This is a genomic window from Pseudomonas sp. PDM01 (genome assembly GCF_014852325.1).
Lineage (GTDB): Bacteria > Pseudomonadota > Gammaproteobacteria > Pseudomonadales > Pseudomonadaceae > Aquipseudomonas > Aquipseudomonas migulae.
This window is the reverse complement of sequence record NZ_JACVBK010000001.1, coordinates 685,396-743,066: the sequence shown is the minus strand read 5'-3', so window position 1 is coordinate 743,066 and position 57,671 is coordinate 685,396. Positions and strand designations below refer to the sequence as shown.

Below are 57,671 nucleotides of genomic sequence, written 5' to 3'. Positions count from 1 at the left end.
ACTCGACGACCCCGTTCAGGCGACCTTGATCTTCCAGCACTCGCAGACGACGTTTGAGTTCCACCGCCACGCGCATCCCCGGCAACTCGTCGGCATGCAGGGAGGCCTGGATGTAAGCCTTGCGCGGCCCGCTGCCAAAGCGAAACAGTGACAGGCGCCGCTCGGTGCCCGAAGCACTCCACGGCAACAGGTATTCAATGTGCTCCATAACAGCTCCTTAATGCTTGCGCGGTGCCAGGTATGCCAGCCAGCGGCGCTCGGCCAACTTGAACAGACGAACCAGGATGAAGGTCAGGGCCAGGTAGATAAGGCCGGCAGTGATGAACGCCTCGAACGGCAGGTAGAACCGCGAACTGACTGTTCGCGCGGCCCCGGTGATATCCACCAGCGTGACGATCGACGCCAGGCTGGTGGTCTGCAGCATCATCAGCACTTCGTTGCTGTACTGCGGCAGCGCCCGGCGCAAGGCCGACGGCAGCAGAATGCGGCGGTACAACGTCACGCGCGACATGCCCATGGCTTTGGCCGCTTCGATCTCGCCGTGAGCCGTGGCCTTCAAACTGCCGGCCAATAACTCTGCGCTGTAGGCACTGGTGTTGATCGCGAAGGCCAGGCACGCGCAAAAGGTGGCACTGGACAGGTAGGGCCAGAGCGCGCTTTGGCGTACCGATTCGAACTGCGCCAGGCCGTAATAGATCAGGAACAACTGCACCAGCATGGGCGTGCCGCGGATCACGTAGGTGTAAAGCCAGGCCGGAAAGTTGATCAGCGGCGATCGAGACACCCGCATCAACGCCAGCGGAACGGCCAGGACCAGGCCGAATGCCAGGGAAATCAGCAGCACTTTCAGCGTCACCAGGATGCCGTTGAAATACAGCGGCAGGTTTTCCCAGATCAGGTTGTAGTCGAGCATCATTGGTTGCTCCCCATCACAGTTCGGCGGCTTTGATGCCGACCGAGTAGTGTTTTTCCAGATAGCGCAGCACCAGCAATGACAGGCTGGTCAGCATCAGATAGAGCGCCGCTACCGCGAGAAAAAAGGTAAACGGCTGGTGGGTGGCGTCCGCAGCGTTCTTGGCTTTGAACATCATGTCCTGCAAGCCGATGACCGATATCAGCGCGGTGGATTTGGTCAGCACCAGCCAGTTGTTGGTGAAGCCGGGAAGGGCGAAACGAATCATCTGCGGCACCAGAATTCGCCAGAACACTTGCGTGCCCCTCATGCCATAAGCGGCACCAGCCTCGGCCTGGCCTTTAGGGATCGCCATAAAGGCGCCGCGAAAGGTCTCCGACAGGTAGGCACCAAAAATGAAACCCATGGTGCAGACACCGGCGATAAAGGGATTGATATCGATATAGCGGGTGTAACCGAGCGCAAGAGCGACGCGGTTCACCAGATCCTGGCCGCCGTAGAAAATCAGCAGGATCAACACCAGGTCGGGAATGCCCCGAATCAGGGTGGTATAACTTTCGCCCAGCATCGCCAGCCATTTCAGTGGCGACAAACGAAAGGCCGCTCCCAGCAGACCCAATGCTATCGCCATGGCCATGGAAGTCAGGGCCAGGTTAACGGTCAGCCAGGCGCCATCGAGAATGCTCGATCCGTAGCCGTGAAGCATGATGAAGTTCCTCAAGCGAGCGCGGTGAGGCGCGCAAACAAGCCCAAAGCGACGCCTGCCCGGGGGCCGGCGCCAGAGTGGCGGGTGAAGGCTTATTCGCCGTAGATATCGAACGCGAAGTACTTGCTCATCACTTGCTGGTACTTGCCATTTTCGCGGATGGCGTCAATGGCGGCACTCAGGCGGGCAACGTTGGCACTGTCACCTTTACGCACCGCGATCCCGGCGCCCCGACCGAAATATTTCGGGTCGTTGATGTCCGGCCCCACCAGGGCGAAATCCTTGCCCGCCGCGGTTTTGATAAAGCTTTCATTGGTGTTGACGATGTCGGCCAGCGTCGCGTCCAGACGGCCCGACGCCAGGTCCAGGAACGCCTCATTCTGCGAGGAATAGCGCACCACCTCGATCCCGCGTTCCGCCAGTTGTTCGGTGGCGAAACGGTCGTAAGTCGAGGCGCGTTGCACGCCGACTTTCTTGCCTTTGAGATCAATCAGCGGGTCGTTGATCACGTTGCCGGCCTTCATCGCGAACTTGCCCGGCGTGTGGTAGTACTTTTTGCTGAAGTCGACCGACTTCATCCGGTCTTCGGTAATCGACATCGACGACAGCACGGCGTCGATCTTGCGCACCTTGAGTGACGGGATCATGCCGTCGAATTCCTGGATGACCCACTCGCATTTGATCTTCATTTCTTCGCACAGGGCGTTGCCGATGTCGTAGTCGAAACCGCTGACGTTGCCCTCCGGTGTCTTGAAGGAGAAGGGAGGGTAAGCGGCTTCGATACCGATACGCAGGCTGTCTTCGTCGGCATGCGCCAGGAAGCTTGTTGCGCACAGTGCCATGGCGCCTAGAAGTGCTCTTTTGTTCATTTTGTTGACTCCTTGAAGGGGCGTTTGGGTGGTTCGGGTAGAAGCCGTCCGATCTGGCGATGTCGCAGTCCCTGAAATGTGTGCAGCTATAATTGACACGTTTTATTTCATATTGCAACTGTGTGAAAATAAACGTATCAATACGAGATGCACAAATTCTCGGCGTGCATGACTCCGAAACCGCTGTGTAGTGAGGGCCGTCAGTCACCCGTCGGAGGAGGGGGAGCGGGGGTGATCTACACTCTTGATGGCTGAGAAAAATGCCAGGAGGTTTTCATGAACAGGTTGTCTTGCATTGGCCTGTGTCTCGCGCTGTCGGTTGTCGCTACTCAGAGTCGGGCAGAAACGGTTGTGCCGATGAAAGGGCAGAACTCGCAACAGACACAGCTGGATATCAATGAGTGCCACAACGTGGCCGCCAGTCAGAGTTCATCGACGCAGCCAACATCCGGTGGCCGCCTGAAAGGCGCGGCGGTCGGTGCCGCTGCAGGAGCCGCTGGAGCTCAGGTTCGCGGGCGCCAGCACGACGAGTTTTATGACCGCGTCGATGACGATGTAAAGCAGGATTATCGGCAGAATCGCGCCAAAGAGACGGCAGCGGCAGGCGCGGTGGTCGGTGGCTCGCGTCAACGCCAGGAGCGCCGGGCGCAGCAGAAAACCGCCGCTTCGACCAGCTCGACGGCCTATACCAGTTGCCTGCAAGGTAAGGGGTATCAGGTCAATCCCTGAGCGTGTTTTGGCGGTCGCTGATCCAGCAGATACACCATCAGGCAGGCATACAGCGTCACCAGAATGAACAGTCCCATGCGCACGGCGAACGCGGTGTAGACGTCCTTGCCTGCGATGCTGTCCTGCACCGACTGGCCCAGCAGAATGATCATCGTGATCAGGCTGTTGAGCCAGAACCCCGGGGTTAAACTTGTCGGGCTCAGCGCGTAGAGCTTGCGCGCAATGATCAGACCGAACAGCAGCATCCACAGAAAAAACATCCAGAGGTGCACAAACAGGCTGAGTGCACTCCAGAACAGCACCGCCAACACGCCGGCGAGCAGGGTCGAACCGACCAGTTCGCGACCGGCGTTGCGGGCTGTGGTGGAACTCTGCTGACCCAGGCCGACCGCCTTCAGGATGATCGGCAGATAGCTTGCCGGATCGATCAATGCCAGTAAAAACGCCGGCAGCACAATCAGGGTTGCACGCAGCGCCACGCGACTGACTTCTTCGGCCGGCATCGGCGGCGCGACCGGCGGCGACGGTGCGTTGGCAGGTTCAGGAAACAGCCAATGACTCAGCCCGACCACCATCACGGCCAGCAGTAATCCTTTGACCAGCGCCCCGATGACCGTCGCCGCGAGGTCGAACTCGGCAACGCCGGCCGAGGAAATCATGGTCAGGCCGATCACCAGGAACGTGACGATCAAATTGTTGCCGCCGCGCAGCCCAAAACGAAACACCATAAACAGGCACACGCCGATCAACAGTACGCCGCTGACCGGGTAATAACGCAGGATCGGAATCAGCAACAGGCCGACACCGGTGGTCAACATTGCGATCAGCGCGAGCGCCAGTCCAGCCTTAAACGGCAGCGCACGATTGACGCTGGCGAGCAACAACAACGCCAGCACCGGCGCGATGAACGGAATCGGCAATCCCAAACCGAAGCTGGCCGCCAGACACATCGCGGTGCCGGTGGCCAGGCGCAATGCGCGCTGCTCCCGGGGCGTGCGCTCAGTAGGCATACGACAGCCAGCTCATCAGGCCCACAAACAAGCGGCCGAGTGGATTCAACGGATTGCCCTCGGTGGGGAACGCCATGACTTCAGCCTGACCGCCGGTACGAATGGCGCGACTGTCTTGCAGTTTGGCCATCGACTCTTTGGAAAATTCGATGATCACTGGAAAGCGTTGCGCCGGGCGCAGCCAGTCACGGCTGTTCTGCACAGTGGGCAACGTACCGGGTGGCGGCGTCTGACCGACACTGACGCCGTAACCGACACTGCGCACGCGCCCGTCGAATACCTCGCCCGGCAGCGCATCCAGAACGATTGCCACCGGCGTATCGACCCTGACCCGGCCGAGGTTATTTTCGGTCATGTCAGCGCTGATCCAGACATCGTGGATCGCGATCAGTGTCATCACCGGAGTGCCAACGGCAGCGAACTGCCCGGCATCAGTGCGCAGGTCGGTGATCAACCCGGCCGACCGCGCACGAATCTGCGTATTGGCCAGATCCAGTTCGGCTTTCGACAACGCGGTGGCTGCGCTGCGCAGCAAGGCGTTCTCTTCCTCGCTGCCACCTTCCTGCTCACGCGCGCGCTGGACTTCGGCACGCGCAGCGGCGACCTGGCTGACCGCTTGTTCGCGGTTGGCCCGAGACACTTCGAGCAGGCGCACGGAAATGGTCCCGGGGTCGTCGCGGTACAAACCTTCAAGGCGCTGATTGTCCTGGCGAGCCTTGAGTTCGTTGGCTTGCGCAGCGCGCAAATTGGCCTGGGCCGAGGCAATGCCGGCGGTACTGGCGCCGATCTGGCGACGTGTCGACTCAAGGTCTGCGCGCGCACGGTCGACGGCGATCTGATAAGGCTGAGGATCGACCTCGAACAGCACGTCTCCCGCCTTCACGTCCTGATTGTTGCGCACGTTGACGCGAATGACCCGACCGGCCACTTCCGCGGCCACCGGAATGACAAAGGCACCGACCCGAGCCTGTTGCGTATAAGGCGTGTATCGGTCGGCCAACAGATACCAGGCCAGGCTCAGGAGGATCAACAGCAGCACCCACTTGAGCCCTTTTTTCGCCGGGTCGGCAGGCGGTTCAGGCGCCTTGGGGGAGGGCGCCTCAGGGGAGGGTTGCGCGGCATCACTCATGGTCCGTTACCTTTTTTGGCGGCTGCGGGCTCATCCAGTAAATCGCCCCAGTCCGTGCGTTTTTTCATATCCTGGCGGGTGGCCGGATCAACGATCGGCTGGGCGCTGTACCAACCGCCGCCCAGCGCCTTATACAGCGCGATCACATTGCTCACGGCATTGCTGCGGCTGACCAGGTAATTGTCCTGTTGCTCCAGCAATGCGCGTTGCGCGTCCAGCACCCGCTGAAAGTCGGAATAGCCTTCGCGATACTGGGCGCTCGCCAGCACCAACGAACGTTTGGCGGCGACTTCAGCCTCACGCAGGATGCTTTCGCGCTCCAGGGATTTGATCAGCCCATTGGCGGCGTCATCTGCCTCGCGAGCCGCCTGGCGAACCTTGTCGCGGTAAGCCTCGATCAACTGCTGCAACCGCGCATCCTGCACGCGCACGTTGTTGCTGATCTGGCCATGGTCGAACAGGTTCCAGCGCAGGCTGGGACCACCGATCAGGTCCAGACTTCTCGAGGTGCCATTGAGCGTGTCGGCCGACCAGACGATGCTGCCCAATAAGGTCAGCGACGGGTAGAAATCGCTTTCGGCCACACCGATCAAGGCCGACTGGGCCGCGACATTCAGTTCAGCAGCGCGTACATCGGGGCGTCGCAGCAGCAGATTGGCCGGGACGTCCTGCAGCACGGCGCGGTCGACCAGCGGGATCAGTCCTTCATTGTCCATGAGTTGCGGTAGCGCACCGGGCGGCTGGCCAATCAACACCGCCAACGCATTGCGCGTGCGCAGCAACTGATCCTCGAAGCTGGGGATGGTGCTCAGGGTGCCCAGGTATTGTGTCCTGGCTTGCTGCAAGTCGAGTTCGGCTTGTTGGCCGCTGTTGAACAGCTTTTCGGTGATCTCGAAATTACGCTTTTGCTGTTTGGCGTTTTCCCTTGCAACCCGCAAGCGTGCCTCGGTGGTGCGCAACAAGAAGTACGTATCCGCCAGCTGCGCGCGCAGCAGCACGAGCACGTCTTCATAGTTGGCATGGGCGGCGAAGTAACTGGCATCGGCCGACTCGATCGCTCGGCTGAAACGCCCCCAGAAGTCCAGTTCCCAGCCAATGTCGAACCCGGCACTGTGCTGCCAGAAATGGCTGTCCTGAGGATTGTTCCCGCCGGATTGTCGGCGGTTGAAGTACAGACTGTCGGCGCTGGCTTGCTGCAGTTGCGGATAGCGTCCGCTTTGGGCAATCCCCAATTGCGCACGAGCCTCCATGACCCGTAGACCAGCGATTTTCAGATCCGAATTGTTCGTATCCGCTTCGGCAATCAGACGATCGAGGACGGGATCACCGAAGACTTGCCACCACTGACGCAAATCCGGGTTCAGGCTGCGTTGACTGGATTGCTCAAGGGCAGGGGAGCTCCAGTGCTCGATCCACGTGGGCTTCGGCGACTGAAAATCCGGCCCCAGACGTACGCAGCCACTCAAGCCGAGCACACCCAGCAGCAACAGTTGTCCCGATCGCGTCAGATGCATGCATGTTTTCCAGCCAAGGAAGTTCACAGGAGCATAGACGTCCAAATGATCAACTGACTGCTAAGCTGTCCAAACATCTGACCCTTTTAACAGGTACGACAGCCATGAATGCACCCCATACCGCTGGATGGCGATTCAAACTGGGCATCGCGATCATTTGTCTGATGCTCGGCTCCTGGCTGTTGGTGCCGATCATGGCGGCAACCGACATGCCGGGTTCCAAGATCGCCGCGCTGACCGGCGTCCTGTTTATCAGTAACAAAGTGCTGTTGATTATCGTCATTGCTGTCATGGGCAAGGCGGGGTTTCAGCAGCTTAAAAGCACTGTATTTGGCTACGTGTCTAAACTGGCACCGGCAACCGACACCGAAGTTGGGCCATGGCGTCATTGGATCGGTGTCGTGATGTTTTGTCTGCCGCTGATTTCGGCATTTCTGGAACCCTATGTCGACAGTATCTGGCCTGGACTCAGGCCCAACATCTGGCAGCTCCAGGCGTTGGGCGACTTGATGTTGATCGGCAGCTTTTTCGTACTGGGGGGAAACTTCTGGGAAAAAGTGCGCGCATTGTTCATTCGAACCGCGCGAGTGGTGAACACCAGTGCAGTGTGATTATTGATTAACTTAACTAAAGGGCTATTTAGTATAGCTATTTGCCATCATGGCATTCGGAGCAGCCATTGCAGCTAAACAGTGAAGCACTCGTGACCGCGCTTAACCTTGAACCGCATGTCGAGGGTGGCTACTACCGAAGAACCTATCAGGCTGATCAACAGCCTTTGGTCGAGACGATTGGTGGTCCACGTTACACGATGAGCTCCATCTATTACCTGTTGACCACAGATTCGCCCGTCGGCCAGTTTCACCTGAACCGATCCGACATCATGCATTACTACCACCTGGGCGACGCCATTGAGTACAACCTGATTTTCCCGGACGGCACATTAAAAACTGTCGTGATGGGCAGCGACGTTTTGGCCGGAGAATGTTTGCAGCTGCATGTACCAGGCGGCATCTGGAAAGCTTCGCGGTTGATGAAGGGATCGACGGGATTCGGTTTGATCAGTGAAGCGGTAACACCAGAGTTTCATTTTGCGGACATGGAAATGGGCGACAGGAAAAAGCTCAGTGAAGAATTTCCAGAGCATGGAGGGTTGATTGAGCAACTGACGAGAGATTGAGGATCGAGGGGGAATCAGTGCTTCAAAATCTGCGTGCAACCGGGCTGATCCCGAAACACATTGTTACGTGTAATGTATATTATGTTAAATAATGTGTCTGGATGGAACTTCTTCCAAGGGCTTCTCAGCGAACTTCGCCTACGGGCATCGAAGGACTCTATAGATCTCAGAAACTACCTGCATCGTTGCGTCTTCGATCGTTCCTTCATTACGGCATAAAACCCAGCCGTGATCTGCAATTGCTCGCTCGAACGATTTGGTACAAGCGACATGTTCTTCCAGCTTATGGATCACAGTACTGCTCAGCCCACGCTGTCGTGCCGCTGCTCTCGCCCATGAAATATCAGGCGCGGTGACAACCCCGACATGCAGGTCTGGCACTTGCACGTTTCGATCAATGTTCAACTGTAGAATTTCTGCAAACGGGACTGTCCGGCGAAACGCGGCTTCAGACGGGTACCAGCGATCGATCAAGATGATGCTGCCTGGTGGCTGTTTAGTCAGCACGTGCCGGGAAATCCAGGTACGGCTATCAGCAAAGCGCTCACAAACCGCCAACTCCAAATCCCGGGTGGGATTTCTGACGAGCTTGTTAACAAGGGCCATTGTTTCCCCCCTAAAGGGATCGCTTTTTTTCTCGCAAAGTCGGATCACCTTCTTGTTGTCTGCCCTCAGTACTTTCGTAACGGCCTCCAACAGCGTGGTTTTGCCGGTCCCCTTGGGCCCATCCAGAGATATAAACAGCGAACGATTCATTCTTCACATAACGATTGATATACGGTTTTTTGGCCCGGTTCGTTCGCTGGAACCGCTTGGCGCGACTACGCAAATCGAGTGGAGGGTTCTTATGAACAGAGATTGATGAACACTTTAACCCGGTTTCCGGCTAACGGGTCTCAGAATCCAGGGGGCCAGCCGCTTATGAACACCGCAAGCAAGTCGCTCCCAAAAGGCATCGCTCGCAATCTGTGCAAGCGTCAACAAAGCGTTACTTTTTTGAAACACTTCACAACCGTAGATCAGTAAAACCTGATTTTTGACACTCTCCCGATATGCGGTCACAACTTTTGCACTCCGCTGGGTCCTAACACGGTGGTCGTCGATGGAATATTGGCGTCTAGCGAGGTTCTTACCCGATACGGAGATAAGCTAATGATTTTCAATGTGCAAAATTATGGCGCCAAAGGAGATGGCATCACAGACGACACGGCAGCGATACAAAGTGCGATTGATGCGGCCGCCGCTGCAGGCGGTGGGCAGGTGTATATGCCGACCGGGACATATATTGTTTCGGGAGGTGAAGAACCCTCCGACGGCTGCCTGATGCTCAAGAGCAACGTCTATCTGTACGGCGACGGCATGGGCGATACGACCGTTAAGGTGGCTGACGGCTCCGACACCAAAATCACGGGGGTCATCCGCTCGGCCTATGGCGAAGAAACCCATGACTTTGGCGTCAGCAACCTCACTATCGACGGTAACCGCGACAACACCACCGGCAAGATCGACGGCTGGTTCAATGGCTACATTCCCGGTCAGGAAGGTTACGACTCCAACGTCACCCTCGACAGCGTCGAGATCAAGGATTGCTCCGGGTACGGTTTCGACCCCCACGAGCAGACCGTCAACATGGTCATCAAGAACAGTGTGTCCCACGGCAATGGCCTGGACGGCTTCGTTGCGGACTTTCTCAGCGACAGCACCTTCGAAAACAACGTCGCCTACGACAATGACCGCCACGGTTTCAACGTCGTCACCAGCACCCACGACTTTACCCTCAGCAACAACGTTGCCTACAACAATGGCGGAAGTGGCATCGTGGTGCAGCGCGGCAGCGAGGACATCCCCTCCCCCAGCAACATCACCATCACCGGTGGTGAGGTGTACGGCAACGGCGCTGAAGGCGTGCTGGTCAAGCTGTCCAGCGATGTAACCGTCAGTGGTGTCGATATTCACGACAACGCCAGCGCCGGGATCCGCATCTACGGCAGTAACCATGTCGAGATCATCGACAACACACTCAACAACAACTCTCTGGGCGCCCCCGTACCGGAAATCATCATCCAGTCCTACGACGACACGCTGGGCGTGTCCGGCAAGTACTTCAACGGCAGCGACAACACAATCCAGGGCAACATCATCAGCGGCAGCAACCTGTCGACCTACGGTGTTGCAGAGCGCAATGAAGACGGCACCGATCGCAACGCCATCATCGGCAACACCATCAGCCATACCAGCAAAGGCGCCACACTGGTCTATGGTGACGGCAGTTACGTAAACGCCACGGTGCCCATGACTACCGTGCAAGGCACGGCTGGCAACGACACTCTGCTGGGCAGCGCGGCCAGCGAAATTTTCTATGGTGCAGCAGGCAACGACACTATCAATGGCGGGGCCGGTGGCGACATTCTAGTGGGCGGTGCGGGCATCGACAAACTCACCGGCGGCACGGGTGCCGATACGTTTCGTTTCGTCGCCCAGTCCGACAGTTACCGCAACGCAACCGCAAGCTTCGATGACACCATCACCGACTTCGACGTCACCCAGGACAAGATCGACCTCGCCGGCCTCGGTTTCACCGGCCTGGGCAATGGCCGTGGTGGCACCTTGCAGGTCAGCTACAGCGCTGGCAACGACCGCACCTACATCAAGGACTACGATGCCGACGTCAGCGGCAATCGCTTCGAGTTGATTCTGTCGGGCAACCTGGCGAGCACCCTTACCGCCAGCAACTTCATTTTCAATCGGGTGGTCACCGGCACTAGCGGCAGCGATTCGCTGTTGGGTAGCGATTCGGCCGACACCCTGCTCGGTCTGGCGGGCAACGACAGCCTCAGCGGCGGTGCAGGCGACGACAAAATTGACGGCGGCGCCGGCATGGATACCCTTACCGGTGGCGCCGGGGCGGACACCTTTGTGTTCTCCAACCGCCTGGACAGTTACCGCAACTACAACACCGGCGGCGCCAACCTTGGCGACCTGATCACTGACTTCAATATCGCCGCCGATAAGATCGATCTCTCGGCCATGGGTTTCACCGGCCTGGGTGACGGCAAAAACAACACCGTGTACCTGGTGCTCAACACTGCCGGTACCAAGACTTACATCAAAACCCTGACCGCCGACGCCAATGGCAACCGTTTCGAGGTAGCGCTGGACGGCAATTATCTCGACAAGCTGACCAGCGCCAATTTTGTCTTTGCCACTTCGCCAACGGTCAACCACGCGCCGGTGGTGGCAACGGGGTTGCTGGATCAGAGCGCCACCGAAAACACCCCGTTCAGCTACGTCGTGCCGGCCACCAGTTTTACCGATGCGGATAACGACAGCCTCAGCTACACCGCCCAACTGGCCGATGGCAGCGCCCTGCCCGGTTGGCTGACCTTCGACACCGCTACCCGTAGTTTCAGCGGCACGCCCAACGACACGGCATCGGGTAATTACTCCATCAAGGTCACTGCATCCGATGGCAGCAACGCAACCGTCAGCGACAGTTTTACGCTGGCTGTACAGGACGTACCCGCCGCACCCACTGTGATCAATGGCACACCGAACAACGACACGCTGACGGGCACCGCTGCCAACGAACAACTGTTCGGTGGCGCTGGTAACGACACCCTTAATGGCGGCGCCGGCAACGATATCCTGGTCGGCGGCACCGGCGCGGACAAACTCACCGGCGGCGCGGGCGCCGATGTATTCCGCTACACCTCAAAACTCGACAGCTACCGCACCGCTTCCACCAGCGCCAGTGACCAGATCCTCGATTTCGACGTGACCGCCGACAAAATCGATGTCTCGGCGCTCGGCTACACGGCCTTGGGCAATGGCCTGAACGGCACGCTGCAAGTGACCTACAGCGCTTCGAGCAACCGCACCTACCTCAAGGATCTCACCGCCGACGCCAATGGCAACCGTTTCGAAGTGTCGCTGGCGGGCAACCTGGTGAACAGCCTGACGGCCAATCATTTTGTCTTCGCGGACCAGAACACTCCCAGCAATGTTGCGCCGGTGGTGGCCATCCCCCTTCTCGACCAGAACGCCACCGAAAGTTCGCCGTTCAACTACACCGTAACCCACGACAGTTTCACCGACGCCAACCAGGATGTGCTGACCTACACTGCGACCCTCGCCGACGGCAGCGCCCTGCCCGCTTGGCTGAGTTTCAACGCCACCAGCCTGGCGTTCTCCGGCACGCCGATCAGCACGGCGTCGGGCAATTACAACGTCCTGGTCAAGGCCACCGATCCTTCTGGTGCGTCGGTCAGCGACAGCTTCGCCCTGGTGGTGGCCGATGCGCCCGCCAACACCATCACTGGCAGCAACAACGCCGAAAGCCTCAACGGCACGGCGGGCGCCGACCTGATCCTCGGCCTCGGTGGCAACGACACCATCAAGGCCGGCACTGGCGCGGACATCGTCGACGGCGGCGGCGGACGCGATTCGCTGTACGGCGGCGACGGGGCCGACGCCTTCCGCTACACCGACGTACTCGACAGTTACCGCGACTACGACGCCGGTGGTGTCACGGCGACCGACACGGTCTACGACTTCACCGCGGGCGTCGACAAGATCGACGTTTCAGCGCTGGGTATTCTCGGCCTCGGCGATGGCAGCAATGGCACGCTGTACATGACTCTCAACGCGGCCGGCGACAAGACCTACATCAAATCCGCCGAGGCCGACGCCGATGGCAATCGCTTTGAAATCGCCCTCAACGGCAACTACCTCAACACCCTGACCGCCAGTGATTTCGTGTTCGGCGAGCGCGCCCAGCAAGACATCCTCTACCTGCCCACTCTCGGCCAATCCAATGCGCGCCTTTTGCGCATGACGGAGGACGACGATGAATCCGGCACCTCGATGCTGGTAAAAGACCTGGACCGCTACACCCCCTATGACGTGCGCAGCCAGTTCACCGACGCCGATGGCAATGGCATCGACATCGCGGTGGGTGGCAGCACGGTCAATGGCCTGTCGACCTTGGGCGCCGAGGAACTCAAGTTGTGCTGGTGGCTGACCGACACTAACCAACCCGGGCCTGCACTGTTGCGTGCCGTGGCGTTGCTGCAGGACCAGCTCACCGAACTCAAATCCATCGATAACGTCACCATGGGCATCATCTGGGGCCAGGGCGAGGAAGCCGCTCAGGAGATTGGCCGCTCCACGGACAAAGCCGCAGCAGCATCGGCCTACAAGGCCGCGACCCTGAATGTGTTTGATTACCTGCATGCCCAGTTCGGCAACTTCAGCGTGTACATGATGGAAACCGGTCACTACGAGCAGGACGCTGCGCGTGCCCGTGGTTATTCGGAAGAGAAGATTGCCTCAATCGTTGCGGGGGTTGGCTATGTCCGCGCCACCCAGGAGGCCATCGCCGCCGAGCGCGCCGACGTCAAGCTGGCGGTGGACTACACCGACCTGCCCTTGCGCTACGAAGTCGATCCGCTGGTCTATCCCGATGACGTCTGGCACCTGCACGAGGAATCAGCGGAAATCGTTGGCCAACGCCTGGCCGATTACATTGCCAATGACCTGGGCTTCCAGGGCAATCCCACCGACAACAACAGCGTGCAGGCCATTTTCGACAACGCTCAGAACCAGGGCGGGATGATTGCCGGCACTGATCAAGCGGATACCTTGGTGGGCAGCTCGGGCAACGACACACTGGATGGCGACTTGGGCGCCGACACAATGACCGGTGGCGATGGCAACGACATCTACGTGGTCGATAACGCGTTCGACAGTGTGGAGGAAACCAACACCTCGACCGCGCAGATTGATACCGTGCAGGCCTCGGTCAGCTGGACGCTGGGCGCCAATCTCGAGAATCTGGTGCTCACCGGCGTGTCGGAAATCGACGGCACCGGCAATGAGCGGCGTAACTTCATCACCGGCAATGCTGCCGACAACGTGCTCGATGGTGCCGCAGGGGCCGACAGCATGAGCGGTGGCGATGGTGACGACACCTACTATGTCGACAATGTCGACGACACCGCGATCGAGACCAACAGCAATGCGGTGCCTGGAGGAGTCGACAACGTGCACAGCAGCCTGGCGGCCTATACCCTCGGCAGCAACGTCGAGAATCTGTATGTCGATAGCGCTGGAGCCGCCAATGGGACAGGCAATGCGCTGGACAACACGCTGTTCGCCGGTGCCGGCAACAATGTGCTGGACGGACGCGATGGCAACGACACAGTGTCCTTCGAGCGGGCCCTGGCGGGCGTTACTGTAAACCTATCAACGTCCGCACAACAAAACACCGCGGGGTCGGGGCTCGACACCTTGAAATTCCTCGAAAACGTGACGGGAAGCGCCAACGCCGACAGTCTGTCGGGCAACAGCGCCGCGAATATCCTGAACGGTGGTGCCGGTAACGACACCCTGGTGGGTGGTTCGGGCGATGACCGACTGATCGGCGGCGCAGGCACCGACAACCTCACCGGCGGCACTGGCGCGGACACCTACGCGTTTGGAGCGCTGTCGGACATGGGCGTCGGGGCTTTACGCGATGTGATTAGCGGTTTCAAGACCACTGAGGGTGATCATCTGGATTTCACCAGCCTGGACGCCAACCCGCTGACCGCCACCGTCGACGCATTCATGTTCATTGGCAGCAACGCCTTCGACCCCACCAACGCCACTGGCCAACTACGCTTTGCCGACGGCATCCTCTCCGGCAGCGTCAACGCCGACGTCACCCCCGAGTTCGAATTCGAGATGGTGGGCGTCAAGGAGCTGCAGGCCAGCGATTTCACAGCCTGACCTGATGTGAGGGAGCCTGCTCGCGATAGCGGTCGGTCAATCAGCTTCCATGCTGAACGTACCGCCGTCATCGCGAGCAGGCTCGCACCCGCAGGTTTTTTTCGGTGCCTGAAAATCAAAGACCAACACAGACTGATGTGGCGAGGGGATTTATCCCCTCGCCACAATTCACCACGGCCAGTCGCGCTGCCAGCGCAGGACTGGCTTCACGCTCATTCCTCTTTGAAGGCCGCAAGCAAGCGCTCACGCAAAGGTTTCATCAGGTAATTCATCAAGGTGCGTTCCCCCGTCACCACCGTGACATCGGCGAGCATGCCGGGGCGCACCAGCAGACCAGCGGCCTGCAGCGAGGCGACGGTGTCGGCGGGAATTTCAACCTTGGCGGAAAAGTACGGCTGGTGCGTCTGTTCATTGATCAACTGGTCCGCCGACACCGTAGTCACAGTGCCGGTGACCGTCGGCGTATCCACCCGTTGCAGGGCAGTGAAATGCACATGCACCGGCAAACCCGGGCGTAGCTTATTGGCCATCAGCGGCTCGAAACGCGCGGTGATCGCCATCGGCGCATCCAGCGGTACCACCTGCATCAGGGTTTGGCCAGCCTGCGCAACGCCCCCGACCGTGTGAATGCTCACGTCCATGACCTGTCCGGATACCGGCGCACGGATCGCGCCGTTGTCGACTTCAAACTGCAAGGCATGAATCTGATCGGCATAACCGGCCGCCTCGGCAGAGACTTCGCTGAGCTGCGTTTCGGCATCGCGGCGAAATTCCTGCTGCGCCTGCAAGGCCTTGAGCCGGCTTTCGCTGATCGCCTGGCGGGTCCTGCCAACATCGCCCACTCCGGAGGAAATCTGTCCAGCCAATTGGGCTGCATTGCGCTCGGCCTCGAGCAGTTTGTTACGCGGAATGTAACCTTCACGGGCAAGATTGCGCAGGCCTTCCAGCTCCTGTTGCTGGAAGTGCATCTGCGCGTCGTAGTTGCGCTTGACGCCCTCGTAGCCGAGCAATTGCTGCTGCAAGGCCGCGGCTTCGTGTTCGATGATCTGCAAACGGCTGCCCAGTTCTGCACGGCGGGTCAGAAACAGCTGGCTCTGTAAGGCCATGGCGGCCTTGACCCGCGGCTCGTCGGCACGCTCCAGCAGTTCAACGGGCCATTGGATCTCGGCTGAACCCAGGCGCTCGGCGATCAACCGCGCCTCGACGCTACGATCATTGAGCAACTTGCCCAAAGTCACGTCCCGTTGCGCCTGCGCCTGCACCGTATTGAGCTGGACCAGCAACTGTCCCTGGGTGACGCGCTCGCCATCGCTGACCAGCAGCTTTTCTACCACCCCACCGACCAACGACTGCACAGCCTTGCGTTCGCCCGCCACCACCACGGTGCCGCTGCCCACGACACCCTGGTCGAGTGGCGCCAGACAGGCCCAGAGCAGGAAACCGCCCAGTGTCAGGACCAGGAAACCCACACCATAGCGTGCCGCGCCCCCGGCGTCGGTGCTGGCGCGTGGCTGCACTGTGGTGCCGCGCGCACTCAGCCCATGCTCGCTGTACGTTTGTGCCTCTGGGGTCAGATCACGCATCTCCGCCAGCCTCCCTGACCGCGGCCGGTCTTGGCCCCGGTCTCAATGCCTTGAGCAACCGATCCCTTGGACCGAATGCATGTTGAGTACCGTCCTTGAGCACCAGGATGTGATCAACCACTGCCAGCACATTCGGCCGGTGGGTAATCAGCACCACGGTGCTGCCAGTAGCCTTGAGCGCATTGATGGCCTGCACCAGCGCCACCTCTCCGGCTTCATCGAGATTGGAGTTGGGTTCATCGAGCACGATCAGCGAAGGGTGCCCATAGAGCGCGCGAGCCAGGCCGAGGCGTTGCTTTTGTCCACCGGACAAGCCAAGCCCTCCGGGGCCCAGCGGCGTATCGTAACCCTTGGGGAATTTGAGGATCATCTCGTGAATGCCGGCGTGACACCCTGCGGCGATGATCTTGTCGGCGTCCTGCTCGCCGAAGCGGGCAATGTTGTCGGCCACACTGCCGTCGAACAGCTCGATGTCCTGCGGCAGGTATCCAAGGTGCGGGCCCAGGGCGTCGTGGGACCATTGACTGATCTCGGCGTCGTCCAGGCGCACCGACCCGCCCATGGCCGGCCATACCCCGACCAGCGCTTTGGCCAGCGTTGATTTACCACTGGCGCTGGGGCCAACGACGGCGAGCACATCACCTTTGGTCAGGCTGAAATTGATGCCCCTCAGGATCGGTTGCGAGGCGCCGGGCGGGCCGACATACACCTGATCCAGGCGCAGCGCGCCGGTGGGCGGTGGCAACGGCATGCGCAGGCGCTCGCGCGGTTGCTGAGCAAGCAGTTGGCTCAGGCGCTGGTAACTCTGGCGTCCAGAGTTGAATTGCTTCCACGAACCAATGGCGATTTCCACGGGAGCCAGGGCACGCCCCAGCAGCAGCGACATCGCAATCATCATGCCCGCAGACAATTGGCCTTCCAGTACCAGCAGCGCCCCCAGGCCCAGGGCCAGCGACTGTCCGGAGATGCGCACGAAGCGGGTCGTCGCGGTGATACGCGCGCCGCGGTCGCTGGCATGGGACTGGGCGGCAATGATGCGTTGCTGCAGCAGACTCCAGCGCTGGCGCAACGGCCCGAGCATGCCCAGAGCCCGGATGACTTCGGCATTTTGTAGCGTGCTGTTTACATAGATCGACGACTGCACGCCCAGGCGATTGGCTTCGTCCAGGCGTGTGCGCGTCGCTAACTCGCCCCACAGCGCCAGGCCGATCAGTACCAGCGCGAGAACCAGCGTCAGCACGCCGAACCAAGGATGAAAGATGAACGCCACCAGCACGAAGATGGGCAACCACGGTGCATCCAGCAAGGCGATCAGGCCCTGGCCGGTGATTAACTGCCGTAGCGTCGCCAGATCGGTGAGCACCTGCGCCGGGTTCGCGTTGTGCTCACGCAGGCTGCGGGCGAAGGCGGCATCGAAAATCCGCTCGCCCAGGGCTTCGTCCAGCCCGGCGCTCATGCGAATCATCACCTCGCCGCGTGCCCACTCGATCAGGGCGCTGAACATGAACAGTCCCAGGGCGATCAAGGTGAGCATGAATAAGGTGGTTTCGTTGCGACTGGTCAGGACCCGGTCGTACACCTGCATCATGTAGAGCGACGGCACCAGCACCAGCAGGTTGATCACACCACTGAACAGCGCCAACGACCAGAACACACGGCGATAGCTTAATAACGCGGCATCAATGTCATGCCGTGGATCGAGAAGCAAACCCATAGAGTGTCGCCCGCAAAAGGAATAGTCGGTCCAAGACGCAATCCATCGCGAGCTTTTTGCCCTCAGGCATTGGAAAAAAATAGACGTAGTCTGACGTGCCGCTAATCAGAGACGATCCTCGTCGCTAGGCGTGAAATACTGACAACGCAACCTCGGGTTAGTGCGGGCCGGGTTGTTGGGGGTGACGGGCGGGGATGTTGCACAGCGCCACGAGTGAGAAAGCATGGAAGACCGCGACCTCTTCGTTGCAGGGGATCGCAAATCCTTCTGAGACGGGCGGGTAGTAATTGCTGGTTTTATCCAATCTTGAGATTTCTCCCTCCGCAGCGTATTAGTATTTGCACCTGACTGACGCGATCCGGTGCGGCCAATGCGTGAAATCTACAGCGTCTTCAACTCCAATGGAGCCTATGAAACCGCTGCCCATGAGCATGATGAATTCATGATCATGGTGCCGGAACATGGTTTGTTGCGATTCAAGGACGAACAAAGCGGCCGTTCGACGTCGATAGTTGACCGACAGTTCGTATTGGTCCCACCCCAGTGGAGCCATTCCTCATCGTCAATGACAGTGAGCCAGGGGCACGTTGCGTTCTATGTCGACCCGGATTACATGAGCTATGCCCTGCGTGATCTGTCCGGTGATGCCAATCGTTTGTTGCGAGTACCGACGTTGGGTATCTGGCACGCCTCGGCACCGTTTCACCATCTGTTGCTGGCGAAAAAGGCCTTCAGCCAACCGGATCGCTACGTGGATCGGCGTCGGCAAATCACCCAGACCGACCACTTGCTGCTCCTGGAATGCCTGGCGATTTCCCTGAGCCAGCCAAGCCTGCAACGTTCTTCGACCGAACGTCATGGTGCGGCATTGGTGCGTGATGTTCAGCGCTATCTGGATGGCAACCTTGAACAGTCTCCGGGACTGGACGAGATCGCTGAAGCCTTTCATGTTTCACGACGCCACCTCACCCGCTTGTTTGCCCAACACACTGGCGAATCCGTGTTGGCCTGCGTTCAGCGCATGCGCCTGGAGCGAGTGAAGAACCTGCTGCAGCACACGCGCATGTCGGTGCTGGAGATTGCCAACAGTGTCGGCTACGAGTCCCCTTCCCACCTGGCCCAGGTTTTCCGACGCGCGCAGGGCTGCTCGCCTGACGAGTTTCGCCGTAACACCAACCGGTAAACCCTCCCGATTATCCATGGCCCGATCTCGCGCATGATGAGGCCCGATCCCGTGCGCCCGGAATTCCTCCGCCCTGCATCCTGAGCCCTGATAAAACAACAAGAGGATGGGGCCGTGAGGCAAGAACCCTTTATCAGTTTCGCTGATGTGCAGAAGAGTTTTAAGGTCGACGGGCGCCAGTTTGTGGCCGTGCGCAATGTATCGCTTGAGATCCAGCGCGGCGAAATCATTACGTTGGTCGGCCCGTCCGGGTGCGGCAAATCGACGTTGTTGAACATGACCGCGGGGCTGTTCGGTCCTACCGAAGGTCGGGTTCATTACGACGGCGCCGAAGTCAAAGGCGTCAACACCCGCGTCGGCTACATGACCCAGGCTGACCACTTGCTGCCGTGGCGCACAGTCGCCGGCAACATCGCCGTACCGTTGCAGATCCGGCGCCTGGGCAAGCGTGAAATCGACGTGCGCGTCGAGGAACTGTTGGCGCTGGTTGGGCTGACCGGTTTCGGTGCCAGCTACCCGAACCAACTGTCTGGTGGCATGCGAAAACGTGCTGCGATGGCCCGATTGCTGGCCAGCGATCCTGAGACCTTGCTGATGGACGAACCGTTTGGAGCCCTCGACGCGCAGATGCGCCTCACGCTGCAAACCGAACTGTTGCGACTGTGCAAGAAACTGAAAAAAACCGTGCTGTTTGTCACCCACGATGTCGACGAAGCCATCGCCCTCGCCGATCGCTGCGTGGTCTTTGCCGGACGTCCCGGCACCATCGATCACATCCTTGAGGTGTCACTGGCGCAGCCACGCAATCTGGTGCAACTGCGTTCCGATCCGCACTACGTCGAACTCTGCGCCGCCCTTTGGCAGCGCCTGGCCCCAGATATCGCCGGTGCCGCCGATCCTTCCTCGCTGGCTCACTCTCTGGAGGCCCTATGATTCAGGTCTATCGCTTGCTGTTCCTGGTGTTTCTGCTGGTGCTGTGGGAAGGCATTTCCCGTTGGTTCGGCGTCGAGTTTTTCATCAGCCGGCCTTCTGCCGTGGCGGCCAGTTTGTGGAAGATCCTGCTCAACGGCGTGTTTTTCTACCACGCAGGGATTACCACGCTGGAAGCCGTACTCGGATTCTTCTTCGGCTCGGTCGCCGGTCTCGCTGCTGGTCTGCTGTTAGGACGGGCCAAAGTCCTGGCCGACATCCTCGACCCCTTCCTCACCGCGTTCTACAGCTTGCCGAAGGTCGCTCTCGCGCCATTGTTTATCCTCTGGTTCGGCATCGGCTTGCCAATGAAAGTCATACTGACCGCAGCAGTGGTGTTCTTCCTGGTGTTCCTCAATACCTACAGCGGTGTGCGCAACGTGTCCCGCGAGCAGTTGACCATCCTGCGCCTGATGGGCGCCCGCGAGCGTGATTTGTTGAGCATGGTGGTCATTCCCTCCGCGTTCACCTGGGTGTTTACCGGGTTGCGCCTGTCGGTGCCGTACGCCCTGATCGGCGCACTGGTGGGTGAAATCATCGCTGCCAATCGCGGGCTCGGCTACTTGCTCTCCGACGCGGCTTCGCAGTTTGACACCGCCGGTGTGTTCGCCGCGCTGGTGGGCATCATTGCCCTGGCGCTGATCCTCAATACCGCGGTCAAGCTGGCCGAACGCCGTTTGATGCCGTGGAAAGCCAACGACGCCGAACGTGAAGTGGCGGTTTGAGCACACCTACGATTTGATTATCCGGAGTTCCATCATGTTCAAACGTCTAGTAACGGCGACCGCGTTCGCCAGCGTATTGCTCTGTGGGTTCGCGACTCAGGCCGCCGAGTTGACCAAGGTCAAACTGGCGTTTCCCAGTGAAGGCTTCTTGTATGTGCCGATCTATGTCGCGCAGAAGCTCGGCTATTTCGCCGAAGAAGGGCTCGACATCGAAGTCATCGTCTTCCAAAAAGGCGGTTCTGCGGCGCTTACCGCTGTGCTCGGACGTGATGCCGACGCCTATGTCGGCCTGCCTGCCGTGGCGATTCGTGCCCGCACCAAGGGCCAGAATGTCCAGGCATTCGCCTCAGTGCAAACCCAGTTCGGCAGCACGGTGGTGATCGATGCGGCATCTGCCAAGAATGCGGGCGTATCCGCGGCGTCACCGCTGACTGCCCGGGCACAAGCCTTGAAAGGATTGAAAATCGGTGTCACCGGTCCCGGCAGCACCACCGATATGCTGGTTCGCTATCTGGCCAAGGACGCAGGCCTGAGCCCGGACAAAGACCTGACCATCATGCCGATTGGCGGCGCGCCGAACATGCTGGCGGCGTTTTCCCAGGGCAGCATCAATGGTTTTTCGCTGTCACCACCGACTATCACCACCGCCGAACAGCAAGGAGGATTTGTGCTGATGGACCTGGCCAAGGGTGAATATCCGCCGCTCAACGGTTTCCTCTTTACGGCGATGATTGCCCGGGAAGACTGGCTGGCCAGTAACACCGACACCGCACGAAAAATGGTGAAGGCCCTGTGGCGCGCCGAGCAACTGATCGCCACCGATCCGGACAAGGCTCGGGAAGCCGTGCGGCCGTACTTCGCTCACACCGCCGCGCCGATTTTCGATTCGGCATGGACAGCGTCGCTGCCCTCTTACCCGGCCACGCCGAGGGTCGAGTTGTCGGGCGTCCAGAAGAACATCAGTTTCATGAACGCTGTTGAAGCGGAACCGGTCAGCCTTGATCCGCACACAGTATTTACCAATGCCATCGTCGATGCAGTTGCACCCGTTTTATCGGACGCTCAAGGAGCGCAGAAATGACCCCGCAAGTTCATCTGATCAATGTATTCCCTGCTGCGGAAAACGGCGGCAACCCGGCACCAACCGTCGCTCGCGCCGACGGCATGAGCGCTGCAGACATGCAGGCTGTGGCCCAGGCTTACGGGCATGAATGCGGCTTCGTCTGTTCGCCACCGGCTGGAACCGACTATGACTTCAGCTTCCGTTTCTGGGTGCCGAACCACGAAATGGAGATGTGTGGGCATGCCTCGGTCGGCGCCGTCTGGCTGCTGGACCGACTGGGGATGTTGCCTAAGGATCAACTGTCGATCTGGACCTTGAGTGGACGCGTGGACGCGCGGGTCATGCGCGATGGGGATGGTGGCGTACAGATCGAAATCACCCAGCCCATAGGTCAGGTCGAAACGCTCTCGTCCCCGGACATCGAAGCGGAGATCCTCTCGGTGCTGGGCATCAGCTCCAATGAGTTGGCTCCGCTACCCATCCAGAACGCGGCCACCAGCCGGGTGAAAACCCTGATCCCGCTCAAGAGCGTAGCGGTGCTGGATGGACTGAAACCCGACTTCCGACGGGTTGAGCAATTGTGCGAGCGCATCGGCTCAACCGGTTTGTACCCCTACGCAGCACTGGACCTCGCCACTCGCCAATTCGACGCACGACAGTTTCCAAAATCCTCCGGCTATCCCGAAGATGCGGCCACCGGTATTGCGGCCGCGGCCTTGGCCTTCGGGTTGCTGGAAAACGGCCTGGTGAGTGCTGATGAGCGCCCGGTGCGTGTTCGTCAGGGTCGGGCTATGGGCCGCCCTTCGGAGATATCGTTGCGCTTTCGCCGGGATGCTCAGGAGCAGATCCAGGGATTGTGGCTGGGCGGGCCGGTGAGTTTTGCGCAGGTGAACCCATGAGCATTCGAGAGAGACTGAAGCTGTTGGGCCTGCAATTGCCCGATGCCCCTGCCCCCAAAGGTGACTACGTGCCGGTGGTGATCCACAGTGGTGTGGCCTATGTCAGCGGGCAGGTGTGTCGCCTGGCCGACAGTGTAATCAAAGGTCCGGCTCGGGCAGACATGCCTGCAGAAACCTTGATCCTGGCTGCTCGCACCTGTGTGTTGCGGGCTTTGAGTGCGCTTGAGCAAGCGATCGGTGATCTGGAATGCGTCGAGCGGATTCTGTTCGTACGCGGATTTGTAAATGCCGAGGACGGTTACCAGGAATACTCAAAAATTCTCGACGAAGCTTCGCGTTTACTGATCGAGTTGTTTGGCGAGCGCGGGCAACACGCGCGCTCTGCGCTGGGCGTCGCCGGGCTTCCAGGCAGCGGATTGCTGGAGTTGGAACTGGTGGCGGCAGTACGTTAGAGCGCTTTCTCACCAGGCCAATCAATCAACCATGAACGCTCTCGCGTTGAGGTGGCACATTCCTCAGCGCGACTGCGGCCTGGGAGCCAATGTCGACACTTGCCTCTTATCCATGGCCCGATTCCGCGCGTGATCAGGCCCGATCCCACGCGCCCAAAAAATTTCCGCCTTGCAAACTTCCCCCTGACAAAACAACAAGAAACAATAGGAAGGTGTTTATGCCAATGCTCCCTCGCCATCCATCGCTCGTTAAGCGCAGCCATCTCCACGTGGTGGTGTGTGTTTCGACACTCGCGCTATCGTTGACCGCCTGGGCGGCCACTCCTGGTCCCACGAAGTCCTACCAACAACCTGCGCTGGAGCCGATTGGCGAAGTCCAGGCCATTTATGACGGCAATCTCAGCGAGAACCTGGCCGTCACTACCTTTCGCAATACTGATCGTTTGTTTCCTGTGCGGGCCATCAAGGCGGGCAGCCACCCTTTCCCGTTACCGCGCAGCGGCACGCCACTCGGCCCGGTTGCCTTTGACTATAAAGGCAAGCGCTACAGTCTCGATGACTACGTTGCGCTGAATCGGGTAACAGGCCTGTTGGTGCTCAAGGACGGTAAAATCGTGACTGAGCGATACGAAAAAGGTAATACCGCCGGCACCCGCTGGATGTCGATGTCGGTGGCGAAATCTATCACCTCTACCCTCGTGGGCGCTGCATTGCAGGACGGCGCCATCAAAAGCCTCGATGACAAAGTCACCCACTATTTACCCGCGCTGGCCGGTAGCGGATACGACCAGGTCACCGTACGTCAAATTCTGTCCATGCGCTCCGGAATCAAATGGAACGAGAAATACACTGATCCAACATCAGACGAACGACAGTTGATCAAGCTGCGAATCGAACAAGTGCCTGGATCGCTCCTCAAGTTCATGGCAAGCCTGCCTACCGCTGCACCTCCTGGCACTCGCACCAACTACAGCACCGGTGAAACGCAAGTCTTGGGACAACTGGTCAGCGCCGCCGTGGGCAAGCCACTGACGCAATACCTGAGCGAAAAGATCTGGGTTCCCTATGGCATGCAAACCGATGCCAAATGGTGGCTCGACGGCCCCAATGGCAATGAAGTGGGCGGCAGCGGCATCAGTGCAACCCTTGAAGATTACGGGCGTTTTGGCCAGTTTTTCCTCAGCGGCGGCAAGGCCGGTGCACAGCAAGTGCTACCTGAAGACTGGATGAGCTTCGCCAGCGCGACCACTGGCACAGATGCGGCCTACGGTGACTTTGCCAACATGTGGTGGCCAGGCTGGACCGATGCATCCAAGGCCGATAAAGCCTTTACTGCTGCAGGCACTTTTGGTCAGTACCTCTACATCAACCCGACCAAAAATGTGGTGATTGTAGTGTGGCAAGCACAGACCAAACCCACCGGTGGTGAGGTTATCGACGACATGGTCGCCTTTGACGCCATCAGCAATACCCTTCAGTAATCGGTTTCTCGGGTTCATGTATAGGCGTTGGAAAAACGCCTATACATGAAGAAGGCAGCCAGAATTTGTTCTCTAATGTTGTTCTAGCGTGTCGGCATGGGCGTCCTGATTGACAGGCGCGTGGATCGAGATGCCATACGCAATCAGGCAGCCAACCCCGCAGCTTCCCACCACCAGACACATGGGCCATGAAGTGCCATCAGCCAGGTGACTGACCCACAGACTGGCCAGCGCCCTGGTGGCGAATTGCACCGAAATACCCAGGGCGACACTCGCCCCCGCCTGCCTCGGGAACATGCTCATCAGGCTTGCCGTGCAATTGGCTCCGAGCAACCCGGTGACGCCCGTGTACAGCACCATACAAAGTACGATGCTCCACAGCCCGCCCCACTGTGCTTAAGGAAATGGGAGGTATTTAATTTGCGGGTGTCTGGAATGACGCCAGCTCGCTTGTTCAGGGTTTCATAATCTTGATACTTGCGAACGTTGACTCGTCACGCGCCTGATCCAGCAAATTCATCGGCCTTGCCGGCGGAAATACTTGCAGAGTCGGACTTGCTGCCACTTGCGGTTGCGCCACCAGGCGCTCATCGCTGGGTGGAATGCCGAAACACTCGCGATAGCACTTTGAGAAATGGGGGGTGGACACAAAGCCGCACACCACCGACAACTCTACGATGGAGATCGGCGTTTGCTTGAGCAACTGACGTGCGCGTATCAGGCGCAATTTGAGGTAATACCGCGACGGCGAGGAATGTAGATATTTCTGAAACAACCGCTCGAGCTGTCGACGGGACAAGCCAACATAACTCGCCAGTTCGTCGAGCTCGATCGGCTCTTCCAGATTGGCCTCCATCAAGGCGACGATTTCCTGCAACTTCGGTTGATGGGTGCCGAGCATGTGCTTGAGGGGCACTCGTTGGTGATCCTGCTCGGTGCGGATCCGCTCGTAGACAAACATCTCGGAGATGGCCGCTGACAGTTCATGACCATGATCGCGACTGATCAAGTGCAACATCATGTCCATTGGCGCGGTTCCACCGGAGCTGGTGAAGCGGTCCCGGTCGAGGGTGAATAAACTGGAGCTGAGGTTCACGCGCGGAAAAGCTTCCTGCATGGCGGCCAGAAATTCCCAGTGCACGCTGCAATCGAACCCGTCGAGCAAGCCTGCCTGGGCCAAGGCCCAACTGCCTGTGCACACGCCCCCGATCCGCTTCGAGCGTCGCGCCTGGGCTCGCAACCAGGCAACGTGCTCCCGGGTCACGGCGCTTTGAATGCCGATGCCTCCGCAGACAATCACGGTATCAAGCATCGGTGCGTTATTGATCGACGCATCCGGAGTGATCGGCATGCCGTCGCTTGCCCACACCTGCTCGCCTCCCAAACTGAAAGTGTGCCAACGATACAGCTCTTGACCGGTCAGCTGGTTGGCCATTCGTAGCGGCTCTACAGCAGAGGCCAGAGAAATCAAAGTGAATTGGTCCAGCAGCAAAAAACCAATGGTTTGGGGAGAAACGGCCCTGGGGGTGTCATATGCCATCGAAGATTATTCTCCCAGTGAGCGGTAATGGCCCGTGGCGCGGGCGGTTTTACCGCCCCGCCACTGCTCGCGTACTTATAAGATCGCAAGCAGGTTTACGCTGAAGCGGCTATGCACTTTCCGCCGCCGCCACCCTCTGCGGCTGCCCGTGGTGACGCGTGGTCACAAGGCCGATAAAGGAAATCACCAGCGCCAGGACGATGGTCGAAGAAACCTCCATACGGTGCTCGGGCGTCACCATCATCACCGCCAACGCTGCGCTGATGAAGGCGATGACGAACCAGGTCAGCCAGGGAAACAACCACATCTTGAAGGTCAGCGTGACGTTCTGCCGACGCAGAATCCTGCGCATGCGCAATTGCGACACGGCGATAACCAGGTACACCAGCAACGCAATGGCGCCAGAGCTGGCGAGCAGAAACTGGAATAAACCGGCGGGCATGAAGTAGCTGAACAAGGTCACCCCGGCACCCAGCACGGTGCTGGCGATCACCGCTGCCCTCGGCACACCCGCCGACGACGTCACCTTCAATGGTTTCGGTGCATCACCGCGCTTACCCAGCGAAAACAACATGCGCGAGGAAATATAGATCGACGAGTTCATGCAGCTGGCCACGGCAATCAACACCACCACATCCACCAGCAACTTGGCATGGGGAATGTTCATCAGCTCCAGTGCCCGCTGGTAAGAGCCGACAGACGCCAGCAACGGATCATTCCAGGGCACCACGGAAATGACCACGAAAATGGACAGCAAGTAGAACACCCCGATCCGCCAGATCACCGAGCGTGTGGCTTTGGCGATGTTCTGCGCAGGGTTGCTGGATTCGGCGGCCGCAATGGTCACCGCTTCCGTACCGATGAAGCTGAACATGATGGTGATGAATGCGCCGACGACCGCTGACAAACCGTTGGGCGCAAACCCGCCATGTTCGTCCATGAGTCGACTCAACCCGCTGGCTTCCCGCTCGGGAATCCACCCCATCAGCACCGCAAAACCAAGGCCGATAAACCCTATGATCGCCACGACCTTGGCCATCGCAAACCAGAATTCGAACTCGCCGTATTTGGACACGCTGAAGAGATTGGTCACGACCAGCAGAATGATCGATAGCAAAGCAAACAACCAGGTATCGATCTGTGGGAACCATTGGTTCAATACATGCCCGGCCGCAAGCGCCTCGATGGGAATCACCAGCACCCAGAACCACCAATACAGCCAGCCGATGGTGAAGCCCGCCCAACGCCCGATGGCCTGGTCTGCATAGGTGGAGAAGGATCCGGTGTCCGGGTTGGCAACCGCCATTTCGCCCAGCATGCGCATGACCAGAACGACTAAAAGGCCGGAGAACAGATACGCCAGCAATACCGCCGGACCGGCGGCAGCGATGGCATGTCCCGACCCGACAAACAAACCTGCTCCGATAATCCCCGCGATGGAAAGCATAGTGACATGGCGCGGCTTGAAACCCTGTGCCAACTGACCGTTCGAATCTTTAGAGTTCAGGCTATTCATTGTTTTTTTTTGTTCTCTGGTGATCGACGTTAGAGCGTGCTGACTGAGGGTCAGGCGATCATCATTTCTTCCTGTTGCCCCTTTTCGAAAGCGGCGAACCTCAACGCTTCTGAGCATTTCCCATCAGTCATCGTGACTGCACAGCCATGAAATGACGCGTCACCTTACGCGTCCAGTCTTCAACGCAAGTAGCCCGAGCGCGCCACCTGTGAGTCTGATATCGACATGCGCCAGCGTGACAATCCATTACCGGTTTACTACCTCGACGAAGGTAGCCAACAGCTGATCCCTCTTCTATAGGCACGTTCCATCCAACCGGTGCAGGCGCATCGGTTGGAGAGGATGACTCCGTAGTCTGCCTTCACGGAATTCAGCGCCACCTCGTCAGCTACACTCATTCGATACATCTCCGCACAGAGACTTCGACCATGGTCACCAAAACCGCAATCGTATTCGCTGGCGGCGGCAGTTTGGGTGCGGTGCAGGTGGGAATGTTGCGGGCCCTGGTCGAGGCCGATGTTCGATTCGACATGGTCGTCGGCGCTTCGGTTGGCGCTATCAACGGTGCCTACTTTGCCGCAAGGCCCGATTCCGAGGGCGTCGAGGCGCTCGCCGGATTTTGGCGTGGGCTGAGTAAAACTGACATCTTTCCTCTCTCCTGGATCGACACCTGCAAAGGACTGATCAAGCGGCGTGGCTTTTTATTGCAGCCGTCGGCGTTACACCGATTGCTGGGGCAGGCACTTCCCATTCATCGCATTGAGGAGGCAACGCTGCCTTTGCATATCGTCACCACCGATCTGCTCAGTGGTGCCGAGACGGTTCTGTCCAGTGGCAACCTTGAGCAGGCGTTACTGGCCAGCGCTGCCATCCCGCTGGTGTTTCCCTGCGTGCAAATCGCCGACCAGTTTCTGGTTGATGGAGGCGTGGCAAGCAATACACCCATTTCGACAGCAGTAGCCTTGGGAGCCACCAACGTTGTGGTCATCCCCACCGGCGTGAGTTGCGCCCTGACACAACCGCCCCGGGGCCTGGTCGCCTTGGCCTTGCACACCGTCAACCTGATGAGCATGCGTCAACTGGTGAGCGACATCGAACACTTCCGCGCTGTCACCAGCTTGCACATCGTCCCGCCGTTGTGTCCTGTGGATGTCTCGGTGTTCAACTTTGACCAGACCGAGTCTTTGCTGCAGCGTGCCTATGTGCAGACCCTTCGGTGGCTGGAACGTGGGGGGCTCGAGCGCACCAAGGTACCGGGCGCCCTGACCCTCCATTCACATGCCCATGAGCATTGAGTGATGTGAATGACCTGTCGCCCTGTCTAACCGCCCTGCTCCCTCGGCATCAAATTTTGAACTGTCCGAGCAAGGTTTGTAGACGATTACCGATCATATACAGCTCATCGACGGTCTTGACCCCGCTCTTGGTCTGGTTGGCAACGGAATCAATGGCCCGCGCGATCTGATGCACCCCGCGGTTGATCTCTTCAGCCACCGAAGTCTGTTCCTCCGCAGCGCTCGCGATTTGTGCGTTCATCGCGTTGATGGTCGCGATCAGTTCGACAGTGTTGCCCAGGAACTCGCCCGCCTGATCGGCCTGAGCGTTAGCGCCTTGAGCCGCTTTGGTGGATTGATGCATCGCACTGACCACGCCATCAGTCGTGCCCTTGAGACGCTCGACCATCGCCTGGATTTCCTGGGTGCTGCGCTGAGTACGACTGGCCAACGCGCGCACTTCATCGGCAACCACCGCAAACCCTCGCCCGGCAGCACCGGCACGAGCGGCTTCGATAGCCGCATTGAGTGCCAGGAGATTGGTCTGCTCGGCAATCGAGCGGATCACATCCAGCACGGTGACGATAGAAGTCACATCGTTTTGAAGGCTCTTCATGGAGATACCACTCTCATCAAGCTCCACGGTGAGCGCCTGAATTCGAGTCATGCTGCCATTGACGATTTGCCTCGCGTGCCGGGACTGCCTGTCAGTTTCGACGGCTGCGTCGGCAGCGTTTTGTGCGCTGGCCGATACTTCTTGCGCCGCCGATGACATCTCATTTATCGCCGCGGCCACCTGGTCGGTTTCCTGGCGCTGCTTATCCATGGCACGGTCAATATGCCTGCTCTGCTCGGCCACATGGCTCACAGATCCATTCAACTGCTCGCTCATGGCGACGATCTGGCTGACGAGGCTGTGAATCTGATCGATAAACGCATTGAACGAACCGGCAAGTTGCCCCAGCTCATCTCGACTGACCACCGGCAGACGCCGCGTCAGATCGCCCTCGCCCGCAGCGATTTCATCAAGGTGGGCCCGGATCAGGGTCAAGGGACGCAAACTGCGCTTGACCAGCAGTAAAGCCAACACACCGATAATGCCAACCAGCACACAAGCAATGATGGCGATGCTGAACATCAAGCTGTGCACCCGCGCATCAACATCAGCCCGCACCTTGGCGACCTGAACGTCGATACTGTCCAGATTGATCGCCGTGACCACGACCATGTCCCACTTGGGCAAATAAAAACTGTACGCGAGCTTCGCCACCACCTTATCGGTGTTGACCAGCCCTCCTGAATAGGTGACGAAGTGAGTCTCATTTTTTGCCGCAGCGACCATTTCGCGGTTCAGGTATTTCCCGTTGATGTCTTTGCGATCACTCATGTTGGTGCCGACGCCTTCGCTGCTGTCACCGCGAAACAGGCGTACAACCTGGCTGTCATAACCGATGAAATAGCCGTCATCGCCATACTTCATTTTCGACAGGCGGCTGATCGCCAAGGCTCGACTGGACGGATCCCCGGCAGCAGCCCGATCATAAAGTCCGGCTATGGAAGTGCGAGCAATGCTCGCGTAATCCTTCAGCCGAGTGCGGCTCTCTTCAAGCAGTCGCTCGCGGGTCTGAGCGACTTCTTGCTCGGCCTGGGACTGCAAAGTGCCGCGGGTGCTCAACCCTGAAACCAGGGCAAACAACATCACCGGAAGCAAGGTCAGCAACAGTATTTTGGTTTTAAACGACATCGTTGAAATCCTTCACCCAATCCTGTGAGGCCGAAGCTGAAAAGGCGGCCTGCGAATATCGCGAGGCCGCGATCAGGGAATCACCAGAGCGCGATGTCGTAGGTAAAGTAGATCCGGTTGCTGTCTCGGCCACGGGAATAATCAGAGCGATAAACATAGTTGCGCAACCGCACACCCAAGCCTTTGAAGGTGCCTTGTTGCACGACATAAGCCAGTTCGGCGTCACGTTCCCACTCTTTTACCGTGGTGTTGGACTTACCGTCGTTGCCGCTCAGATAGCGAGTAGAGAACGTCAGGCCCGGCACGCCGAGGGCGGCAAAGTTATAGCCATAATTAAGCATCCAGGTTTTTTCATCTTCCTCGATGAACTTGCCTATCCCGGCGTTGCTGAACGAGTACACCGTTGCGCCGCTGATAAAGGGCAACCCTGCATCACCGCTGAGGGTCTGGTAGCCGCCGCCGAATGTATGGCCGGAAATGGCGTAGGACAGTTGCCCGCTCAGCATGTTGTTGTCGATCTTGCCACCGTAGGCCGAGCCGGTATCGACACTGTTGAAGTAGCGCAAGTCACTGGTCAGCACGCCGCCGCCCAAGGGTAGATCGTGCTGGATACCTGCAAAATTCTGACGGTAAAAGTTTTCCAGCTCACCGTAGAAGTAACTCAAACGAACGCTCTTCCCCAGCTTGTATTCGGCCCCTGCATAGCTGAAGTCCCCTGATTTATCTCCACCGTAACCGTCGGGCACAATCGGCATGCTGTCGGTGGAATCGCGCAGTTTGAATCGATCCAGGTAGCCCCCGGTGAGGGTGAGGTTTTCGATGTCGACGCTACTGATCTGTGTGCCTTGGTACGTTTGCGGCAACAGACGCGCATCGTTGTAGATCAGCACCGGAGTCTTGGGTAACAAGGTGCCGTATTTGACCGTGGTCTTGGTCAGTTGGGCCTTGGCAGTCAAACCCAGGCTTGCAAACTCGTCTGCCGCACGACCGTCATCATGGACGGGCAGCAAACCCGTACCGCTGCGGCCACGGCCGGAGTCGAGCTTGACCCCGACCAGGCCAAGGGCATCAACACCAAACCCGAGGGTGCCGGGGGTAAATCCCGACTGGTAATCCAACAGAAATCCCTGGGCCCATTCGGTTCGTTCGCTCTTCGCCGTCCTTGCCGACTTGGCACTCAAGCCATGCTCGTCACGGAAGTTTTCATTGAAATAGACGTTGCGTAATTGCAGCTTGAGCTTGCTGTCATCGATAAATCCTTCTGCGCTGGCACTGGCCAGCGGCAACAAACCAAGAAGTGAAAACAGCGCTCGTTGGGTATGCAAAGTGGTCATGGAAAACTACTCATTGTTGTTATTTGGGGTGCAGAACAGCGCGCGCCTCGCTAGCGAGGCGCCTTGGGAGAAAACAGGTGGCTTGGGTGAATCAGGTGAAGAGACTGATCGCCCCGGTCAGCAGGGCTAGCGCGGTGATGACCAGTGAAGTGAGCACCGCCCATTTGACGGTGGCTTTCTGGAAGTCGCCGATATCGCGATCGACCATCCCCACCAGCAACAGGGTTGAGGCGACCAGCGGACTCATCAGGTGTACTGGCTGCCCGAGAATCGACGCGCGGGCGATTTCCACCGGATCAATGCCATACGCCGCAGCGGCATTTGCCAGAATGGGCACTACGCCGAAGTAATAAGCATCGTTGGACAGGACGAATGTCAGCGGCATGCTGGTAATCGCCACCACCAGCGGGAACAGATGCCCCCAAGACGGCGGAATCCAGTCAACCAGGGTTTGCGCCAGGGAGTCGACCATCTTGGTGCCGGAGAAAATCCCGGCAAAGATGCCGGCGGCAAACACCAACAGTACGACGGTCATGGCGTTGCCCGAATGGGCGAGGATGCGTTCCTTCTGAATATCCAGTTGCGGGTAGTTGATCATCAGCGCCAGTACAAAGCCGATCAGGAACAGGATCGCGGAATGCATGATCCCCATCACCAATGCGACCATCACCGCGATCACCAACAGCAGATTGACGTAGGCCAGTTTCGGTCGCTTGTGTGGCGTGTCTTCAAGAATCGCCTTGATGTAGCAATCTCCCCCGCCGCTTTCCAACTGGATATTGCCGATCCGTTTGCGCTCGGCACGGCCCAGCAGAAACGCGGTGAACACCACCCACATGGCGCCGCCAATCATGGTCGGCAGCAACGGTACGAAGTATTCACCGGCATCCAGGCCCAGCGCCGCGATCGCTCGGGTCGCCGGCCCTCCCCAAGGCGTCATGCCACTCATGATGCTCAGAGAAAGCATGGCGATGGTCGCCAGAATCATCGGGTTCATCCCGATACGTTTGTACAGGGGCAGCATTGCCGCACAGGTGATCATGTAGGTGGTGGTGCCATCACCGTCCAGGGCCACCAGCAGCGACAGCAACGCTGTGCCGACAGCGATTTTCATCGGGTCGCCGTTGACACGTTTGAGGATCTTGCGAATCAGCGGGTCAAACAGACCGGCGTCGATCATCAAGCCGAAAAACAAGATCGCGAACAGCAGGAGCGCGGCCGAAGGAGCGACCATTTTCAAGCCGTCGAGCATCATCTTGCCGGTAGTGCCACCGAAACCGCCAATGACGGCAAACACAATCGGCACCACCGTCAGCGCGACAATCGGCGATAACCGTTTGGTCATTATCAGGACGGTGAAGACCACCACCATGGCCAATCCAAGCAATGCGAGCATAGGTCAGTTCTCTTGTTCTTATGAGTAGCGTGGCCGACGCACAGGCGCGCGACCCCGTCCCCGCCAGACGGCACGATCAACGGTGCCTGGCGGGAGTTATTCATTGAGGTATTTAAGGGGGCTGGATTCAGCCGCGAACGGTCAAGCGTGTTCGGTGACCTTCAGGCCATCCCAGTCGGGGTTCTGGACTTGGGCTGGGGGTGCGGTAGGCGAAGGTTTGCCGTCCAGAGTCCGCATCAGTGTTTCGCGATCACAGGCGTTCTCCGAGATGGACATCACCACGGTAGCCACGGCGTTGCTTGCCAGGCTGGTCAAAGCCCGGGCTTCCGACATGAAACGGTCGATACCGATCAGCAAGGCAAGGCCGGCCAAGGGAATGTCATGGATCACTGTCAGCGTCGAAGCCAGCGCGACAAAACCGGCACCGGTGACGCCCGCTGCACCCTTGGAGGACAACAGCATGATTGCCAGCATGGTCACGGTCTGTGTCAGGCTCAGTTCGATGTTGCAGGCCTGAGCAATGAACACCGCTGCCAGCGAGAGGTAGATGGCCGTACCGTCGAGGTTGAACGAGTAACCCGTTGGCAACACCAGCCCCACCACGCCTTTCTTGCAACCCAGGGCTTGCAGCTTTTCCAGCATCCGAGGCATCACCGGCTCGGTGGAGGAAGTCCCGAGCACCACCAGGAATTCTTCGCGGAAGTAGCGCAGCAACTTCCACAGACTGAAGCCATTCGCCCGGCAGATGCTCCCCAGCACCACAAAGACGAAGAAGGCGCAGGCGACGTACAGCGTCATGATCAGCTTGGCCAACGAGCCCAGCGATGTAATACCGTACTGGCCCACGGTGAAGGCCAAGGCGCCAAAGGCACCGATCGGAGCGAAGCGCATCAGGTAGGAGAAGATCTTGAACACCATGTGCGAGGCGGATTCCAGTACATCCAGTACCGGCTTGCCACGCTCGCCTATGGCCGACAGCGCAAAACCGCAAAGCACCGCGATGAACAACACCGGCAGTACTTCACCTTTATTGAAGGCACCGATGAACGTGTCGGGGATGATGTGCATGAAAAACTCGACCACTCCCAGCTTCGCGGCCGAATCGGTGTACTGCGACAAGCCCTTGGTGCTCAACTGGGTGGGGTCGATGTTCATGCCCACACCGGGTTTGAACAGGTAGACCGACACCAGGCCAATAATCAGGCTGATCACGGTCAACGCCAGGAACAGCAGCATGGTCTTGCTCAACAGGCGTCCGAGGGAGCGTTTATCGCTCATACCGGCGATACCGGTGACGATGGTGCAGAACACCACCGGAGCGATCATCATCTTGATCAGCTTGATGAAGGCATCACCCAGCGGCTTCAAGGCGATGGCCTGCTGCGACCAAAAATGTCCGACCAGTACGCCCAACAGCACGGCGCAGAGAATCTGAAAGTAGAGCGATTTTACAACTTTCATGGCATCACCCATTTTTAGAATTGTGCTGATGCAAAAACGGCAATGACTAGGGGACGTTATCCGGCGAGTCGTTGGGAAGCCGCGGCGTAGACAAAACCGGAAAACAGCCTGCGCGATGTACGCACTACCGAAGCACGAATGGTCTCACCCTGAGCGCCGGTGTAGGACAATACGACATCTATTCCACCACTAGGGTGTTCAATGCGTACTTGCTGCAAGCGCGGCTCGCTAACCCCGCCGAGCAATTGCGCGACCACACTGCCTTCAGTGACACAAGCAGTGGCCAGGCCGATGGAACCGGTGATCGCCAAGGCCCGGTGGCAATTGTGTGGCATGAAGTAGCGCACCTGGATCGTGCCGCCAGCCTTGGCCGGTGAAACCAGTACAGGCTTGGGGATCACTTTGTCGCTGACATCACCCAAGCCCATTGCCAGGCCAGCTTGCAGTCGCAAGGCCTCCAGGCGGCGCAGAAATTCTTTGTCGGAATCCAGCTCAGCAGGACTTTCATCACCGCGCTTACCCAGCTGGCCGGCTTCGACGATCATCATCGGCATCGCCATGTCGATGCAGGTCACTGCAATACCGTCGATCAGATCCTGCGTTTGCCCAGTCGGGAAAAGCTTGCCCGTCTTGCTGCCCGCCGCATCCAGGAAGGTCAGTTGTACAGGAGCGGCGGTACCCGGCACACCATCGATGGCGGTGTCGCCTTCATAGCTGACCTTTCCACCCGGGGTCTGTACCTCGGCGTTCACAAAAGTCCCCGTGTTGAGGTTGCGAATACGCACACGGGTCAGGTCTTTGGTGCCTTTTACCAGCCCCTGTTCGATGGCGAACGGGCCAACGGCGCAAAGCATGTTGCCGCAATTGGGCGCAGTGTCGACTCGACGCTGGGAGACCATGACTTGAACGAACAGGTAGTCAACATCCGCGTCAGGATGCAGCGACGGGCTGACGATCGCCACCTTGCTGGTTTGTGGACTACCGCCACCGATGCCGTCAATTTCCAGCTCATGGCCAGAACCCATAAGGTTGAGCAGCAGCTCATCACGGTCTTCGATCGCAACAGGTAGATCCCAGGCGAGAAATACCGGGCCCTTGGAAGTACCACCGCGCATTAGCACACAGGGAATTCGTTGCATGAATACTGACTCTTGTTGATCAATGGGGGTTATTGATGTCTTGTGAGCAAGAGTCGCAGGCTTTAAAAATTGTTTCCAATGCAAATATCAGCCTGATTATTGCGTTTGACGCATGATGAATCTAGGATGAATTGGCTGAATAACGCTCGTCTGCTGAGATAAAAAAAGTGAATTATGAGCTCAATGACATCCGATCTTTCGTGAAGATCGCGGAACTTGGAAGCTTCCACGAGGCTGCCGATGCATTGCATCTCTCTCAACCTGCGTTGAGTCGGAGAATGAAAAAGCTTGAAGAGGGATTGGGAACAGCGCTTCTTGATCGCACGACAAGAAGGGTAAGCCTCACCAGCGTTGGGCGAGACTTCCTGCCCAAGGCACGACGCTTACTGGATGACTTCGACGACTCGATACTAAACATCCGCGAGCTGGCGGAGCGGCAGAGCGGCCGTGTCACCCTCGCCTGCATCCCCACCGCAGCCTTCTACTTCCTCCCTTCGGTCATCCGCCTCTACAACGAACGCTATCCACAAATCCGCATTCGTTTGCTTGATCTCAGTGCGAACGAAGGACTGGAGGCGGTTCTGCGTGGCGAAGCCGACTTTGGCATCAACATGATGAGCGGCCAGCACCCGGACATTGAGTTTGTGCCGTTGGTCAACGAGCCATTTGTTTTGGCGTGTCGACGCGATCATGAGCTGGCCGGGCGCAGTTCGGTCACCTGGTCTGAACTGAGCAATTACCGCCTTATCGGGGTCGGTCGCCTGAGCGGCAACCGCATGTTGCTGGACCACGCTTTGTCGGGCTTGAGCTGGCGTCCACAGTGGTTCTATGAGGTACAACACCTGTCTACTTCGCTGGGCCTGGTAGAAGCTGGCCTAGGCGTTTCGGCAATGCCGAGCCTCGCAATGCCGGCGGTGGATCATCCAACCTTGGTGAGCGTCCCCTTGATAGAGCCTGTCGTGAACCGATCGCTGGGACTGGTTTACCGAAGAGGCGCCTCACTCTCTCCGGCAGCGGAAAAATTCGTCTCGATACTGCTGGAACAGTGGGAGCAATGACCCCTCTCGTCCTGCCTGCTTTAATAAGTGCATAGGGCAACTCGTCCCGCGCGCGCTCACTGAATGCAGGCGTATATTGGTATTGGCGATCCAGGAAGTTGAGGCCGTAGAGGTCGCCAATGGCGTAGAGGATGAGAGTGCTGGCAAAAACCAACGGATAACCCGGAATGCTGGAGGTGCGACATGAGCCAATATCAACGCCTCTTTCTGATTGTCGGTCCAACCATGCGTCACACGCCGGCGATGGAGCGGGCAGTTGCACTAGCCAAAGCCACTGGCGCAGTGCTGCATATCGCGGTGTTCATTGAAGACGTCGACATCTTGGGGTTGATGAGCGGGAATGAGCAATTTCGCGAAATCTGTCAGCAAGAGAACCAGAAGTGGCTGCAAGATGAAGCCCAACTGATACGTGGCAATGGCATTGCGGTGACCACCGAAGTTGTATTGGCTCGGGACGTACTTCAAGAAATCCTTCAGCATGTGAAAGACTTGCAACCGGACCTGGTTATCAAGGACGTACACCACGAATCAGCACTCAAACGCGTATTCGTCACGCCTCTGGATTGGCATCTGCTGCGCGATTGCCCGGTTGCTGTTCATCTGGTCAGCGAAGTCAGGTGTCCACTTCCGCGGGTGATTGTGGCGGCAGTGGATTTGTCGCATCCAGAGCACCAGATCAACGACCTCAATGACCGGATCATCGTGGCTGCGCAGCGGATGGCCATGCAGTGCGATGCAGAGCTGCACCTGCTGCACGCCTTCGATCCATCGCTGACACATATCTCTGACGCCGGTGCCGGCGCCGTGACGATGCCGGGCTTCAGTACCGATGTACGTCGGTCACTGAACAAGTCCTTCATTACGCTGGCTGAAAACTACCGCGTGCCCTCTGAACGACAACATTTCATTGAAGGGCCGCCCACCAAAGTGATGTCCGACTTCGCGGCCCACACCCGAGCCGATGTGATCATCATGGGCGATACGCACCGTAAAGGGCTGCACAAGCTGATTGGCAGTACTACAGAGCACGTGTTGTATAAGGTGCCCTGCAATGTTTTGGCAATTAAGGCGCAGGTAGATCAGTAACGGATCGGCTTTCAGTGCACGACGGCAGCGTTGGCGGCCGAACAGGCCGCGACGCTCGGCTCGCTGAATGGGTTTTTGTGAATTTCAGTCTATTCTTCCGCCTTCAAGAGCAGTTTTTCGATTAACGGCCTGGCGCCTACAAACATCTTTAAGCTATTGATAAATAATATGTTTTTATAATTTCAAGGCCCGAATATCGCGCCATAAACATTTGCTTACAAAGCAGCAGCTCGCTAAAGCCCGAGTCTGCTACTACAAGTGATAGGTTGAGCTGCCTGAATCGGCCATAAGATGCACAGCCTCGATTATGCGCATCCACCTACCCTCCCTCCCTGCCTTCTTGGCTTATGTTGCACTTTCCTGCCTGTTTGCGGCCGCATGGTTCACCCACCCTGCCCCTGTGCATTCTTCCTTTGCCCTGATGAACCCGGTGAGGGCTGTGGCTGAGCAAGTAGCCAAACCCATTTATACCAGCCGTTTTGCCTCGTCCGGGCTGGTGGACTTCGTGCATTCCTCAGCGGTAACCGCCTTGCCTGACGGTAGCCTGATGACCGTCTGGTTCGCGGGTACGCGTGAAGGCGCAGCCGACGTACAGGTGCGCTCTGCCCGCTTCGACGCGCAAACCGGCGAATGGGGTGCGGAACAGGTATTGGCGACTCGACAGTCGACCCAACTGGGCACTGGTAAATACATTCGAAAACTGGGTAACCCGGTCGTTGCACTCGCACCGGATAACCGGCTCTGGTTGTTCTACGTGTCCGTGTCCATGGGGGGCTGGGCCGGTAGTGCGGTTAATGTAATGGTCTCTGAAGACTATGGACGCCAATGGTCAGCGCCGCGCCAATTGATCACCTCGCCCTTCTTGAATATCAGCACCCTGGTACGGTCGGCCCCGGTGTTTCATGCCGACGGTTCCATCGGTTTACCGGTCTACCACGAATTTCTGGGCAAGTTTTCCGAGTACCTGTACTTGAGCGCAGACGGTGAGGTGATCGATAAATTCCGCATCAGCCATGGCAATAACTCATTGCAACCCACAGTCGTTCCGCTGGATGGACAGCGCGGCATCGCCTTGCTGCGTTATGCCGGCAACACCCACCATCGAGTACTGGCGACCCGCACTGAAGACGCCGGGCAAACCTGGAGCGAGCCTTACCCGCTCGATCCCTCGAATCCCAATTCCTCGTTGGCGGCCATAGCGACGCCCGAACATGGGCTGCTGGTGGCACTCAATGACTTGCAAGAGGGGCGCTTCAAACTGAGTCTCTATGGCACCGACGCAAAAATGGACGATTGGCGCTCACTGCGGGACCTCGACAAATCGCCTGATCCAGAGGGCGATACGTTTTCACCCGAGGCCTACAAGGAAATCATCGGCAGAGAGTTTCGCGGATCCAGTGGCGCACTTCGCCAACCGCTGGAAGCGCAGTTCCTGAACAACCTGGACAGCCGGGTCTGCAAGGAACAAGCCTGCAGTTTCGAATATGAATACCCGTACTTCATCCGCAGTCCCGACGGGATGTATCACCTGGTTTACTCCTGGAACAACACCTTCATCAAGCACGTCACCTTCAACGATGCATGGCTGTCGGAGCGTGCCAAATGATCAACCTTTGGCAAGCGCATCTCAGTTTCACAATGATCATCTTTCTGTTGCTGCCTTCTTTCGGCTTGAAAAGGGCCGCGCAGATCGTGCTGTTGGTTGCATTGCTGGCCGCCAGCTTTATACCGCTGGACGGCTTGTCCTTGGCGGCTTACCTGCGCAGCCACATTGATGACCTTGCGATGACAACCTTGGTGTTCATGGCGTGGGGCTGTTTGCGTCGACTGGGTTTCCTGCCGGCTGCGCAGCAGGATAAAACCCGCGTATTGATTATCTTCGCTGCGCTGGCGCTGGCGTTGTATCCGGCAACGCTGGGGTTGAGTCATCTGGACCCTTACCGGTTTGGCTTCAGCCCGCGCCCGATGCTGATTTTCTTCGCTCTGCTCACGGCAGGTCTGTTTTACCTGCGCAGCTACCTGGCCGTCGTGATGCTGGCCAGCGCGACCCTGGCCTTCATCGCAGGGGTAAAACCTTCGCACAACTATTGGGATTACCTGGTTGATCCGCTGCTGGGGCTGTATTGCTGCGCGGCACTGCTGATGCTCGCGGCGCGCTGGACGTACGGTTGGCTGAACACGCGGTTTGGCTCAGTGAAAGACTCCGGATCCATTTGAGATTCAACGACATTTTTAACAGGGGTACAGGGATGGGTTGGCTGCAATCGAGACGTTTGCATTATTGGCTAGGCGCGACAGCGATTGTGTTTGTGCTGTTTGCATTGCTGCGGGTGGTGTTCTTTTTCGGCTTCTCCGGTTTCGACGCCCGAGCATTGAGCGACGATCATGCCGTCCTGGAAACCCTCGGCATCGGCTTTCGTTTCGATCTGCGTTTGGCCATCCTGGTGATGTTGCCACTGGCGTTGCTGGCCTGGATTCCCCGTTGGAATCTTGTCAGCAGCCGCCTGCTTCGCCGATTGGCACGCGTGTATCTGTCAGTCGCCCTGGGCGCCCTGCTGCTGATCTATATCGTCGATTTTGGCCATTACGCCTATCTGGGCGTACGGATCAATGCCACCGTGCTGCGCTTCATAGACGACGCGCAAATATCCCGTGACATGGTTTGGCAAACCTACCCGGTTATCTGGATTTCACTGGGGTGGCTGGCAACGGTCGCCCTGGTGACGTTGGCCCTGGTGCGCCTGGAACGCGTGACGCTGGACCGCCCCCGTAAAGCCATTCACCCGCTCTCCGTTACATGGGGTAGCGCGTTGATGGTCGTGTTGGTGCTGTTGGGTATTTTGGGACGTGTCGAGAACATGAACCTGGAAAACCCTGTCCCGTTGCGCTGGAGCGATGCGTTCTTCTCCGGCAATAACCAGGTCGCTGCGCTGGGCTTGAACCCGGTGATTTTCCTCTACGACACGGTCAAGGTCGGCCAGTCGCGTTATGACGAAGCGCAAGTGCGTGAACACTACGCCGTGATTGCCAAGTACCTGGGCGTGGACCAGCCCGATCCGCAAACCCTGAATTTCGTCCGTCATCAGGCGCCACAACCCTACAAGGTATCGAGCACTCGGGCGCCGAACGTGATGTTTGTCATGCTCGAGTCGCTGGGTACCAGTGCCGTCGGTGCCTATGGCAACCCGATCAATCCGACACCCAATATCGATCGACTGGCCACGCAGAGCTGGTTCTTCGAGCACTTCTATGTTCCGGTCACCGGGACCGCAAAAACCGTTTGGGCCAGCATTAGCGGGGTTCCAGACGTCACTCGACAGGAAACCGCGACGCGTAATCCGCTGATCACCAAACAGCACACATTGATCAATGCCTTCACCGGTTACGAGAAGATCTACACCATTGGCGGCAACTCCGGTTGGGCCAACATGAATGCCTTGATCCGGCAAAGTATCGACGGGGTTCGTTTGTTCGAAGAGCGGGACTGGAAATCCCCGGTGGTGGATGTCTGGGGGATTTCAGATCTGGATCTGTTCAAGGAAACCGACAAGATCCTGCAAGCGCTGCCCAAGGACAAACCGTTCTTTGCCTATGTGCAGACGGCCGGTAACCATCGTCCCTTCACGATTCCCAAGAGCAATGACGGATTCGAGGTCAAGCACCCTACCCTCGCTGAAGTTCAGGCTGCGGGATCGCGCAGTGTCGAGCAGTACAACGCCGTGCGCCTGCTGGACTTCAACATCGGACGCTTGATGGAAATTGCCAAAGCAGGCGGTTACTACGACAACACCATTTTCGTGCTGTTTGGCGACCACAACACCCGTATCGCCCAGATCCCTTTCCTGGCACCGGCTTATGAGCAACTGGGTCTGGAAAGTAACGCGGTGCCCATGATCATCCATGCACCGGGTCTGCTCGGCACGCGGACCGTCAAGGAAGCTGTCGGCCTGGTGGACTTGCTGCCAACCGTGGCGGGCATGGCCGGCCTTGAGTTTCGCAACAGCGGCCTGGGGCGTGACATCCAGCAGCCTGCGCCCGAGGGTGAACGCGTAGTGCCGTTGGTGTTGCGTGAAGGTACGTTCCCGTTGATTGCAGGCGTCACTCAACACTACATGGTGCAGATGGAGCACGACGGCAGCTCGCCGACGCTGCACGATCTGGCCTCAGCGACGCCGCTGGACAACGTAGCCGGGCAAAACCCTGAAGAGTTCAAGCGCCTGGTGCAACTGACCCGCGGCATGCATGAAACGTCCAGGTTGATGTTGTACCAGAACGTGCGCAAGTAACCGGGATCGGGGTCGGCTGCCGCGCCGACCCCGATAGCGTGCCGGCACTATTGTCTAATCGCGATCCTCATCCTGCCCTTCCCTCCATTCCTCGGGATGGACCTTGAGATAGCTGCTGACAGCGACGCCTAAAGTCGGAAAAAACGCAGCTTCGCCAAACCGCTCGAATAGTCCGAAGCGCTTCAACTTGTCTTTGACAGGGTCCTTCATCTCGGCCACGCACAACGTGATGCCAGCCTCGTTCAAGGTTTGGTCCAGTTCAGCCAGCATGTCGGCGGAAGTCACATCCACGCTGGTGACCGGTTCGGCTGCTACCACCAGCCAACGAACCGGCGTGGGTGATGTCGCCACGGCGTCCAGCACTCGGTCATGGAACAGTTCTGCGTTGGCAAAAAACAACGGCGCATCCCAGCGAAACAGCACCAGGCCGGGAATAAGGCGCGCATCCGGATAACGCGTGATGTCGTGATAGCCCTGGACGCCTTTGGCGCGACCCAACACCGCAGAATACGGCCGCCAGCCATCCCATAGAAACTCGATCACCGCGACAACGATGGCCAGGCCAATGCCCTCGATGGCGCCGAATACGGCCACACCGAGCGTACAAACGATCGATAACCAGAATTCCCAGCGCTGGATACGATAGATCCGTCGCAGGTCGGCGACCTCGATCAGGCCGATAGCCGAAGCGATGACCACCGCCGCCAGTGCGCTGGTGGGCAGGTTTTTCAGCAAATCCGGGGCATACACCAGCAATAAGGCAACAGACAGTGCTCCAACCACGCCGGCAAGTTGGGTTTGGGCCCCCGCCGCCTCGGCCACAGGCGTGCGTGACGAACTGCTGCTGATTGGAAACCCCTGGAACAAACCGCCGGCAAGGTTGGCGACGCCGAGCCCTACCATCTCCTGGTTTGGGTCGACATAGGTCTTGGTCCGCGCCGCATAAACGCGCGAGAGCACACTGGTGTCGGCGAACGAGACAAGCGCAACGGCGCAACCTCCGATCACTACAGGAACGATATCGGCGCGACTGATCCAAGGGATGGCAAACGCCGGCAAGCCTTGGGGCAGCGAACCGAGGACCGCGACATTGTGGGTTGTAAGGTCAAGCACGCCAACGGCGATGGTGGCGCCTGCCACGGCGATCAGAATCCCCGGCACGCGTTTTTTGTCCTTGAGCAACAAGATGACCGCCACGGTGGCTGCACCGATCATGAAGGTGGTCCAGTTGGTTTTCCCATCCATCACCGAGGTGGTAATGGCCCACAGGTTGCGCAGCGGTCCGTCGGATTCAATCGAAAAGCCGAAAAACTTGGGTAGCTGACTGATCAATACCGTCAGTGCGATGCCGTTCATGTAGCCATAGCGGATCGGTTTGGATAGCAGTTCGGTGACAAAGCCCAGCCGTGCGACACCCGCCAGAATGCACACCACCCCCGAGACAATCGCCATCATGCCGGCAAGGGCGATCGCCCGATGCGGATCACCGCCGGACAGCGGCAAGACTACGGCGAGAATGATGGCTGCCAATGAGGAATCCGGCCCCAGCACCAGGATTCGGCTGGGGCCGAACAACGCATAAGCGAGCAATGGAACGATGGTCGCGTAAAGGCCATAAATGCCGGGCACCCCCGACGCCACCGCGTAGGCGATGCCGACGGGCACCAGCATGGTGGTGAGCACGAGTCCGGCCACAATGTCGCGCCGCAACCATGTCATCTTGTAGCGGCTCAACGTCCGCAGCCCCGGCAGCCAACGGCTCAAGCCGGTTTGATCGCCAGTATGCCTGTGCGTAATCCGGCCCGGTTCGGGAGCGGGTGGCGGAGCATCCGAATCGCTCATGGGACTTGAGCCCTCAAGGATAACAAACGGCGTGCGGTAGATTCATTCTGGGTCAAGTCTGCGATCTTGCTCAGTAATGAGTGAAAAATTCAACGATGGACCAGGCAACCTGCACACTCATCGTCGACCGCACCGACGCCAATAGCGTGTCTCCCCGTGTCGCAAATTCATAAATTCTCGCCGATCACACGATGTTTTTTCTCCTGAGTCTCAGCCAATGATGCCAATGTGCCTTTATTGCACCTTACGCTGACCTCTTGATCGCCATCTATTAGCTGACTCAGGAATTACGGACTATGGGAAGCTGGAAAATCAGGACTCATCTGCTAGTGCTTACCAGCACTTTGCTCCTGGGTTTGTTGTGTGTCGGCGGGCTTGGACTCTTGGGAATGCAATCCGCTGTACGCAGTCTGGAGACTGTGTACCTCGATCGGGTCGTGCCGCTGCGGGACTTGAAAAAAATCGCCGACCTGTACGCCGTGGACATCGTCGACGCCACCCACAAGGCACGCAATGGCAACTTCACCAACGCTGAATCATTGACCCGGATAGAGCAAGCGCAGAGGGAAATCGATCAGACGTGGCGCGCGTACAAATCAACAGAACTGATCCCCGCAGAAACCCGTTTGATCGCGCAAATCGACCCGCTGATGGAAGCGACCCACGGTCCATTGCAAAACTTGCAGGGCCTGCTGCGCCAGAACGACGCGGCCGGTCTCGCGCGTTTCGCGACAGATCAGCTGTATCCACTGATCGATCCCTTGTCAGCCAAGTTTTCCGAGTTGATCGAAGTTCAACTGGTGGAGGCCAAGAACCAGTTCGAACAGAACCAGAGCGCCTATACCTCCAGTCTCCAGCTCAGCCTGTTGATTCTGGCATTGGCCCTGATCGCGGGCGTGGCCTACACGGTCTTGTTCTCCCGCCTGTTGAGCCGCCAGCTCGGTGCCGAACCGGCAGAACTGGCGGCCATCAGTTCGAACATCGCCCAAGGGAAACTCGCCGCTACACAGTTTGATCAGCAACAGTCGACGGGGGTGCTGCACTCCGTCCAGGCGATGCGCCACAGCCTGAGTGAAATGATCGGAAAGATCAGCCAGGCCTCCGGGCAGATCGAGGGTGCCACGCTGCAATTGTCTGCGTCCTCCGAACAAGGATTGAGCAGCGCCGCACTGCAAAGCGAGACAGCCTCCTCCATGGCGGCCACGGTAGAAGAGCTTTCCGTCAGCATCACTCACATCGCCGACAATGCTCGACAGGCCCAGAGCACCGCACAGAAAGCAGGCGAAATCACCAGCGAAGGCATGGAGGTCATGCAGGCCTCCATCCAGGAAATGAGCCAGATAGCCGATCTGGTGACACAAAGCTCATCGGACATCGATCAACTGGCGATTCAGTCCAACGACATCAGCCTGATTGTCGGTGTGATTCGGGGCATCGCCGAACAGACCAATCTCCTGGCCCTCAATGCCGCCATTGAAGCGGCACGCGCGGGCGAGCAAGGTCGCGGCTTCGCCGTGGTCGCCGATGAAGTGCGCAGCCTGGCCGCCCGCACAGCCCAATCCACCACGGAAATCGTTGCCTTGGTCAATGCCATACAAAGCGGCATGATCAAAGCCAAAGACAGCATGGCCGCCGGCTGCGAGCGCGTGACTCATGGTCAGAAACTGGTCGAAAGCGCGGGCCATTCCATGGGCAGGATCAAGGGTGTGCTGGACGAATCCCTTGCGGCCGTCAGTTTCATTTCGGTGTCGCTCCAGGAACAACGCGCCGCCAGTGAACAGGTCGCCTGCAACGTCGAGAAAGTAGCGCAAAGTGTGGAAGAGAACGCCACCGCCCAAAGCGGGATCGTGCGCACAACCCAAGAACTCAAGGCAATGTCCGACGGGCTGGGCGTCATGCTGCAGCGGTTCAGCTTCTAAAAGGCCTGGCCCCCGTCAAACCAGTCAACGGCAGTTTGAAGGTTATGACGGGGGGCACCCGGTTGCCGAAGATGGTCTAGGATTTAAATGGCGAGCTTTCGTCACTCACACCCTGCCGCTGTTTGTCTGGCCCACTCAAAGGGAGACGCCAACGTGAGTACCTTGAAACTTCATCCTGCCCTGGACAATGGTATCCAACCCGCCGACGCGAATTTCACCGGTGGCACCCTGCAATGCCTGTGTGCGACCGACAAAGTCGAGGTCCGGATCGACGCGCAAACCCTGCATAACCACGCGTGCGGCTGCAGCAAATGCTGGAAACCGCAAAACGCGATATTCGCCGTCATTGCCGTGGTGCCTCGGGACAAGGTCAGCGTCACTGCCCACGGCGAAAAACTGGCCATTGTCGACGAAAAAGCCACCATCCAGCGACATGCCTGCAAGCAGTGCCACGCCCATCTCTTTGGGCGCATCGAGAACAAGGACCATCCGTTTTATGGCCTGGACTTCGTCCACACCGAGCTATCTCCCCAACGAGGCTGGGCTGCACCAGGCTTCGCGGCGTTCGTGTCCTCCATCATCGAAACCGGCACACCGCCAGCGCAAATGAAAGCCATCCGTGAGCGCCTGCGCTCTATCGGCCTGGAACCCTATGACTGCCTGTCCCCGGATTTGATGGACGCAATGGCGACTCATGTCGCCAAACAGAAAGGCCTGCTGCCTGCCGCCTGATTGATCGGTCGCCGCGGTTTCTTCGCCGGACCGCGGCCCCCGGGCAGCTTGTTTGGGGATCTGTCGTCAGCGACGTCGAGAAATGGCAAACGCCGGCAGCGCTTCAATCCTCTGGGGGTTTCCTGAATACCAGCAGCTTCCCGGTTGCACGCTGCACCACCTTGTCATTCTGATTCAGCGTTTCCATGAACAGCGTCACCACGCCCCGATCCGGTTTGGAGGCTGACGGTTCGATGGCCTGCACCTTGCTGAACAGGCGTAACACGTCATCCGGATAAGTCGGTGTCGGCCAGCTCAGCTCGATGCCCAGGCCAATGATGCCGTCCGCCAGGGGGACGCTGGCCACGAGCATCTTCATGGTCAGGGCCGCAGTGTTCCAGCCGCTGGCCGCCAGACCGCCGAACAGACTCAACTCGGCCTCTTCGGCACTCAAATGGAAAGGTTGCGGGTCGTATTCGCGAGCAAACGCCAACATCGCTTCTTGATGGACGCGAACAGGGTCGCTTTCAAACTCCTGACCCAGACTCAGGTCATCGAGGTAGAGTTTTTCCCAGGCATGCAGGGTCATGATTCATTCCTCCGCAGTGCATTACGAATAGCCGATGTCGCTGAGATCGATCGCCACCAGCAAGGCGTGCTCATCCGCCTGGCCGTCGGCCTTGCGTCGATAGGCGCGCCGCTTGCCGGGCATGCGCAAGCCGTCGGTTTCTACATAGCCATGAACGTACTGCGCGGCAGCCAGGCCACCGCTGACATCCACGTTGTAGTCGTGACGACGTAACAGAAAGTCTGCACCGAAGTAGAAATCCTGCACCGCGCAGTGCGTGGCGATTGTCTCGGGGAAGGTCACCCGCAAACGACGCCAGCGCTCCGAGCCCTCGTGCCAGGGCTCGACTTCCTCGGTCACGACACCCGGCCAGGTGAACTGGAAAGGCATGGTCAGGTACGACCAAAGCGCGTAACCGTTGAAGTACGCTCGGTGCAAGGGATCCCAGGGACTGTTTTCCCCATGGTCGCGAAAGGATTCTCTGGGTTTCGATCGCTCGGCGATTACCTTGCCGGCGGTATTTTCGATGGCGATTCGATCCGGGGTGTAGGCGGTGAATTGGTCGGCCCCACCAAAGGGCGTCACCGAGGCCCGCTGCTCATGCAGCCAGACGGTCATCTGCCGTGGCGCGCTGTCCTGGGTCAGCCCTTTCATGGCCCAGAGCGACCCCCCGGTCACGATAGTTGCGTGTACCTGGTTGAAACTGCTCCAGCGCTCCAGACCACCATGGGCGATCAGTACGCGATTGAGCAGTTCATCACCCGGTGCATTCATAGTGGCGGCCCTCCTCCCTCCGAAGGCTGATCCCGAACCCATTGCCAGAATAATTGATACCCGACCGCCAGCACCACCGGACCGATGAACAACCCGATGATGCCGCTGGTGACCATCCCGCCAAGCGCGCCGATCAGCACCACCGGCATCGGCACATCAACACCGCGCCCCAGCAGCAGCGGTTTGAGCACGTTGTCCACCAGGCCGGCAACGAAGACGAAGATGGCGAACACGATCGTCACGGTGTTGGCGCCTTCGGTGGCGAACACAAAGGCAATCACCGGAACCGTGATCAGCGTCGCCGGCAATTGCATGATGCCGAGCAACAGCACCCCAAGGGCCAGCAAACCGGCGCCGGGAATGCCCTTGAAGACAAACCCGAGCCCCACCAGCAGCATCTGGATGAACGCGATCCCGACCACGCCCAGCGCGACCGCACGGATCGTTGCGGTGCACAGCGCGGCAATTTTCGGTCCTTTGGCCGGGTCGCTGACCCGCGAGGCAATCTGCACCGCGCTGCGACTGCCGCTCTCGCCATAGGCCATGAAAATACCGGCGATGATCAAGGCGAAAATGAAGGTCAGGAAACCCATGCCGACGCCGGCCAATTTGCTCAAAAGGGACAGGCTGAAGTGCTTGATCTGCGGGAGGTATTTGGCGGTCAGGTCGGGAAGATTGGTTGAGGCTTCAAGCCACAAGTCAAACAGCGGCTGCCCCACCAATGGCCAACTGGCAATGGATTCGGCGGGTGGTGGCAGGTGAAAGTCGCCGCCCTTGACCACTTCCATCACACGGTCGACCGAGTCGGCTATCGAGGTGCCCAGAAAGTAAATCGGCAACACCAGGATGACGATGGCGATCAGGATAATCAGCGTCGCAATGCGCCCGTCATTCTGTCCCAAGGGCCCTTTCAGACGCGCCTGCAACGGGTAAAGGGTAATCGCCAGGATCAGCGACCACAGCATCAGGTCACGGAACGGGCTGAAGATTTCAAAGCAGAACAGCACCAGAACCGCGATCAACCCAGCCCGGATAAGGACATCGAGCAGCGTGCGCGTCAGCGTTTTTTCGGAGAACGAAGTGGGCTCCATGGAGGCCTCCTGATCACTGCAACGGTACGGGATCGGTTAGCCCAGCATAGTCGTTCGGCGGAAAACGCGTGGATTCAACGCAACTTCAATGGATCAACCATTCCGGCGGCAATGGCCATGCCGACCAGGTCCGGCAGGGTATTGGCCTGCATGCGTTTCATTACGCGTGAGCGGTAGAGGTCGACGGTTTTTGCGCTCACCCCCAGTTGCTCGGCGATTTCGCGGGTGGTGTAACCCTGCACCAGCGGCAACAAGACGTCGCGTTCCCGTGGGGTCAGCGTGAGCAAACGCGCCTGCAACGCTTCATGCCCCTGATTACCCGAACGGTGGGTCGCGCAAGTGCTCAGGGCCTGTTGCACGCTGTCCAGCAGCAGTTGTTCGTTGTAGGGCTTTTCAATGAAGTCGTGAGCGCCGGCCTTGAACGCACGCACCACGATCGGCACATCGGCGTGACCGCTGACGAAGATGATTGGCAGGTTCAATTCGCGCAATCGCATTTCTTCCTGCACGTTCAAGCCGCCCATGCCGGGCATGCGTACATCCAGCAGCACACAGGCTGCCAGGCTGGCATCGCAGGCATTGAGGAACTCAACACCGCTGGTAAACGGCAACGCCTTGAGGCCGACTGATTCCAGTAACCAGACCGTTGAATCGAGCATGCCTTGATCGTCATCGACCACATACACCACGTGCTCCGTCACACCCGCCATTGCATTATTCCTGTTGTTGTTTTGTTGGACCGGCAAGCGGCAAGCGACAGCACATCAGCAGCCCGACCGGTTGGCGGCGGGCCTGCAATTCGCCGCCGAAACCTTCGATGATGCTGCGGCTCATGGACAAACCGAGCCCCAGGCCATCGGCCTTGCTGGTATAGAACGGGGTAAAAATCTGCTCCAGTTCGGGCTCGCTCACGCCGGGCCCCTGGTCCTGCACCGTGATGTCCACGGTGGCGGCATTGCCCTGCCCGGCGGTCATCATAATCAGCGAGGGCTGGCCGGGATGTTGTTCGCGGTTGGCATCGATGGCATTGCGCAACAGATTGAGCAGGACTTGTTCCAGCAACACTCGATCGGCATAAACGGGCGGCAGATTATCCGGCAGACGATCCTCGATTGTCACTTGGCAATTACTCGCTTCCCAGGCACACAAACGCACGGCTTCGCGGGCAACATCGGTGACGTTCAGCGCCTGCATGCGGCGCTGGCCTTTGCGCAGAAACGCGCGCAAACGGCGGATCACTTCCGAGGCGTGCGTGGCGTGATGGGTGATGCGTTCCAGCCCTTGCGCAACCCGGGCGGCCGCCTGGGGGTTGGAATCCACGGTCTGCAAATAGCGCTGGCTGGCGTTGGCGTAATTGACCACCGCGGCCAGCGGCTGATTGATTTCGTGGGCGATGCCCGAGGCCAGTTCACCGAGGGTGACCAGGCGCGCGGTGTGCGCCAGTTCATCCTGATGGCGGCGTTGCTGCACTTCGCGCAATTCACGTTCGGTCATGTCCCGCGCCACCAGTGAATAGTAGCGCTCGCCACCGGCCGAGCGATGCGCCAACAGCACCAGCGACACCGGCACCGACGCGCCACCGCCCGGTGGTTGCAAGCGCGCATCGGTGCTCCAGACGCCGTCGCGTTCGGCGCCGCTCCAGCCGTCACGTTGCAGACGCGTCAGGTCTGCGCTGGCGAACAGTTGTGCCAGGACCGGCATCGGCTGTTGCTCGCCTATGCCGAGGATGCGGCGTGCCGCCGGGTTGAGGTAAGTGACTTGCCCCTCGGGGTCGATGAACAGCACCGGATCGGTGTTGACCTCGACGACTTCGGCCAGGCGCCGCTTGTTCTCTTCGGCCTGCACTCTGGCAGTAATGTCCCGGGAGACGCTGACCACCTCGACCACCGTACCGGTATAGGTTTCACGAATCGCCCGACTGGCGGTTTCGAACCACAGGTAATGCCCGTTCCGATGGCGAATGCGATAGGTCATGGTGTGATAACCGTCCTGCTCCAGCGCATCGCGGGCACGCTGCACCAGGCTGGCCAGGTCCTGGCCATGGAACAGGCCCTGGGCCATTTGCCCGCGCAGTTCTTCCGGCCAGTAGCCGAGCAACGTCCATGACGCGGGGGAGGCATCGAGAAAACAGCCGTCCGGTGTGTGCCGGGAAATCAAGTCGGTGGTGTTCTCGATGATCAGCCGGTACAACCGCCGCGCCTGGGCCGCTTCGCGCTCGGCCAGCACTTGCGCGGTGGCGTCGCGGCAACGGGCGAGCACACGGTTGTCCTGGGGATCGGGAATGAATGTCCAGATCAGAATCTGCGTTTCGAGCTGGGCTTCGACCCCTTCAATGGCACGCTGCTGGTCCAGACACGCGCGCACCAGTACCCGATGGTTGACCGGCAGAAAACCGAATACGTCGCTCAGCGGCTTTTCCGCCAGCAACGCCAGCAACGCCGCGTTGAATTCCTGCGGCCGTCCCTGCGCGTCGAGCAACAGGCTCGGTTGCGGATCGTGGCCCAACAGTGGCGAGCCACGCAGCATGCCGTTGACGCTGCTGAGCAAAGTCGTGAGCAAATCCTGCACCCACCCCAGCCAGTCGAAACTGACGCCTTCGCAGACTTCCACCAGCAACAACCCGGCCTGCCCAGGCGTCAACGCCAGATCGAACACTTGGCCATGGCTAATGGCGGCGCGGCGCAGTCGACCGGCCAACCAGCAATCCAGTTGCCGCACTTGCGCCAGATCGAGGCGCCCGGCTTCCAGCAAACGCTCGAACAGCAACTGATCGCTGGCCAGCGAAGGGTCGCCCTGGCCCGGGGGAAAATGCTGGGCGGCACCTTCATGGCTGTAGATTCGCGCCTGGGGTTGCCAACTCAGGTAAACCGCGCGACGCACCTCAGGGCAATCCTGCAAGGCCCGGCACAACGCATCGGCCCGGGCGGCCAGAGGCACGGCCTCACGCTGCAGGCGCAACCAGCTGTGCAATCGAACGGGAGTCAGGGTCATCACGGGTCCGCTTCGTTGGGGAAGCCAAGGATATACCGGCCTTGGCGATTTAACGGTAGTCATTTAGTTCAGCACGAATCAAATATAGTACATATACCATACGCCATAGGTTGTACTTCCATATCGATGGAGGATTGTTATATAAAGCACACCGGACATATAAAGGTGACCTCAGCGGCAACGCTGAAAGGCCACCGATAGAGCTAACAATCAGCCACCGAGTACCGCACATGTCGATCTATGAACAAGGGCTAGGCCCTTCGGCTGTCAATCACATCGCCTTGTCTCCGCTCAGCTTCCTTGAGCGCACGGCCAATGTTTACCCCGACTACCCCGCCGTCATCCACGGCTCGATTCGCCGTACCTGGGCGCAGACCTACACCCGTTGCCGACGCCTGGCCTCGGCGCTGGCTGGTCGCGGCATCGGCAAAGACGACACCGTGGCGGTGATGCTGCCCAATATCCCGGAAATGCTGGAAGTGCATTTTGGTGTGCCGATGATCGGCGCCGTGCTCAACCCGCTTAACGTGCGCCTGGATGCTGAAGCCATTGCGTTCATGCTCCAGCATGGCGAGGCCAAGGTGCTGATCACCGACCGCGAATTCCATAACGTGATTCACGCCGCCATCGGCATGCTTGATCACCCGCCTCTGGTCATCGACGTCAACGACCCGGAATACGGTGAAGGCCAGGCCGTCAGCGATCTGGACTATGAAGCGTTGCTGGCCGAAGGCGACCCGGCGTTCGCCTGGCAATGGCCAGCCAACGAGTGGCAAGCCATCTCGCTGAACTACACCTCCGGCACCACCGGCAATCCGAAAGGCGTGGTCTATCACCACCGCGGCGCTTATTTGAATGCCTTGGGCAACCAGATGACCTGGGCCATGGGCAACCATCCGGTGTACCTCTGGACCCTGCCGATGTTCCATTGCAACGGCTGGTGCTACCCATGGACCATCACCGCGCTCGCTGGCGTTCACGTGTTCCTGCGCCGGGTCGATCCGCAGAAAATCCTCACGCTGATTCGCGAACATCAGGTCACGCACCTGTGCGGCGCGCCGATCGTGCTCAACGCGCTGGTCAACATGCCGGAATCGGCGAAGGCGGCCATCGATCACCCGGTCAACGCCATGGTCGCCGGTGCTGCGCCGCCGGCCAAAGTCATCGGCGCCGTGGAGGAAATGGGCATCAAAGTCACCCACGTGTACGGCCTGACGGAAACCTATGGTCCGGTGACCCTCTGCGCCTGGCATGCCGAATGGGACGAACTGCCGCTGGAAGAACGGGCGCAGATCAAATCCCGTCAGGGCGTGCGCTACCCGACGCTCGAAGGTGTGATGGTCGGCGATTCGAAGACGCTGGAACCGACCCCGCGCGATGGCCAGACCATCGGTGAAGTGTTCATGCGCGGCAACACCGTGATGAAGGGCTACCTGAAAAACCCGACGGCCACCGCCGAAGCATTCGAGGGTGGCTGGTTTCACACTGGCGACCTGGCGGTGTGTCACCCCGACGGTTATGTCGAGATCAAAGATCGCCTCAAAGACATCATCATTTCCGGTGGCGAGAACATTTCTACCATCGAACTCGAAGGCGTGCTCTATCGCCATCCGGGGGTGATGGAAGCCGCCGTGGTCGCCCGCCCCGATGAAAAATGGGGCGAAACGCCCTGCGCCTTCATCACCTTGAAGGCTGATCACCAGGACGTTCGCGAGGCCGACATCATCAGTTTCTGCCGCGAGCATCTGGCCGGTTTCAAAGTCCCGCGCACGGTGATTTTCACCCTGCTGCCGAAGACATCCACCGGCAAGATCCAGAAGTACGTGCTGCGCGACAGGGCCAAGGCCCTCTAACCCTCACCGACGTTTCACCTATCAGGCGGCAGGTCTCTTACCTGCCGCCTCGGGCTCGTGCAGGCCGAATTCGGCCTGCCCTGCCCCCACACACCGATAACAACAACAATGTGGAGCGCATCATGATCGACATCCATGCAACCGATACCCAACGCTGTGAACGTATTCGGACCAACCCGAAATTCCTGCAACTGGTCAGCAGTCGCTCGCGCCTAGCCTGGTCGTTGAGTGCTGCGGTGCTGGGCACTTATTACCTGTTCATGTTCGTGGTGGCGTTTGCCCCGCAATGGCTGCACGCGCCGCTCGGCGAGCACCGGATGTTGACCCTGGGGATGCCGGTCGGCGCGGCGATCATTGTTTTTTCCTGGTTGCTGACCGGTTGGTACGTCTACAGCGCCAACACGCGCTTCGATGCGCTGGGTTCGGCCATTCTTGAGGAGAGCAAGTGATGCGTAAACTCATCCTCGCCGCAGCCTGCCTGTTGCCGACCTCCGTTGTATTCGCTGCACCCGCGTTGGGTGCCATCGAAAAACAACCGCTGAACCTGCATGCGATCGGCATGTTCTTCGTGTTCGTCCTCGGCACGCTGGCCATCACCTGGTGGGCCGCGCGCCAGACCAAATCCACCTCGGACTTCTACACTGCCGGCGGTGGCATTACCGGGTTTCAGAACGGCTTGGCGATTGCCGGCGACTACATGTCCGCCGCTACGCTGCTGGGGCTGTCCAGCCTGGTGTTCGCCAAGGGTTACGACGGTTTCATCTACACCATCGGCTTCTTTGTCGGTTGGCCGATCATCACCTTCCTGATGGCCGAGCGGCTGCGCAATCTGGGGCGCTACACCTTTGCCGACATCGTCTCCTACCGACTGGACCAGAACAAAGTGCGGATCTTCGCTGCATTCGGTTCGTTGACGGTGGTGTGTTGCTACCTGATCGTGCAGATGGTCGGTGCCGGCCAGTTAATCAAATTGCTGTTCGGCCTCGACTACCCGGTAGCGGTGGTGATCGTCGGCGCGTTGATGCTGGTGTATGTGATCTTCGGCGGCATGATCGCAACGACCTGGGTGCAAATCATCAAGGCTGTGTTGCTGCTGGCCGGCGGCACGACTCTCGCGGGCATGGCCATGTCGCAGTTCGGTTTCAGCTACGAAACCCTGGCCACCAAAGCGGTCGAAGCGCATGCCAGCGGCTGGAATATCATGGGCCCCGGCTCAATGCTCGCCGACCCGATCAACACCGCGTCAATGTCTCTCGGCCTGGTATTCGGCATTGCCGGTCTGCCGCACATTCTGATGCGCTTCTTCACCGTACCCAACGCCAGGGAAGCGCGTAAATCGGTGTTCTACGCCACCGGTTTCATCGGTTTCTTCTTCCTCGTGGTCTGCACCCTGGGCTTCGCCGCGATGGTGATCATCGGCACCGATCCGCAGTACTACGTCAACGGTGAAGTGGGCGGCGCCTTGATTGGCGGCGGCAACATGGTCGCGATGCACTTGGCCAAAGCGGTAGGCGGCAACCTGTTCCTCGGGTTCCTCTCGGCCGTGGCGTTCGCCACCATCCTTGCGGTGGTCTCCGGGCTGGCCCTGGCCGGTGCGTCGGCGATTTCCCACGACCTCTACGCCACCGTCTTCAAGAAAGGCAACGCCACCCAGAAACAGGAAATGCGCGTCACCCGCATGGCCACCGTAGGCCTGGGCATCATCGCGATTCTGCTGGGCATTCTGTTCGAGAAGATGAACGTCGCGTTCCTGGTCGGCCTGACCTTCGGCATCGCCGCCTCGACCAACTTCCCGGTACTGATCATGGCCATGTACTGGAAAGGCCTGACCACCAAAGGCGCGATCATCGGCGGTTTTGCCGGCCTGATCTGCGCGCTGGTGCTAGTGATCCTGTCCCCGGCCGTGTGGGTGACCGTGCTCGGTCATGCTCACGCCATCTTCCCGTACGACCACCCGGCACTGTTTTCCATGCCGCTGGCGTTCCTGGTGATTGTCGTCGTGTCCCGACTCGACCGCAGTGTGCGGGCCGACAAGGAACGTGACGCCTACGCCGACCAGTTCGTGCGCGCCCAGACCGGTCTCGGTGCTGCCAGCGCTTCCAGTCATTGATTGAAAGGCACGGCGCCCGGTTGCGGCGCCGTGCACAACCGTCCTGTCGAGGTTCACGTTATGCCCGAATTCAAAGCCCCCCTGCGCGATCTGCGCTTCGTCCTGCATGAGGTGTTCGACGCCCCGGCCCTGTGGGCACGCCTGCCTGCCCTGGCTGACAACATCGATGCCGGCATCGCCGACGCGATCCTTGAGGAAGCGGGGAAAGTCACCGCGCACCTGATCGCACCCTTGAACCGCAGCGGCGACGAAGAAGGCGCACAGTGGCATGAAGGTCAGGTGACCACGCCCATCGGCTTCAAACAGGCTTATGCCACGTACATCGAGGGTGGCTGGGTCGGCCTGTCCGGTAATCCCGAGTACGGCGGCATGGGCATGCCGAAAATGCTCGCCGTGCAGTTTGAAGAAATGCTCTACGGCGCTAATTCCAGTTTCGCGCTGTATTCGGCATTGAGTTCCGGTGCGTGCCTGGCGCTGGATGCCCACGCCAGCGACACCTTGAAAAACCTGTACCTGCCGCCGATGTATGAAGGTCGCTGGGCCGGCTCCATGTGCCTGACCGAAGCCCATGCCGGCACCGACCTGGGGATCATCCGCACTCGCGCCGAACCTCGGGCGGACGGCAGTTTCAGCATCAGCGGCAGCAAGATATTCATCACCGGCGGCGATCAGGACCTGACCGAAAACATCGTCCATCTGGTGTTGGCAAAACTGCCCGACGCGCCGGCCGGACCAAAAGGCATCTCGCTGTTTGTGGTGCCCAAAGTGCTGGTCAATGCCGACGGTTCCCTTGGCGCGGCCAACGCCGTAAGTTGCGGTTCGATCGAACACAAGATGGGCATCAAGGCCTCGGCCACCTGTGTGATGAATTTCGACGGTGCCAGCGGCTGGCTGGTGGGCGAAGCCAACAAAGGCCTCGCAGCGATGTTCACCATGATGAACTACGAACGCCTGTCCATCGGTATTCAGGGCATTGGCTGCGCCGAAGCGTCCTATCAGAGTGCGGTGGCCTACGCCCGTGAACGCATTCAGAGCCGCGCCCCGACCGGCACCGTGGCCCCGGACAAAGTCGCCGATCCGATCATCGTCCA

At 58.9% G+C, this 57,671-nt stretch carries 47 protein-coding genes (2 of these 47 only partly in view); 23 read left to right on the top strand and 24 right to left on the bottom strand.

Annotation, left to right across the window (positions count from 1 at the left end):
* The 4 genes from IB246_RS03400 to IB246_RS03385 form a co-directional block, all read right to left on the bottom strand.
* On the bottom strand, positions 1-208 hold the start of the coding sequence (locus tag IB246_RS03400; RefSeq protein ID WP_008041554.1) for a succinylglutamate desuccinylase/aspartoacylase family protein. It extends 905 nt beyond the left edge of the window; only the first 208 of its 1,113 coding nucleotides appear in the window; it begins with the start codon at positions 206-208; the stop codon falls past the left edge of the window.
* Positions 209-217: 9 nt separating this feature from the next.
* The gene (locus tag IB246_RS03395) at positions 218-916 is read right to left on the bottom strand and encodes an ABC transporter permease (RefSeq protein WP_008026413.1); all 699 of its coding nucleotides are present in this window, start codon (positions 914-916) and stop codon (positions 218-220) included.
* 13 nt (positions 917-929) lie between these two features.
* The gene (locus IB246_RS03390; RefSeq protein WP_008041551.1) at positions 930-1,619 is read right to left on the bottom strand and encodes an ABC transporter permease; all 690 of its coding nucleotides are present in this window, start codon (positions 1,617-1,619) and stop codon (positions 930-932) included.
* Between the two features lie 92 nt (positions 1,620-1,711).
* Entirely contained in the window at positions 1,712-2,488 is a 777-nt protein-coding gene (locus tag IB246_RS03385) for an ABC transporter substrate-binding protein (protein WP_008026411.1), read from the bottom strand.
* A gap of 276 nt (positions 2,489-2,764) precedes the next feature.
* On the opposite strand from IB246_RS03385, the gene IB246_RS03380 reads away from it, so the two are divergent.
* On the top strand, positions 2,765-3,217 hold the full coding sequence (locus IB246_RS03380; protein ID WP_008026410.1) for a YMGG-like glycine zipper-containing protein: 453 nt from the start codon (positions 2,765-2,767) through the stop codon (positions 3,215-3,217).
* Here IB246_RS03380 and IB246_RS03375 read toward each other — a convergent pair.
* From IB246_RS03375 to IB246_RS03365, 3 genes are read right to left on the bottom strand one after another with little or no spacing between them, the layout of a single operon-like run.
* Positions 3,202-4,227 (bottom strand): DUF2955 domain-containing protein, encoded by a 1,026-nt coding sequence (locus tag IB246_RS03375; RefSeq protein WP_008041548.1) that lies wholly within the window; start codon positions 4,225-4,227, stop codon positions 3,202-3,204. The genes IB246_RS03380 and IB246_RS03375 overlap by 16 nt on opposite strands.
* Entirely contained in the window at positions 4,217-5,356 is a 1,140-nt protein-coding gene (locus IB246_RS03370) for an HlyD family secretion protein (protein WP_008041547.1), read from the bottom strand. The genes IB246_RS03375 and IB246_RS03370 overlap by 11 nt, the downstream gene beginning before the upstream one ends.
* Complete coding sequence (locus IB246_RS03365; protein ID WP_008041545.1) at positions 5,353-6,870, bottom strand: efflux transporter outer membrane subunit; 1,518 nt, start codon at positions 6,868-6,870, stop codon at positions 5,353-5,355. Before IB246_RS03365 ends, IB246_RS03370 begins: the two co-directional genes overlap by 4 nt.
* Before the next feature lie 104 nt (positions 6,871-6,974).
* Between IB246_RS03365 and IB246_RS03360 the strand changes: the two genes are divergently transcribed.
* Both IB246_RS03360 and IB246_RS03355 read left to right on the top strand, forming a co-directional pair.
* Positions 6,975-7,481 (top strand): transporter suffix domain-containing protein, encoded by a 507-nt coding sequence (locus tag IB246_RS03360; protein ID WP_008041543.1) that lies wholly within the window; start codon positions 6,975-6,977, stop codon positions 7,479-7,481.
* Between the two features lie 68 nt (positions 7,482-7,549).
* Positions 7,550-8,050 carry a cupin domain-containing protein gene (locus IB246_RS03355; RefSeq protein WP_008041541.1) on the top strand — a complete coding sequence of 167 codons (501 nt, stop codon included), beginning with the start codon at positions 7,550-7,552 and terminating at the stop codon, positions 8,048-8,050.
* Positions 8,051-8,188: 138 nt separating this feature from the next.
* Here the strand turns inward: IB246_RS03355 and IB246_RS03350 are convergent, their stop codons facing one another.
* Entirely contained in the window at positions 8,189-8,806 is a 618-nt protein-coding gene (locus tag IB246_RS03350) for a dTMP kinase (protein ID WP_008041540.1), read from the bottom strand.
* A gap of 396 nt (positions 8,807-9,202) precedes the next feature.
* Here IB246_RS03350 and IB246_RS03345 point away from each other — a divergent pair, with 396 nt between their 5' ends.
* Positions 9,203-14,818, top strand: a complete 5,616-nt coding sequence (locus tag IB246_RS03345; RefSeq protein ID WP_008041539.1) for a putative Ig domain-containing protein — start codon at positions 9,203-9,205, stop codon at positions 14,816-14,818.
* A gap of 212 nt (positions 14,819-15,030) precedes the next feature.
* Here the strand turns inward: IB246_RS03345 and IB246_RS03340 are convergent, their stop codons facing one another.
* Together IB246_RS03340 and IB246_RS03335 are read right to left on the bottom strand one after the other, a co-directional pair.
* Positions 15,031-16,401 (bottom strand): HlyD family type I secretion periplasmic adaptor subunit, encoded by a 1,371-nt coding sequence (locus IB246_RS03340; RefSeq protein WP_008041538.1) that lies wholly within the window; start codon positions 16,399-16,401, stop codon positions 15,031-15,033.
* The gene (locus IB246_RS03335; RefSeq protein ID WP_008041537.1) at positions 16,394-18,115 is read right to left on the bottom strand and encodes a type I secretion system permease/ATPase; all 1,722 of its coding nucleotides are present in this window, start codon (positions 18,113-18,115) and stop codon (positions 16,394-16,396) included. Before IB246_RS03335 ends, IB246_RS03340 begins: the two co-directional genes overlap by 8 nt.
* A gap of 370 nt (positions 18,116-18,485) precedes the next feature.
* Here IB246_RS03335 and IB246_RS03330 point away from each other — a divergent pair, with 370 nt between their 5' ends.
* The 7 genes from IB246_RS03330 (at position 18,486) to IB246_RS03300 (ending at position 24,887) form a co-directional block, all read left to right on the top strand.
* Positions 18,486-19,298, top strand: a complete 813-nt coding sequence (locus tag IB246_RS03330; protein ID WP_008041536.1) for an AraC family transcriptional regulator — start codon at positions 18,486-18,488, stop codon at positions 19,296-19,298.
* 114 nt (positions 19,299-19,412) lie between these two features.
* Positions 19,413-20,231 carry an ABC transporter ATP-binding protein gene (locus tag IB246_RS03325; RefSeq protein WP_008041535.1) on the top strand — a complete coding sequence of 273 codons (819 nt, stop codon included), beginning with the start codon at positions 19,413-19,415 and terminating at the stop codon, positions 20,229-20,231.
* On the top strand, positions 20,228-20,992 hold the full coding sequence (locus IB246_RS03320; RefSeq protein WP_008041534.1) for an ABC transporter permease: 765 nt from the start codon (positions 20,228-20,230) through the stop codon (positions 20,990-20,992). Before IB246_RS03325 ends, IB246_RS03320 begins: the two co-directional genes overlap by 4 nt.
* Positions 20,993-21,026: 34 nt before the next feature.
* On the top strand, positions 21,027-22,073 hold the full coding sequence (locus IB246_RS03315; RefSeq protein ID WP_008041533.1) for an ABC transporter substrate-binding protein: 1,047 nt from the start codon (positions 21,027-21,029) through the stop codon (positions 22,071-22,073).
* The gene (locus IB246_RS03310; RefSeq protein ID WP_008041532.1) at positions 22,070-22,954 is read left to right on the top strand and encodes a PhzF family phenazine biosynthesis protein; all 885 of its coding nucleotides are present in this window, start codon (positions 22,070-22,072) and stop codon (positions 22,952-22,954) included. The genes IB246_RS03315 and IB246_RS03310 overlap by 4 nt, the downstream gene beginning before the upstream one ends.
* Entirely contained in the window at positions 22,951-23,406 is a 456-nt protein-coding gene (locus IB246_RS03305) for a RidA family protein (protein ID WP_008041529.1), read from the top strand. Before IB246_RS03310 ends, IB246_RS03305 begins: the two co-directional genes overlap by 4 nt.
* Positions 23,407-23,624: 218 nt before the next feature.
* A complete protein-coding gene (locus IB246_RS03300; RefSeq protein ID WP_008041527.1) occupies positions 23,625-24,887 on the top strand; it encodes a serine hydrolase domain-containing protein in 1,263 nt (420 codons plus the stop codon).
* A gap of 72 nt (positions 24,888-24,959) precedes the next feature.
* Here IB246_RS03300 and IB246_RS03295 read toward each other — a convergent pair whose 3' ends face one another.
* The 3 genes from IB246_RS03295 to gabP form a co-directional block, all read right to left on the bottom strand.
* Positions 24,960-25,247, bottom strand: a complete 288-nt coding sequence (locus tag IB246_RS03295) for a hypothetical protein (RefSeq protein ID WP_008041525.1) — start codon at positions 25,245-25,247, stop codon at positions 24,960-24,962.
* 94 nt (positions 25,248-25,341) lie between these two features.
* The gene (locus tag IB246_RS03290; protein WP_008041524.1) at positions 25,342-26,427 is read right to left on the bottom strand and encodes a GlxA family transcriptional regulator; all 1,086 of its coding nucleotides are present in this window, start codon (positions 26,425-26,427) and stop codon (positions 25,342-25,344) included.
* A 109-nt stretch (positions 26,428-26,536) separates the two neighbouring features.
* Positions 26,537-27,943 carry a GABA permease gene (gabP, locus tag IB246_RS03285; protein WP_008041523.1) on the bottom strand — a complete coding sequence of 469 codons (1,407 nt, stop codon included), beginning with the start codon at positions 27,941-27,943 and terminating at the stop codon, positions 26,537-26,539.
* A 428-nt stretch (positions 27,944-28,371) separates the two neighbouring features.
* On the opposite strand from gabP, the gene IB246_RS03280 reads away from it, so the two are divergent.
* Positions 28,372-29,238, top strand: coding sequence for a patatin-like phospholipase family protein (locus IB246_RS03280; protein ID WP_008041522.1), 867 nt, complete (start codon positions 28,372-28,374; stop codon positions 29,236-29,238).
* Between the two features lie 49 nt (positions 29,239-29,287).
* On the opposite strand, the gene IB246_RS03275 is transcribed toward IB246_RS03280, so the two are convergent.
* From IB246_RS03275 to IB246_RS03255, 5 genes are all read right to left on the bottom strand, one after another.
* Positions 29,288-30,961, bottom strand: a complete 1,674-nt coding sequence (locus IB246_RS03275) for a methyl-accepting chemotaxis protein (RefSeq protein WP_008041521.1) — start codon at positions 30,959-30,961, stop codon at positions 29,288-29,290.
* Positions 30,962-31,041: 80 nt separating this feature from the next.
* Positions 31,042-32,295 (bottom strand): OprD family porin, encoded by a 1,254-nt coding sequence (locus IB246_RS03270; protein ID WP_008041519.1) that lies wholly within the window; start codon positions 32,293-32,295, stop codon positions 31,042-31,044.
* Between the two features lie 91 nt (positions 32,296-32,386).
* Positions 32,387-33,691, bottom strand: a complete 1,305-nt coding sequence (locus IB246_RS03265) for a CitMHS family transporter (protein ID WP_008041516.1) — start codon at positions 33,689-33,691, stop codon at positions 32,387-32,389.
* A gap of 141 nt (positions 33,692-33,832) precedes the next feature.
* Entirely contained in the window at positions 33,833-35,164 is a 1,332-nt protein-coding gene (locus IB246_RS03260) for a dicarboxylate/amino acid:cation symporter (RefSeq protein ID WP_032832640.1), read from the bottom strand.
* 44 nt (positions 35,165-35,208) lie between these two features.
* Positions 35,209-36,291, bottom strand: coding sequence for a 4-oxalomesaconate tautomerase (locus IB246_RS03255; RefSeq protein WP_008041511.1), 1,083 nt, complete (start codon positions 36,289-36,291; stop codon positions 35,209-35,211).
* A 167-nt stretch (positions 36,292-36,458) separates the two neighbouring features.
* On the opposite strand from IB246_RS03255, the gene IB246_RS03250 reads away from it, so the two are divergent.
* The 5 genes from IB246_RS03250 to IB246_RS03230 all read left to right on the top strand — a co-directional run bounded on the left by IB246_RS03250 (position 36,459) and on the right by IB246_RS03230 (position 42,721).
* On the top strand, positions 36,459-37,349 hold the full coding sequence (locus IB246_RS03250) for a LysR family transcriptional regulator (protein WP_032832639.1): 891 nt from the start codon (positions 36,459-36,461) through the stop codon (positions 37,347-37,349).
* A gap of 183 nt (positions 37,350-37,532) precedes the next feature.
* A complete protein-coding gene (locus IB246_RS03245) occupies positions 37,533-38,435 on the top strand; it encodes a universal stress protein (RefSeq protein ID WP_008041508.1) in 903 nt (300 codons plus the stop codon).
* Between the two features lie 307 nt (positions 38,436-38,742).
* A complete protein-coding gene (locus tag IB246_RS03240; protein ID WP_008041507.1) occupies positions 38,743-40,041 on the top strand; it encodes a sialidase family protein in 1,299 nt (432 codons plus the stop codon).
* A complete protein-coding gene (locus IB246_RS03235) occupies positions 40,038-40,652 on the top strand; it encodes a hypothetical protein (RefSeq protein WP_008041506.1) in 615 nt (204 codons plus the stop codon). The genes IB246_RS03240 and IB246_RS03235 overlap by 4 nt, the downstream gene beginning before the upstream one ends.
* Before the next feature lie 32 nt (positions 40,653-40,684).
* The gene (locus IB246_RS03230; RefSeq protein ID WP_008041505.1) at positions 40,685-42,721 is read left to right on the top strand and encodes an LTA synthase family protein; all 2,037 of its coding nucleotides are present in this window, start codon (positions 40,685-40,687) and stop codon (positions 42,719-42,721) included.
* A 54-nt stretch (positions 42,722-42,775) separates the two neighbouring features.
* Here the strand turns inward: IB246_RS03230 and IB246_RS03225 are convergent, their stop codons facing one another.
* Positions 42,776-44,563, bottom strand: coding sequence for a SulP family inorganic anion transporter (locus tag IB246_RS03225; protein WP_008041504.1), 1,788 nt, complete (start codon positions 44,561-44,563; stop codon positions 42,776-42,778).
* A gap of 296 nt (positions 44,564-44,859) precedes the next feature.
* Between IB246_RS03225 and IB246_RS03220 the strand changes: the two genes are divergently transcribed.
* Both IB246_RS03220 and gfa read left to right on the top strand, forming a co-directional pair.
* Positions 44,860-46,482 (top strand): methyl-accepting chemotaxis protein, encoded by a 1,623-nt coding sequence (locus IB246_RS03220; protein ID WP_008041503.1) that lies wholly within the window; start codon positions 44,860-44,862, stop codon positions 46,480-46,482.
* A gap of 153 nt (positions 46,483-46,635) precedes the next feature.
* A complete protein-coding gene (gene gfa, locus IB246_RS03215) occupies positions 46,636-47,214 on the top strand; it encodes an S-(hydroxymethyl)glutathione synthase (RefSeq protein ID WP_008026381.1) in 579 nt (192 codons plus the stop codon).
* A 103-nt stretch (positions 47,215-47,317) separates the two neighbouring features.
* On the opposite strand, the gene IB246_RS03210 is transcribed toward gfa, so the two are convergent.
* The 5 genes from IB246_RS03210 to IB246_RS03190 form a co-directional block, all read right to left on the bottom strand.
* On the bottom strand, positions 47,318-47,782 hold the full coding sequence (locus IB246_RS03210; RefSeq protein ID WP_008026361.1) for a MaoC family dehydratase: 465 nt from the start codon (positions 47,780-47,782) through the stop codon (positions 47,318-47,320).
* Between the two features lie 21 nt (positions 47,783-47,803).
* Complete coding sequence (locus tag IB246_RS03205; RefSeq protein WP_008041501.1) at positions 47,804-48,535, bottom strand: hypothetical protein; 732 nt, start codon at positions 48,533-48,535, stop codon at positions 47,804-47,806.
* The gene (locus tag IB246_RS03200; protein ID WP_008041498.1) at positions 48,532-49,626 is read right to left on the bottom strand and encodes an AI-2E family transporter; all 1,095 of its coding nucleotides are present in this window, start codon (positions 49,624-49,626) and stop codon (positions 48,532-48,534) included. The genes IB246_RS03205 and IB246_RS03200 overlap by 4 nt, the downstream gene beginning before the upstream one ends.
* Before the next feature lie 74 nt (positions 49,627-49,700).
* Positions 49,701-50,336, bottom strand: coding sequence for a response regulator transcription factor (locus IB246_RS03195; RefSeq protein ID WP_008026356.1), 636 nt, complete (start codon positions 50,334-50,336; stop codon positions 49,701-49,703).
* Between the two features lie 4 nt (positions 50,337-50,340).
* On the bottom strand, positions 50,341-52,617 hold the full coding sequence (locus IB246_RS03190) for a PAS domain S-box protein (protein ID WP_008041495.1): 2,277 nt from the start codon (positions 52,615-52,617) through the stop codon (positions 50,341-50,343).
* Positions 52,618-52,847: 230 nt separating this feature from the next.
* Between IB246_RS03190 and IB246_RS03185 the strand changes: the two genes are divergently transcribed.
* The 4 genes from IB246_RS03185 to IB246_RS03170 form a co-directional block, all read left to right on the top strand.
* Positions 52,848-54,470, top strand: coding sequence for an acyl-CoA synthetase (locus tag IB246_RS03185; RefSeq protein ID WP_008041494.1), 1,623 nt, complete (start codon positions 52,848-52,850; stop codon positions 54,468-54,470).
* Between the two features lie 122 nt (positions 54,471-54,592).
* Positions 54,593-54,919, top strand: coding sequence for a DUF485 domain-containing protein (locus IB246_RS03180; RefSeq protein WP_008041492.1), 327 nt, complete (start codon positions 54,593-54,595; stop codon positions 54,917-54,919).
* The gene (locus tag IB246_RS03175; protein ID WP_008041486.1) at positions 54,919-56,580 is read left to right on the top strand and encodes a cation acetate symporter; all 1,662 of its coding nucleotides are present in this window, start codon (positions 54,919-54,921) and stop codon (positions 56,578-56,580) included. Before IB246_RS03180 ends, IB246_RS03175 begins: the two co-directional genes overlap by 1 nt.
* A 60-nt stretch (positions 56,581-56,640) precedes the next feature.
* A protein-coding gene (locus IB246_RS03170; RefSeq protein ID WP_008041485.1) for an acyl-CoA dehydrogenase C-terminal domain-containing protein crosses the window boundary here: on the top strand, positions 56,641-57,671 show its 5' portion. The gene runs 742 nt beyond the window's last position; 1,031 of the gene's 1,773 nt are visible here — the first part of the coding sequence; its start codon is at positions 56,641-56,643; its stop codon lies off the right edge, out of view.

Excerpts from the sequence above, each read along its gene's own strand:
- IB246_RS03395 (WP_008026413.1), bottom strand. The coding sequence starts at position 916 with ATGATGCTCGACTACAACCTGATCTGGGAAAACCTGCCGCTGTATTTC.
- IB246_RS03390 (WP_008041551.1), bottom strand. The coding sequence starts at position 1,619 with ATGCTTCACGGCTACGGATCGAGCATTCTCGATGGCGCCTGGCTGACC.
- IB246_RS03385 (WP_008026411.1), bottom strand. The coding sequence starts at position 2,488 with ATGAACAAAAGAGCACTTCTAGGCGCCATGGCACTGTGCGCAACAAGC.
- IB246_RS03380 (WP_008026410.1), top strand. The coding sequence starts at position 2,765 with ATGAACAGGTTGTCTTGCATTGGCCTGTGTCTCGCGCTGTCGGTTGTC.
- IB246_RS03375 (WP_008041548.1), bottom strand. The coding sequence starts at position 4,227 with ATGCCTACTGAGCGCACGCCCCGGGAGCAGCGCGCATTGCGCCTGGCC.
- IB246_RS03370 (WP_008041547.1), bottom strand. The coding sequence starts at position 5,356 with ATGAGTGATGCCGCGCAACCCTCCCCTGAGGCGCCCTCCCCCAAGGCG.
- IB246_RS03365 (WP_008041545.1), bottom strand. The coding sequence starts at position 6,870 with ATGCATCTGACGCGATCGGGACAACTGTTGCTGCTGGGTGTGCTCGGC.
- IB246_RS03360 (WP_008041543.1), top strand. The coding sequence starts at position 6,975 with ATGAATGCACCCCATACCGCTGGATGGCGATTCAAACTGGGCATCGCG.
- IB246_RS03350 (WP_008041540.1), bottom strand. The coding sequence starts at position 8,806 with ATGAATCGTTCGCTGTTTATATCTCTGGATGGGCCCAAGGGGACCGGC.
- IB246_RS03345 (WP_008041539.1), top strand. The coding sequence starts at position 9,203 with ATGATTTTCAATGTGCAAAATTATGGCGCCAAAGGAGATGGCATCACA.
- IB246_RS03340 (WP_008041538.1), bottom strand. The coding sequence starts at position 16,401 with ATGCGTGATCTGACCCCAGAGGCACAAACGTACAGCGAGCATGGGCTG.
- IB246_RS03335 (WP_008041537.1), bottom strand. The coding sequence starts at position 18,115 with ATGGGTTTGCTTCTCGATCCACGGCATGACATTGATGCCGCGTTATTA.
- IB246_RS03330 (WP_008041536.1), top strand. The coding sequence starts at position 18,486 with ATGCGTGAAATCTACAGCGTCTTCAACTCCAATGGAGCCTATGAAACC.
- IB246_RS03320 (WP_008041534.1), top strand. The coding sequence starts at position 20,228 with ATGATTCAGGTCTATCGCTTGCTGTTCCTGGTGTTTCTGCTGGTGCTG.
- IB246_RS03315 (WP_008041533.1), top strand. The coding sequence starts at position 21,027 with ATGTTCAAACGTCTAGTAACGGCGACCGCGTTCGCCAGCGTATTGCTC.
- IB246_RS03310 (WP_008041532.1), top strand. The coding sequence starts at position 22,070 with ATGACCCCGCAAGTTCATCTGATCAATGTATTCCCTGCTGCGGAAAAC.
- IB246_RS03305 (WP_008041529.1), top strand. The coding sequence starts at position 22,951 with ATGAGCATTCGAGAGAGACTGAAGCTGTTGGGCCTGCAATTGCCCGAT.
- IB246_RS03300 (WP_008041527.1), top strand. The coding sequence starts at position 23,625 with ATGCCAATGCTCCCTCGCCATCCATCGCTCGTTAAGCGCAGCCATCTC.
- IB246_RS03295 (WP_008041525.1), bottom strand. The coding sequence starts at position 25,247 with ATGGTGCTGTACACGGGCGTCACCGGGTTGCTCGGAGCCAATTGCACG.
- IB246_RS03290 (WP_008041524.1), bottom strand. The coding sequence starts at position 26,427 with ATGGCATATGACACCCCCAGGGCCGTTTCTCCCCAAACCATTGGTTTT.
- gabP (WP_008041523.1), bottom strand. The coding sequence starts at position 27,943 with ATGAATAGCCTGAACTCTAAAGATTCGAACGGTCAGTTGGCACAGGGT.
- IB246_RS03280 (WP_008041522.1), top strand. The coding sequence starts at position 28,372 with ATGGTCACCAAAACCGCAATCGTATTCGCTGGCGGCGGCAGTTTGGGT.
- IB246_RS03275 (WP_008041521.1), bottom strand. The coding sequence starts at position 30,961 with ATGTCGTTTAAAACCAAAATACTGTTGCTGACCTTGCTTCCGGTGATG.
- IB246_RS03270 (WP_008041519.1), bottom strand. The coding sequence starts at position 32,295 with ATGACCACTTTGCATACCCAACGAGCGCTGTTTTCACTTCTTGGTTTG.
- IB246_RS03265 (WP_008041516.1), bottom strand. The coding sequence starts at position 33,691 with ATGCTCGCATTGCTTGGATTGGCCATGGTGGTGGTCTTCACCGTCCTG.
- IB246_RS03260 (WP_032832640.1), bottom strand. The coding sequence starts at position 35,164 with ATGGGTGATGCCATGAAAGTTGTAAAATCGCTCTACTTTCAGATTCTC.
- IB246_RS03255 (WP_008041511.1), bottom strand. The coding sequence starts at position 36,291 with ATGCAACGAATTCCCTGTGTGCTAATGCGCGGTGGTACTTCCAAGGGC.
- IB246_RS03245 (WP_008041508.1), top strand. The coding sequence starts at position 37,533 with ATGAGCCAATATCAACGCCTCTTTCTGATTGTCGGTCCAACCATGCGT.
- IB246_RS03240 (WP_008041507.1), top strand. The coding sequence starts at position 38,743 with ATGCGCATCCACCTACCCTCCCTCCCTGCCTTCTTGGCTTATGTTGCA.
- IB246_RS03235 (WP_008041506.1), top strand. The coding sequence starts at position 40,038 with ATGATCAACCTTTGGCAAGCGCATCTCAGTTTCACAATGATCATCTTT.
- IB246_RS03230 (WP_008041505.1), top strand. The coding sequence starts at position 40,685 with ATGGGTTGGCTGCAATCGAGACGTTTGCATTATTGGCTAGGCGCGACA.
- IB246_RS03225 (WP_008041504.1), bottom strand. The coding sequence starts at position 44,563 with ATGAGCGATTCGGATGCTCCGCCACCCGCTCCCGAACCGGGCCGGATT.
- IB246_RS03220 (WP_008041503.1), top strand. The coding sequence starts at position 44,860 with ATGGGAAGCTGGAAAATCAGGACTCATCTGCTAGTGCTTACCAGCACT.
- IB246_RS03210 (WP_008026361.1), bottom strand. The coding sequence starts at position 47,782 with ATGACCCTGCATGCCTGGGAAAAACTCTACCTCGATGACCTGAGTCTG.
- IB246_RS03205 (WP_008041501.1), bottom strand. The coding sequence starts at position 48,535 with ATGAATGCACCGGGTGATGAACTGCTCAATCGCGTACTGATCGCCCAT.
- IB246_RS03200 (WP_008041498.1), bottom strand. The coding sequence starts at position 49,626 with ATGGAGCCCACTTCGTTCTCCGAAAAAACGCTGACGCGCACGCTGCTC.
- IB246_RS03195 (WP_008026356.1), bottom strand. The coding sequence starts at position 50,336 with ATGGCGGGTGTGACGGAGCACGTGGTGTATGTGGTCGATGACGATCAA.
- IB246_RS03190 (WP_008041495.1), bottom strand. The coding sequence starts at position 52,617 with ATGACCCTGACTCCCGTTCGATTGCACAGCTGGTTGCGCCTGCAGCGT.
- IB246_RS03185 (WP_008041494.1), top strand. The coding sequence starts at position 52,848 with ATGTCGATCTATGAACAAGGGCTAGGCCCTTCGGCTGTCAATCACATC.
- IB246_RS03180 (WP_008041492.1), top strand. The coding sequence starts at position 54,593 with ATGATCGACATCCATGCAACCGATACCCAACGCTGTGAACGTATTCGG.
- IB246_RS03175 (WP_008041486.1), top strand. The coding sequence starts at position 54,919 with ATGCGTAAACTCATCCTCGCCGCAGCCTGCCTGTTGCCGACCTCCGTT.